54 protein-coding genes and 2 tRNA genes (2 of these 56 cut by a window edge) are annotated in these 55,309 nt (G+C 63.7%); 20 read left to right on the top strand and 36 right to left on the bottom strand.

All coding sequences use genetic code 11. The annotated features are described in order from the left end of the window. The 4 genes from OHD58_RS13290 to OHD58_RS13275 form a co-directional block, all read left to right on the top strand. Positions 1-627, top strand: the 3' portion of a protein-coding gene (locus OHD58_RS13290; protein WP_263803841.1) for an aspartate aminotransferase family protein. The gene continues 756 nt to the left of window position 1, outside the view; the window shows 627 of its 1,383 coding nt (coding positions 757-1,383); the start codon falls outside the window, past its left edge; it ends in the stop codon at positions 625-627. Positions 628-683: 56 nt separating this feature from the next. Beyond that, a complete protein-coding gene (locus tag OHD58_RS13285) occupies positions 684-1,094 on the top strand; it encodes a carboxymuconolactone decarboxylase family protein (RefSeq protein ID WP_263803840.1) in 411 nt (136 codons plus the stop codon). Positions 1,095-1,183: 89 nt separating this feature from the next. After that, complete coding sequence (locus OHD58_RS13280; RefSeq protein WP_263803839.1) at positions 1,184-1,555, top strand: hypothetical protein; 372 nt, start codon at positions 1,184-1,186, stop codon at positions 1,553-1,555. A gap of 77 nt (positions 1,556-1,632) precedes the next feature. Next, positions 1,633-2,277 carry a cytochrome c oxidase assembly factor 1 family protein gene (locus OHD58_RS13275; RefSeq protein ID WP_263803838.1) on the top strand — a complete coding sequence of 215 codons (645 nt, stop codon included), beginning with the start codon at positions 1,633-1,635 and terminating at the stop codon, positions 2,275-2,277. Between the two features lie 270 nt (positions 2,278-2,547). Here the strand turns inward: OHD58_RS13275 and mmsB are convergent, their stop codons facing one another. Genes mmsB through OHD58_RS13260 form a run of 3 tightly spaced genes read right to left on the bottom strand, consistent with a single transcriptional unit; the run spans position 2,548 to position 4,958 of the window. Further along, positions 2,548-3,432 (bottom strand): 3-hydroxyisobutyrate dehydrogenase, encoded by an 885-nt coding sequence (gene mmsB / locus OHD58_RS13270; RefSeq protein WP_263803837.1) that lies wholly within the window; start codon positions 3,430-3,432, stop codon positions 2,548-2,550. Between the two features lie 19 nt (positions 3,433-3,451). Beyond that, positions 3,452-3,781 (bottom strand): hypothetical protein, encoded by a 330-nt coding sequence (locus OHD58_RS13265; protein WP_263803836.1) that lies wholly within the window; start codon positions 3,779-3,781, stop codon positions 3,452-3,454. Position 3,782: 1 nt separating this feature from the next. Further along, positions 3,783-4,958, bottom strand: coding sequence for an isobutyryl-CoA dehydrogenase (locus OHD58_RS13260; protein WP_263803835.1), 1,176 nt, complete (start codon positions 4,956-4,958; stop codon positions 3,783-3,785). A 117-nt stretch (positions 4,959-5,075) separates the two neighbouring features. Here OHD58_RS13260 and OHD58_RS13255 point away from each other — a divergent pair, with 117 nt between their 5' ends. Both OHD58_RS13255 and OHD58_RS13250 read left to right on the top strand, forming a co-directional pair. After that, positions 5,076-5,690: a dimethylsulfonioproprionate lyase family protein gene (locus OHD58_RS13255; protein ID WP_263803834.1), complete on the top strand. Its 615-nt coding sequence runs from the start codon at positions 5,076-5,078 to the stop codon at positions 5,688-5,690. Positions 5,691-5,692: 2 nt separating this feature from the next. Further along, positions 5,693-7,162 carry a cobyric acid synthase gene (locus OHD58_RS13250; protein ID WP_263803833.1) on the top strand — a complete coding sequence of 490 codons (1,470 nt, stop codon included), beginning with the start codon at positions 5,693-5,695 and terminating at the stop codon, positions 7,160-7,162. Here OHD58_RS13250 and OHD58_RS13245 read toward each other — a convergent pair. The 5 genes from OHD58_RS13245 to OHD58_RS13225 form a co-directional block, all read right to left on the bottom strand. Further along, on the bottom strand, positions 7,159-7,584 hold the full coding sequence (locus tag OHD58_RS13245; protein WP_263803832.1) for a cupin domain-containing protein: 426 nt from the start codon (positions 7,582-7,584) through the stop codon (positions 7,159-7,161). The genes OHD58_RS13250 and OHD58_RS13245 overlap by 4 nt on opposite strands. Then, complete coding sequence (locus tag OHD58_RS13240) at positions 7,568-7,996, bottom strand: VOC family protein (RefSeq protein ID WP_263803831.1); 429 nt, start codon at positions 7,994-7,996, stop codon at positions 7,568-7,570. The genes OHD58_RS13245 and OHD58_RS13240 overlap by 17 nt, the downstream gene beginning before the upstream one ends. Before the next feature lie 91 nt (positions 7,997-8,087). Then, positions 8,088-8,867, bottom strand: a complete 780-nt coding sequence (locus OHD58_RS13235; protein ID WP_263803829.1) for a helix-turn-helix domain-containing protein — start codon at positions 8,865-8,867, stop codon at positions 8,088-8,090. Positions 8,868-8,992: 125 nt separating this feature from the next. After that, entirely contained in the window at positions 8,993-9,163 is a 171-nt protein-coding gene (locus OHD58_RS13230; RefSeq protein WP_263803828.1) for a hypothetical protein, read from the bottom strand. A gap of 52 nt (positions 9,164-9,215) precedes the next feature. Next, positions 9,216-10,001, bottom strand: a complete 786-nt coding sequence (locus OHD58_RS13225; RefSeq protein ID WP_263803826.1) for a TSUP family transporter — start codon at positions 9,999-10,001, stop codon at positions 9,216-9,218. Positions 10,002-10,112: 111 nt separating this feature from the next. On the opposite strand from OHD58_RS13225, the gene OHD58_RS13220 reads away from it, so the two are divergent. Continuing rightward, on the top strand, positions 10,113-10,544 hold the full coding sequence (locus OHD58_RS13220; protein ID WP_263803825.1) for a TerB family tellurite resistance protein: 432 nt from the start codon (positions 10,113-10,115) through the stop codon (positions 10,542-10,544). A 1-nt stretch (position 10,545) separates the two neighbouring features. Here OHD58_RS13220 and OHD58_RS13215 read toward each other — a convergent pair whose 3' ends face one another. The 5 genes from OHD58_RS13215 to OHD58_RS13195 form a co-directional block, all read right to left on the bottom strand. Next, complete coding sequence (locus OHD58_RS13215) at positions 10,546-12,171, bottom strand: ABC transporter ATP-binding protein (protein WP_263803824.1); 1,626 nt, start codon at positions 12,169-12,171, stop codon at positions 10,546-10,548. Then, positions 12,168-13,037, bottom strand: coding sequence for an ABC transporter permease (locus OHD58_RS13210; RefSeq protein ID WP_263803822.1), 870 nt, complete (start codon positions 13,035-13,037; stop codon positions 12,168-12,170). Before OHD58_RS13210 ends, OHD58_RS13215 begins: the two co-directional genes overlap by 4 nt. After that, on the bottom strand, positions 13,034-13,981 hold the full coding sequence (locus OHD58_RS13205; protein WP_263803821.1) for an ABC transporter permease: 948 nt from the start codon (positions 13,979-13,981) through the stop codon (positions 13,034-13,036). The genes OHD58_RS13210 and OHD58_RS13205 overlap by 4 nt, the downstream gene beginning before the upstream one ends. Before the next feature lie 25 nt (positions 13,982-14,006). Continuing rightward, a complete protein-coding gene (locus OHD58_RS13200; protein ID WP_263803820.1) occupies positions 14,007-15,485 on the bottom strand; it encodes an ABC transporter substrate-binding protein in 1,479 nt (492 codons plus the stop codon). 114 nt (positions 15,486-15,599) lie between these two features. Continuing rightward, the gene (locus tag OHD58_RS13195; protein ID WP_263803819.1) at positions 15,600-16,880 is read right to left on the bottom strand and encodes an acetylornithine deacetylase/succinyl-diaminopimelate desuccinylase family protein; all 1,281 of its coding nucleotides are present in this window, start codon (positions 16,878-16,880) and stop codon (positions 15,600-15,602) included. 208 nt (positions 16,881-17,088) lie between these two features. On the opposite strand from OHD58_RS13195, the gene OHD58_RS13190 reads away from it, so the two are divergent. The 4 genes from OHD58_RS13190 (at position 17,089) to OHD58_RS13175 (ending at position 22,205) form a co-directional block, all read left to right on the top strand. Beyond that, a complete protein-coding gene (locus tag OHD58_RS13190; RefSeq protein ID WP_263803817.1) occupies positions 17,089-17,520 on the top strand; it encodes a L,D-transpeptidase in 432 nt (143 codons plus the stop codon). Between the two features lie 136 nt (positions 17,521-17,656). After that, positions 17,657-20,506 carry a molybdopterin oxidoreductase family protein gene (locus OHD58_RS13185; protein WP_263803816.1) on the top strand — a complete coding sequence of 950 codons (2,850 nt, stop codon included), beginning with the start codon at positions 17,657-17,659 and terminating at the stop codon, positions 20,504-20,506. Continuing rightward, complete coding sequence (locus OHD58_RS13180; RefSeq protein ID WP_263803814.1) at positions 20,503-21,270, top strand: 4Fe-4S dicluster domain-containing protein; 768 nt, start codon at positions 20,503-20,505, stop codon at positions 21,268-21,270. Before OHD58_RS13185 ends, OHD58_RS13180 begins: the two co-directional genes overlap by 4 nt. Beyond that, on the top strand, positions 21,270-22,205 hold the full coding sequence (locus tag OHD58_RS13175) for a dimethyl sulfoxide reductase anchor subunit family protein (protein WP_263803813.1): 936 nt from the start codon (positions 21,270-21,272) through the stop codon (positions 22,203-22,205). Before OHD58_RS13180 ends, OHD58_RS13175 begins: the two co-directional genes overlap by 1 nt. A 3-nt stretch (positions 22,206-22,208) precedes the next feature. On the opposite strand, the gene OHD58_RS13170 is transcribed toward OHD58_RS13175, so the two are convergent. The 9 genes from OHD58_RS13170 to OHD58_RS13130 all read right to left on the bottom strand — a co-directional run bounded on the left by OHD58_RS13170 (position 22,209) and on the right by OHD58_RS13130 (position 29,697). Further along, entirely contained in the window at positions 22,209-23,165 is a 957-nt protein-coding gene (locus OHD58_RS13170) for a lipid A biosynthesis lauroyl acyltransferase (protein WP_263803812.1), read from the bottom strand. 60 nt (positions 23,166-23,225) lie between these two features. Beyond that, the gene (locus OHD58_RS13165; protein WP_263803811.1) at positions 23,226-24,254 is read right to left on the bottom strand and encodes a zinc-binding dehydrogenase; all 1,029 of its coding nucleotides are present in this window, start codon (positions 24,252-24,254) and stop codon (positions 23,226-23,228) included. A 34-nt stretch (positions 24,255-24,288) separates the two neighbouring features. After that, positions 24,289-25,560: a beta-ketoacyl-ACP synthase gene (locus OHD58_RS13160; protein WP_263803810.1), complete on the bottom strand. Its 1,272-nt coding sequence runs from the start codon at positions 25,558-25,560 to the stop codon at positions 24,289-24,291. Between the two features lie 19 nt (positions 25,561-25,579). Next, positions 25,580-26,767 (bottom strand): beta-ketoacyl-ACP synthase, encoded by a 1,188-nt coding sequence (locus tag OHD58_RS13155; RefSeq protein ID WP_263803809.1) that lies wholly within the window; start codon positions 26,765-26,767, stop codon positions 25,580-25,582. 33 nt (positions 26,768-26,800) lie between these two features. After that, positions 26,801-27,085 (bottom strand): acyl carrier protein, encoded by a 285-nt coding sequence (locus tag OHD58_RS13150; RefSeq protein WP_263803808.1) that lies wholly within the window; start codon positions 27,083-27,085, stop codon positions 26,801-26,803. Positions 27,086-27,259: 174 nt separating this feature from the next. After that, a complete protein-coding gene (locus OHD58_RS13145) occupies positions 27,260-28,402 on the bottom strand; it encodes a slipin family protein (protein ID WP_263803806.1) in 1,143 nt (380 codons plus the stop codon). Positions 28,403-28,743: 341 nt separating this feature from the next. Continuing rightward, positions 28,744-28,812, bottom strand: a tRNA-Ile gene (locus tag OHD58_RS13140). 2 nt (positions 28,813-28,814) lie between these two features. Beyond that, a tRNA-Arg gene (locus OHD58_RS13135) sits at positions 28,815-28,899 on the bottom strand. 243 nt (positions 28,900-29,142) lie between these two features. Then, positions 29,143-29,697: a histidine phosphatase family protein gene (locus OHD58_RS13130; protein WP_263803804.1), complete on the bottom strand. Its 555-nt coding sequence runs from the start codon at positions 29,695-29,697 to the stop codon at positions 29,143-29,145. Between the two features lie 233 nt (positions 29,698-29,930). Between OHD58_RS13130 and OHD58_RS13125 the strand changes: the two genes are divergently transcribed. After that, positions 29,931-30,881, top strand: coding sequence for an AEC family transporter (locus tag OHD58_RS13125; protein WP_263803803.1), 951 nt, complete (start codon positions 29,931-29,933; stop codon positions 30,879-30,881). Here OHD58_RS13125 and OHD58_RS13120 read toward each other — a convergent pair. Together OHD58_RS13120 and OHD58_RS13115 are read right to left on the bottom strand one after the other, a co-directional pair. Beyond that, the gene (locus OHD58_RS13120; protein WP_263803802.1) at positions 30,878-31,474 is read right to left on the bottom strand and encodes a class GN sortase; all 597 of its coding nucleotides are present in this window, start codon (positions 31,472-31,474) and stop codon (positions 30,878-30,880) included. The two genes, OHD58_RS13125 and OHD58_RS13120, sit on opposite strands and share 4 nt — an antisense overlap. Further along, positions 31,471-33,618 carry a marine proteobacterial sortase target protein gene (locus OHD58_RS13115; protein ID WP_263803801.1) on the bottom strand — a complete coding sequence of 716 codons (2,148 nt, stop codon included), beginning with the start codon at positions 33,616-33,618 and terminating at the stop codon, positions 31,471-31,473. Before OHD58_RS13115 ends, OHD58_RS13120 begins: the two co-directional genes overlap by 4 nt. Before the next feature lie 202 nt (positions 33,619-33,820). On the opposite strand from OHD58_RS13115, the gene OHD58_RS13110 reads away from it, so the two are divergent. The 3 genes from OHD58_RS13110 to OHD58_RS13100 all read left to right on the top strand — a co-directional run bounded on the left by OHD58_RS13110 (position 33,821) and on the right by OHD58_RS13100 (position 37,299). Continuing rightward, a complete protein-coding gene (locus tag OHD58_RS13110; protein WP_263803800.1) occupies positions 33,821-34,576 on the top strand; it encodes a helix-turn-helix domain-containing protein in 756 nt (251 codons plus the stop codon). A gap of 240 nt (positions 34,577-34,816) precedes the next feature. After that, a complete protein-coding gene (locus OHD58_RS13105; RefSeq protein ID WP_263803799.1) occupies positions 34,817-36,274 on the top strand; it encodes an NAD-dependent succinate-semialdehyde dehydrogenase in 1,458 nt (485 codons plus the stop codon). An 8-nt stretch (positions 36,275-36,282) separates the two neighbouring features. Beyond that, positions 36,283-37,299: an aldose epimerase family protein gene (locus tag OHD58_RS13100; RefSeq protein WP_263803798.1), complete on the top strand. Its 1,017-nt coding sequence runs from the start codon at positions 36,283-36,285 to the stop codon at positions 37,297-37,299. A gap of 3 nt (positions 37,300-37,302) precedes the next feature. Here OHD58_RS13100 and OHD58_RS13095 read toward each other — a convergent pair whose 3' ends face one another. Beyond that, the gene (locus OHD58_RS13095) at positions 37,303-38,223 is read right to left on the bottom strand and encodes a sugar kinase (RefSeq protein WP_263803797.1); all 921 of its coding nucleotides are present in this window, start codon (positions 38,221-38,223) and stop codon (positions 37,303-37,305) included. A gap of 187 nt (positions 38,224-38,410) precedes the next feature. On the opposite strand from OHD58_RS13095, the gene OHD58_RS13090 reads away from it, so the two are divergent. Continuing rightward, a complete protein-coding gene (locus tag OHD58_RS13090; RefSeq protein ID WP_263803796.1) occupies positions 38,411-38,851 on the top strand; it encodes a FixH family protein in 441 nt (146 codons plus the stop codon). Positions 38,852-38,859: 8 nt separating this feature from the next. Beyond that, positions 38,860-40,068, top strand: a complete 1,209-nt coding sequence (locus tag OHD58_RS13085) for a cytochrome-c peroxidase (RefSeq protein ID WP_263803795.1) — start codon at positions 38,860-38,862, stop codon at positions 40,066-40,068. A gap of 5 nt (positions 40,069-40,073) precedes the next feature. Here OHD58_RS13085 and OHD58_RS13080 read toward each other — a convergent pair whose 3' ends face one another. Next, complete coding sequence (locus OHD58_RS13080; RefSeq protein ID WP_263803794.1) at positions 40,074-40,562, bottom strand: RidA family protein; 489 nt, start codon at positions 40,560-40,562, stop codon at positions 40,074-40,076. Between the two features lie 187 nt (positions 40,563-40,749). Here OHD58_RS13080 and OHD58_RS13075 point away from each other — a divergent pair, with 187 nt between their 5' ends. Further along, positions 40,750-41,454 (top strand): TetR/AcrR family transcriptional regulator, encoded by a 705-nt coding sequence (locus OHD58_RS13075; RefSeq protein ID WP_263803793.1) that lies wholly within the window; start codon positions 40,750-40,752, stop codon positions 41,452-41,454. A 61-nt stretch (positions 41,455-41,515) separates the two neighbouring features. Here the strand turns inward: OHD58_RS13075 and OHD58_RS13070 are convergent, their stop codons facing one another. The 5 genes from OHD58_RS13070 to OHD58_RS13050 all read right to left on the bottom strand — a co-directional run bounded on the left by OHD58_RS13070 (position 41,516) and on the right by OHD58_RS13050 (position 47,069). Continuing rightward, on the bottom strand, positions 41,516-42,364 hold the full coding sequence (locus tag OHD58_RS13070) for a hypothetical protein (RefSeq protein WP_412177210.1): 849 nt from the start codon (positions 42,362-42,364) through the stop codon (positions 41,516-41,518). Positions 42,365-42,374: 10 nt separating this feature from the next. Then, positions 42,375-43,832: a metal-dependent hydrolase family protein gene (locus tag OHD58_RS13065; RefSeq protein WP_263803792.1), complete on the bottom strand. Its 1,458-nt coding sequence runs from the start codon at positions 43,830-43,832 to the stop codon at positions 42,375-42,377. 97 nt (positions 43,833-43,929) lie between these two features. Further along, a complete protein-coding gene (locus OHD58_RS13060) occupies positions 43,930-44,586 on the bottom strand; it encodes a glutathione S-transferase family protein (RefSeq protein WP_263803791.1) in 657 nt (218 codons plus the stop codon). A gap of 204 nt (positions 44,587-44,790) precedes the next feature. Beyond that, positions 44,791-45,840: a class I SAM-dependent methyltransferase gene (locus tag OHD58_RS13055; RefSeq protein WP_263803790.1), complete on the bottom strand. Its 1,050-nt coding sequence runs from the start codon at positions 45,838-45,840 to the stop codon at positions 44,791-44,793. Between the two features lie 170 nt (positions 45,841-46,010). Beyond that, positions 46,011-47,069, bottom strand: a complete 1,059-nt coding sequence (locus OHD58_RS13050) for an alpha/beta fold hydrolase (RefSeq protein ID WP_263803788.1) — start codon at positions 47,067-47,069, stop codon at positions 46,011-46,013. A gap of 321 nt (positions 47,070-47,390) precedes the next feature. Between OHD58_RS13050 and OHD58_RS13045 the strand changes: the two genes are divergently transcribed. Then, positions 47,391-47,720 carry a hypothetical protein gene (locus OHD58_RS13045; RefSeq protein WP_263804216.1) on the top strand — a complete coding sequence of 110 codons (330 nt, stop codon included), beginning with the start codon at positions 47,391-47,393 and terminating at the stop codon, positions 47,718-47,720. A gap of 37 nt (positions 47,721-47,757) precedes the next feature. Here OHD58_RS13045 and OHD58_RS13040 read toward each other — a convergent pair whose 3' ends face one another. Further along, on the bottom strand, positions 47,758-48,210 hold the full coding sequence (locus OHD58_RS13040) for an Lrp/AsnC family transcriptional regulator (RefSeq protein WP_263803786.1): 453 nt from the start codon (positions 48,208-48,210) through the stop codon (positions 47,758-47,760). A 169-nt stretch (positions 48,211-48,379) separates the two neighbouring features. On the opposite strand from OHD58_RS13040, the gene putA reads away from it, so the two are divergent. Then, a complete protein-coding gene (gene putA / locus OHD58_RS13035) occupies positions 48,380-52,006 on the top strand; it encodes a bifunctional proline dehydrogenase/L-glutamate gamma-semialdehyde dehydrogenase PutA (RefSeq protein WP_263803785.1) in 3,627 nt (1,208 codons plus the stop codon). 291 nt (positions 52,007-52,297) lie between these two features. Here the strand turns inward: putA and OHD58_RS13030 are convergent, their stop codons facing one another. The 4 genes from OHD58_RS13030 to OHD58_RS13015 all read right to left on the bottom strand — a co-directional run. Continuing rightward, on the bottom strand, positions 52,298-52,612 hold the full coding sequence (locus tag OHD58_RS13030; protein WP_263803784.1) for an antibiotic biosynthesis monooxygenase family protein: 315 nt from the start codon (positions 52,610-52,612) through the stop codon (positions 52,298-52,300). A gap of 12 nt (positions 52,613-52,624) precedes the next feature. Continuing rightward, a complete protein-coding gene (locus OHD58_RS13025) occupies positions 52,625-52,879 on the bottom strand; it encodes a hypothetical protein (protein ID WP_263803783.1) in 255 nt (84 codons plus the stop codon). A gap of 76 nt (positions 52,880-52,955) precedes the next feature. After that, a complete protein-coding gene (locus tag OHD58_RS13020) occupies positions 52,956-53,399 on the bottom strand; it encodes a hypothetical protein (RefSeq protein WP_263804215.1) in 444 nt (147 codons plus the stop codon). A 5-nt stretch (positions 53,400-53,404) separates the two neighbouring features. After that, positions 53,405-55,309: the 3' portion of a TonB-dependent hemoglobin/transferrin/lactoferrin family receptor gene (locus tag OHD58_RS13015; protein WP_263803782.1), read on the bottom strand. It continues 237 nt past the right edge of the window; only the last 1,905 of its 2,142 coding nucleotides appear in the window; its start codon lies beyond the right edge, outside the window — the gene reads right to left on this strand; its stop codon occupies positions 53,405-53,407.

Below are 55,309 nucleotides of genomic sequence, written 5' to 3'. Positions count from 1 at the left end.
AAGCATGATGTGCTGCTGATGCTCGACGAGGTCATCACCGGCTATGGCCGCACCGGGGAATGGTTTGCCGCGCAGGCGATGGACATCGAGCCGGACACCATCACCACCGCCAAGGCGCTGACCTCGGGTTACCAGCCGCTGTCGGCATTGCTAGTCGGCGACCGGGTGGCTGCGACGGTGATCGAGAAGGGCGGCGAGTTCTTTCACGGCTATACCTATTCAGGCCATCCCGTGGCCTGCGCGGTCGCCTTGAAGAATCTCGAGATCATCGAACGCGAGGGCATGATCGAGCGGGTGAAGAACGATACCGGGCCTTATCTTGCCGAACAGCTTCAGGCGCGGATCGCCCCGCATGGCCTTGTCGGCGAGGTTCGTACCTTCGGTTTCCTCGCCGCCATCGAGATCGTCAAGGACAAGAAAACGCGTGAGCGTTTCCAGGAACCCGGCTCTGCCGCGGTGGTCATCCGCGACCACGCCATCGCCAACGGCATGATGATGCGGGCGACCGGCGATACGATGATCATGTCGCCACCGCTGATCTGGACGCGCGAGACCATCGACATGGCCTGCGACCGCATTGCCAGGGCGATTGACCTTGCCGAAGCCGATTTGCGCGGCAAATCCTGATAAGGAAAGCCGGGCAGGTCCAAAACTGGACCTGCCCGAAAAAGGAGTGGCCCTGGATGAGCGGAAAAGCGATCGTTCCCCTGATCGAATATGAAATGGCGGACGACGCGGTGCGCGCCGTCTATGACGACATCATGCAGACGCGCAAGGTCGACTGGATCAACAATTTCTGGAAGGTTCTGGCGCATGATCCGGCGTTGTTGAAACGCACCTGGGAAACGCTGCGCGACGTGATGGCGCCCGGCGCGCTCGATCCGCTCACCAAGGAAATGATCTACATCGCCGTATCGGCGACCAATGGATGCGAGTATTGCACCTATTCGCACACCGCTTCGGCGCGCTCGAAGGGCCTGACCGAGGCGCAATTGATGGAGTTGCTTGCTGTCGTCGGCATGGCCAATGAGACTAACCGGCTGGCAAACGGGTTGCGACCGCCGGTCGACGTCCAGTTCGAGCCGCGCGGCTGACAGGTCGTGTCATTCAAGATTAGATACAGGAACGATCGGATGATCCGGGCGTTGCGTTGAGCCCTGATCGGGGCGCGAGGGACATATTCATGACAAGCCGTAGCAACCGCAACGCGGCGCGCGAGACCGTGACGATCGCGGGAAACCTGATGCTGGCGCCGATGGTTGCCGCCATGCGGCTGCCGCTGATGGCGAGCGAGCACCGCGGCGTGACTATGCTCGGCCTCGAAACGCAGCGCGCCATCACGGAGAAGAACGCAGCCATCGCGGAAGGCATGTTTGCCGCCCAGATGTCGCTGATCCAGTCGGTCTGGCGCTTCTGGCCGGAGGTGCTGTCCGGCAAGACGCCGTCGGTCCTCAACGGCGTTGCAGCCGAGCGCTCGATGAATGCCGCGCTGAAGCCGGCGGGCCGAAAGGTGAAGGCCAATTTCAAGCGACTGGCCCGCACCCGGCAGGGTTGAGCGAAAATCCTACCTGAAGTTGTGAGGCCGGGCGGAACGTCCTAGGTTCCGACCGGTTGTTTGAACGTGAGGACAGCATGGCCGACCAGCCGCTCAACAATCCTGCTGAAATTCCTGCGGACCTCGACCGCTGGAACTGGGGCGCTTTCCTCCTCAATTGGATCTGGGGGATCGGCAACAGCGTCTTCATCGCGCTTTTGATGTTCGTGCCGCTGGTCAATATCGTCATGATCTTCGTGCTTGGCGCCCGCGGCAGCCGTTGGGCATGGCGCAACCGTGCGTGGCGTGACGCGGAGCATTTCCGCAGTGTTCAGCGCAAATGGGCAATCGCAGGCATCATCGTCTGGGCGGGAGCGCTTTTGCTGGCCGTCGGCCTGACGTTCGGCGTGATGTCGGCACTGAAAAACAGCCTGACTTACGCATTGACGATGCAGGAGGTGCGCAGCAGCGCGACAGCCAAGGCGGCTCTCGGGGACAACATCGAGGCGGGATTCTGGGTGAACGGCAACATCAGCATCGATATCGATGGTAGCGGCGACGCCCAACTCAGTATCCCTCTCAGCGGCAGCAAGGGCTCCGGACGGGTCGTTTCCCGAGGGGTTCGCACCAACGGCATCTGGGATTTGCGTCTGGTCTTGTTGCAAGTCGACGGGTCCGACACGCCGCTGGTCCTGAAGAACAAGGACAACCTGGCCATACCGAGTGGCTCGCTTGGAATTTGATCGCTATTTTGGCGCAAGCACCAACGCAAAAACCGCGCCCCAACCGGGAACGCGGCTTTGCCACTGTACGCTTGGCCCTTCGCGAACTGCACACGGCGAAGGTAACAGCTCCGGTACGCGAGACCTGATCCGGAGCGGTGGGCGGCTGCGATGACCGCCTCGTGATCTGTTTTAGACGGACATCGTTACTGCGTGGTTATCGAGAGCTTAAGCAAACCTAAATTTGCCTATTTTTTGGCAGGCGCGGCCGAAAGATGTGGACGAAGGCGGTTACGCAGCGTCACCACGCAGGAAATTGATGATGCCGGAAAAGTCGAAGCCGGCGCCGCCCTGCGCGTTGAACAGGGCATAAAGCTGGGTCGCCTCGGCGCCCAGAGGGGTCACAGCCCCCGCGCTTTGAGCGGCCTCCTGAGCAAGTTTGAGGTCTTTGAGCATCAGGGCAGCCGCAAAGCCGGGCTTGTAGTCGCGGTTGGCCGGCGAAGTCGGCACCGGGCCGGGTACCGGGCAGTAGGTGGTGAGCGACCAGCACTGGCCCGACGAGGTGGACGCCACGTCGAACAGCGCCTGGTGCGACAGGCCGAGTTTCTCCGCCAGAACGAAGGCTTCGCCGACACCGATCATCGAGATGCCGAGGATCATGTTGTTGCAGATCTTGGCTGCCTGTCCGGCGCCGGCATCGCCGCAATGGACGATGCGGCCCGCCATCGGCTTCAGGATCGGCTCAGCCCTGGCGAACGCATCCTTCTCACCGCCGGCCATGAAGGTGAGCGTGCCCGCGACGGCGCCACCGGTGCCGCCGGAAACCGGCGCGTCGATCGACAACAGTCCATGTTTCGCGGCAATTGCATGGGCTTTGCGCGCCGATTCGACGTCGATCGTCGACGAGTCGATAAAAAGCGTACCTTTTTCGGCTTTTGGCGCGATGTCCTCGTAGACCGAGAGCACGTGCTTGCCGGCGGGCAGCATGGTGATCACCACCTCGGCATCCTTGATCGCGGCCGGCGCATTGGCCATCACCACGACGCCGTTTTCCTTGGCGGTCGTCAGGTTTTCCGGGACCAGGTCGAAACCGTGGACCGTGTGCCCAGCCTTGACGAGATTGGCAGCCATCGGGTTGCCCATGTTGCCGAGGCCGATGAAGGCGATGGTGGTCATGGGCGGTGTCTCCCTTTCGTCATATCTTCTGCTCCAGATATCGGATGCATCCCAGGATGAGCCCGTAAGAATAGTGATCACCGAGCTTGGCGATGCTCCGGCATTGCGTTTTGATGTCCGAACTTGCTGCATCCCACCGTGCTAGCGCCTGGTGCTCGGCGTCTTTTTCGCCGCTCATGCATGTATCGAAAAGGCCGGGCGTCAGCGAGCTTGCCGGATTGCTGTCCATGATCATGCGGCAATATCCCGCTGAGTCCACCGCGGGGAAATCGCTGGTTTCGTTGCCGCCGGCCGCGCTCGCGATCATTGCAAGGGCTAGTGCAATTGACAGACGGAGGCGCGCCGTCATCTCACCTCCCGATCAGCGCGCGCGCGATGATGACGCGCATGATCTCGTTGGTGCCTTCGAGAATCTGGTGGACACGCAGGTCGCGAACCAGCTTTTCGATGCCGTAGTCGTGCAGATAGCCGTAGCCGCCGAAAATCTGCAGCGCGTCGTTGGCGATGCCGAAGCCGGTGTCGGTGACGAAGCGCTTGGCCATTGCCGACCACTTGCCGGCATCAGGCGCCTTGCGATCAAGCTTCGATGCGGCCGTATAGAGCAGCATGCGCGAGGCCTGCAGTTCGGTCTCCATGTCGGCCAGCTTGAACTGCAGCGCCTGGAACTGGTTGATCTTCTGGCCGAATGCCTTGCGCTCGCCGGCATAACCCAGCGCCTTGTCGAGCGCCGATTGCGCGCCGCCCAGCGAGCAGGCTGCGATGTTCAAGCGGCCGCCGTCCAGGCCGGCCATGGCGATGCGAAAACCGGCGCCTTCGCCGGTCAAAAGGTTTTCGGCCGGAACCTTGCAATCCTCGAAGATCACCGAGCGGGTGGACTGCATGTGCCAGCCCATCTTGTTCTCGACCGCGCCGAACGAAAGGCCGGGTGCATCCTTAGGGATGACGAGGGTGGAAATGCCCTTCGGCCCGTCTTCACCGGTCCGCACCATGGTGACATAGACATCGCTGTCGCCGGCACCTGAGATGAACTGCTTGGCGCCGTTGAGGACATAGTCGCTGCCGTTGCCACCGGAGCGCACGGCGCGGGTCTTCAGCGCCGCTGCGTCCGAACCCGATCCGGGTTCGGTCAGGCAATAGCTGGCCAAAAGCTCCATCGACGTGAGGTTCGGCAGGAAGCGCTGGCGCTGCTCCTCGCTGCCGAATGTGTCGATCATCCATGATGCCATGTTGTGGATGGAAATGAAGGAGGCAAAGGCCGGGCAGGCCTGCGACAGCGCTTCGAAGATCAGCACGGCGTCGAGCCGGCCAAGTCCCGAGCCGCCGACATCGTCCCTGATGTAGATGCCGCCGAGGCCGAGCGGGCCGGTCTCGCGGATGACATCATCGGGGAAATGGCGCTTCTTGTCCCATTCGAGCGCGTTGGGCGCGACGCGGTCTTCGGCGAAGGCTCGGGCCATCTCCTGGATGGCGCGCTGGTCTTCGTTCAGTTCGAACTGGCCGGAAGTCCCGTTGGCGACGGCGTCCATGGCGTCCTCCCTGACGTTTTTCCGCTAGGCGCGGAGGTCAATCTAGACCAATGATGCCGCCGCGCAACCCGATGCTGGACAGAGCGGTTGTGCATGAATGCATGGCCGGGAAACGACGTGACGACAATTTTCGACGAACTGCTGCGAGCCTTCCGTGACTATCTTGTGGGCAGAGATGCGGCACCGGTGCGGGATTTCATCGGCGACATGGCCTGGACGATGCCGGAGCGAACGCTCGAAGCCAACACGCTTTCCTGCTTGCGGCATCTGCCGCGCGCCGCCGAACTCGCTCCGCCTGCCGAACAGGAATTGGCGGGACTTTTGGCGGGCGGTGCGGAAATGCTGCATTGGGGGCAGACCTACACCGCGGCGGATTTCGGCCAGCATTTCATCGACAATTACGGCTGGGTCGAACTGTTCGGCACGCGCGGCCATTTTCGCAATGAAACTGTCGCCGCCGGCTTCCTCATTCTCGGTCCCGGTGTCGTTTACCCCGACCACCATCACGTTGCCGAGGAAATCTATATTCCGCTGACCGGCGGTGCCGAATGGCGCATGGGGGATGGCGATTTCCGGGTGAGACGCGGCGGCGAAATCATCCATCACGCCTCCAACGTCAATCACGCGATGCGCACCGGCGATGAACCGCTGCTGGCGCTTTATCTCTGGCGCGGCGGCGATCTGGCGCAAAAATCGACGATCGGCGCAGCCGGTACGCAAGGGGCTCTCTAACGATGGCCAAGGCGATCATGCTGCAGGGCACCGGCTCGGATGTCGGCAAGACGGTGCTGGTCGCGGGGCTCTGCCGCGCCGCCAGAAACCGCGGCATGGCGGTGCGCCCGTTCAAGCCGCAGAACATGTCGAACAATGCCGCCGTGGCCGACATTCCCGGCGATGCTTCGGGCGGCGAGATCGGCCGTGCGCAATGGCTGCAGGCAATCGCCTGCGGCGTCGCGCCGTCGGTGCATATGAACCCTGTCCTGTTGAAGCCGCAGAGCGACATCGGCGCCCAGGTTGTCGTGCAGGGCAAGGTGTACGGGCAGGCGAGGGCGCGCGACTATCAGGCGCTGAAGCCGAAACTCGCTGAAGCGGTGATGGATTCCTGGAGCAAACTTGGCGAAGGCGCCGATCTCATTGTCGTGGAGGGCGCCGGTTCGCCGGCCGAGATCAATCTGCGCAGCCGCGACATTGCCAATATGGGCTTTGCCACCCGCGCCGACGTACCGGTGATCCTTGTCGGCGATATCGACCGCGGCGGCGTCATCGCATCGATCGCCGGCACGCATCTGATCCTGCCGGAAGAGGACCGGAAGATGATCGCGGGCTATCTCATCAACAAGTTTCGCGGCGATATCACGCTGTTCGACGATGGGATCACGGCGATCGAACGCTTCACCGGCTGGCGTTGTTTTGGCGTGGTGCCGTGGCTCAAGGAGGCGGCGCTGCTCCCATCGGAGGATTCCGTCATTCTCGAGCGCCTGGCCTCCGGCCGCAGGAAGGCGCTGAAGGTCGCGGTGCCGATGCTCGACCGCATCGCGAATTTCGACGATCTCGATCCGTTGCGTGCCGAACCGCAGGTCGAAGTGGTGTTCGTGCCGCCCGGCAAATCGCTGCCGGCTGATGCCGGCCTGGTCGTCATTCCCGGTTCGAAATCGACGATCGGCGATCTTCTGAGGTTCCGCGAGAACGGCTGGGACCGCGATCTTGCCGACCATCGGCGGCGGGGCGGCCATGTCGTCGGCATCTGCGGTGGCTACCAGATGCTTGGCGCCCTGGTGCGCGATCCCGACGGCATCGAAGGAACAGTCACGGAAACCAAGGGCCTCGGACTGCTCGATGTCGAGACGGTGATGGAACCGGAGAAGACCGTACGCAATGTCACCGCCCATTCGGCGACTTTCGGTAGCCCACTTTCCGGCTATGAAATCCATCTCGGCCGCACGTTCGGCCCCGATTGCCTGCGCCCCTCGGTCGTCATAAACGGGATCGACGATGGAGCCACCTCGGCGGATGGCAAGGTTTTCGGCACCTATCTGCACGGCCTGTTCGGCGCCGACGCCTTCCGGGCCCGCTTCCTTGAATCCCTCGGCATCGTCGGCGGCGGCATCGACTACCGCGCCGAGGTCGACCGCGCACTCGACGCGATCGCCGTTCATCTCGAAAAACATCTCGACTGCGACGCGATCTTCGGATTGGCGCGCTAGGTCTGCTGCCGGAACCATTCGACGATGGCGGGCATGTTCTTCTCGAAGCCGCCCGGTATGAAAAAATTCAGCAGGGCGGCCCGTTCCCCGGTACGATTCTCGAAGTCGTGCGTCGTGCCGGCGGGAATGCGGAAGAATGCGCCGCGCGAGGCGGTAACCCATTCTTCTCCGATGAGCAGGCTGGGCGTGCCCTCGATCACGTAGAAGATTTCGTCATTGGTTTCGTGGTGATGCGCCCCCGGCCCGGTGGTGTGCGGATCCAGCCACCATTCCGAAACCGAATAGCGGTCGCTCGTCTCAGCACCGTCGGCCTTGAACACGGCGCGCATGCCGCCGAGGTCGTAGGTTCGCCCCGCTTCAGGCGCGATAACGATTGCGCCAGCCTGAACCGGCTGGGCTGCGGTTTCACCCGGCTTTTTCATGCGCCTTCGGCCAGTAGGTTCCGAACGACCAGATGTTGCCTTCGGGGTCGCGGCAGATGAATTCGCGGCTGCCGTAATCGCGGTCGGTCGGCTCTTCCTCGATGATCGCGCCGGCGGCCTTGGCGCGGGTATGCATGGCGTCGGCATCGTCGACGGCGATATAGATCGCTTTGCCGCCGTTCTGCCCGGGCCAGCCGACGATCTTGCAGAACCCGTCGTCGCGCGCCGTCCCGATCATGATCATCGACGATCCGAAGGCGAGTTGGGCATGATCGACGATATCGCCTTCGCCGTAGCGGGCATGAACGGTGAAACCGAACGCCTCCTGCAGCCAGTCGATCATCTTGCCGGCATTGTTGTATCGCAAGGTCGCGTAGATGCGCGGCGCTTCGATCGGTCCGTTGGCGGCCATATTTTTGTCTCCCTGCGATTCTGAGCTGGTGACAGAATGGTGGCTAGCGGGATCGGCGTCTTGAAGAAATGTTACCTCGCCGTTGGCCTTGCTAGACCAGGCGTGCAGCCCATGTGCCTGGCGTTTCGCCGGCGAATTCCACGAATTCGCGTACCAGATGCGCCTGGTCGGCGTAGCCGCACTCGGCGGCGATGCCGGCCCAGCCGCCGTCGCTGCGGCGACGCGCGAGACGAATTGCCCGGTTGAAGCGGGCCATGCGGCCGACGGTCTTTGGCGCGAGGCCGATTTCGGCATGGAATTTTGCCGCCAGGTGCTTGCGGCTCCATTCGAGCTTGCCGGCAATGGTTTCGACGCGCTCCGTGCCGCTGCTCCGCAGCAATTCGGCATAAGCCCAGGCGGTCGCCGACAAAGGACCTTCAGAAGCGGCAAGGCGTGGCTGGATGAAAGCCTCGATCAGATCGAAACGCCGTTCCCATTCCCGTTGTTCGCCAAGCCGGTCGCGCAGGGTGATCGCATCGCTGCCATGGATGTCGTCCAGCGCGACCATGCGGTCGGCAAGCTCGTGCATCGGCAGGCCGAAGAACCGGTAGGCGCCGGGTGGCGTGAAGTTCACCTGTATACAACAGGCAGATCCGAAAGAATCGATGACCACCGGACCGCCGTAGAGGCCGGCTGCGAAACTGCCGTAAGAATCGTTTCGGCTGGGCAGTCGCCCGAGCCCTATGGAGAAAGGGTCGCCGAAACTGATGATCAACGGCACGACGAGCGAAGCCGGTTCGATCTGGCGGAAATGTCCGGCGAGATGCTCCTGATAGCCGATGATGTCGACAACATCACCCTGCAGCGCCGGGTTCGGCGCCCGGCGCTTCATCGTGAATCCGCCTTCGACAGGCGGGAGCGGACCAGCCGCGGTCTCAACCCAGGGCATCATCGCATCATCATAGGCGATGATGCAGCGGCCTCAAAGAGACTGGATCAGCGTCGTCCGCAATCCCGTCACGCGCCGCGCAGCAGGCAGGCGACCGCGAGGATCACATAGGCGATCGTCATGATCCAGAAAGCCGCAATTGGAATGAACGAAACGACACCGAGTCCGGCCAACAAGCCGATGACGGCGACAACCAGCGAGACAATGTAGACGAGTTGGGTTGGTGCACTGAGATTCATGACTTCCTCCTCGTACGGTGAGTCGTACAAGGAAAGTCTATTCCTATGCGGGTTAGCCGCCAATCATTACACGCAAGGGGTGTGCCGGATCGAGCAGCAGCCGCAGTGCCAACGCCACGCATACGATCACCAGCAAGGGCTTTATCAGTTTGGCGCCGTTCTTCATGGCAAGCCTCGCTCCCATGCGGGCGCCGAGAACCTGCACCACGCCCATCATCAGGCCGACTTTCCACGACACCGCGCCGACGGCGGCGAAAAAGGCCAGGCCGCCAACGTTGGAAGCAAAGTTCAGCAGCTTGGTGTGGGCCGTTGCCTTCAGGACCCCGTAGCCGGCGAGGGAAACGAACGCCAGCATGAAGAAGGAACCGGCGCCAGGACCGAACATGCCGTCGTAGAAGCCGATCAGCGGCACGATGCTCAACCCGAACAGAAATGGCGACATGCGCTCGGCGCGGTCGATATCATCCATGTTGGGCTTGAGGACGAAATAGATCGCTATGGCGATCAAAAGGAAGGGCAGGGCGATGCGCAGAAGGTCGCCGGGAATCACCGTGGCGACCAGAGCGCCGACCACCGAACCGGCGCAGGACAGGACGGCCGGGACCAATTGGCGGCGCAGATCGACCAGGCCTTTCGAGGCATAGGTGATGGTTGCAGCGCCCGTACCGAACACGCCTTGCAGCTTGTTGGTGGCAAGGGCCTGGACCGGGCTGAAGCCGGCCAGCAGCAGGGCCGGCACGGTGATCAGCCCGCCGCCCCCGGCGATCGAATCGATGAAACCGCCGCAGAAGGCGGCGATGCAAAGCAGCAGGATGATATCGGTGGCGGGATCGATCATCGAGAGGCAACGTTATACTTGTGGCGGGCCGCCGCTTCGACCATAGCGGAGGCGCTTGCGCAAGTTGCATTTCGCGCTACGTTCGCAGGCGACCAACTCAGGGGATTGCCGATGCTGGACAGTGTTCTCGCCAGGGTGCGCATGATGATCGAGGGCGATCCAGGCGTCCGCAAGGTCGCCGACGATCCGGTGCTTTCAGCCGAACTGCTGCTGCTCTTCCGCATGATCCTGGCCGACGGCAAGGTCGATGACAATGAGATGGCAACGTTCCGGCGTATCTGCCGCGATGCTTTCGGCATCGAAGGCGAGAGCATCGACGGTGTCGTCGACTATTTGAACGACTTTGGCTACGAGACAAGCGGGACCCAGGCGGTCGATCTTTTCCGCGGGCTCGATCTCGACCGCCGCAAGACTCTCGCCCGCCACATGGCGGCGATCGCCAAGGCGGATACCCAGCTTGCCGAGCAGGAGATACGGCTTCTGAAGCGCACCCTCGAGCTTCTGGGCGTCGATCCGAACGACCTGGTGCAGTCGAAAACCTGAATCAGCCCTGTTCTTGTAATCGTCGTGCGATGGCGCGGTGCAGGTCGGGCGCAGCCGCTACCAGCGCTTTGGCAGCTTCCGATTGCGGATGGTCGAGCACGTCATTCGTCCTGCCGCTCTCCACGATCTTGCCCTCATGCATCACCATCACGTCGTCGGTGATGGCGCGCGCCACCGTCAGGTCGTGGGTGATGAAGAGATAGGCGACGCCGAGCCGGCTGTTGAGGTCGGCGAACAGGTCGAGGATCTGGGCGCGGATCGAGACGTCGAGCGCCGACACGGGTTCGTCGGCGACGACGAGTTTCGGCCGCGTGATGATGGCACGCGCGATCGACAGACGCTGGCGCTGTCCGCCGGAAAACTCGTGCGGGTATTTATCCATGTCGCGCGGGCTAAGACCGACTTCATGCAGCGCCGCAGCCACTTTTTCGCGCCGCTCCGCCGAGTTCGGCTTCTTTTCGAGCAGGTGCAGCGGTTCGGCGACAAGGCGCTCGACCTTGTGACGCGGGTTGAATGAGCCGTACGGGTCCTGGAACACGACCTGCATGTTGCGGCGCGCGGGTTTCAACGCGGCTTCGTCCTTGCCGGTCAGTGTCTCGCCGGTGAAACGGATTTCGCCGGCGGTCGATTTGTCGAGCGCCAGGATCATGCGGGCGAGCGTGGATTTTCCACAACCGGAACGACCGACCAGCGCCGTCGACTGGCCGGGCCGCATCGAGAACGAGACATTGTCGACGGCGCGCAACGGCTCCGCCTTGCGCAAGAACGATGTGCGGCGGCCGGGATAGTCGCGGCTGACGTTTTTCACCTCGAGCAGCATCTCGCCACTACCCGACACGCCGTGCGGTTTGGCGCGCACCGGCACATGCATCGAGGCCTGTGCCAGTTGCCGCGTATAGGGATGCACCTGCTCCGACAGGGTGCGCGCGGTATCGCCGCTTTCCATCACCTCGCCGTGCCGCATCACGGTGATGCGGTCGGCCATGTCGGTCACCACCGCCAGATCGTGCGAAATCAAAAGCAGGCCCATGCGGTTTTCGTCGACAAGGTCGCGCAGCAGTTCGAGGATCTGCTTCTGCAACACGACATCGAGCGCCGTGGTCGGCTCGTCGGCGATCAGCAACTTCGGCTTCAATGCGCAAGCGATGGCGATGACGACGCGCTGGCGCTGGCCGCCGGAAAGTTCGTGCGGATAGCAGGAGAGCGGAAATTTGGATTCCGGCAGGCCGACGCGGTCGAGGATCCTGCGCGCATGCGCCTCTGCATCTGCCCGGTTGGCGCGGGTATGCCAGCGGATGCCCTCGGCCACCTGCTCGCCGATTGTCTTGACCGGATTGAGCGCCGTCATCGGCTCCTGGAACACCATGCCGATGTCGTCGCCGCGCAGAGCGCACATCTGGTCTTCGCTTGCCGCGAGAATGTCGATGCCGTTGAAGCTCACCCGGCCCGCGGCGCGGGCGGCATAAGGCAAAAGCCGCATCACGGTCAGCGCGGTAATGGATTTGCCGGAGCCGCTTTCGCCGACCAACCCCATCACTTCGCCTTGGTCGATGGTCAGGTCGATGTCGCGCAGGATCGGCGTGCCATCGATCTCGACCGACAGGTTTTCGATCTCGAGCAGGCTCACCGCTGGCGCCTCAGTTTGGGGTCGAGCACGTCGCTGAGGCCATCGCCGAGCAAGTTGAGGCCGAGCACCGTGAAGACGATGGCGAAGCCGGGGAAGATGGCGAGATAGGGCGCCACGATCATGCGGGTCTGCGCGTCGAACAGCATGCGGCCCCAGCTCGGCATTGGCGGCTGCGCGCCGAGCCCGAGATAGGAAAGCCCGGCTTCGGCGAGGATGCCGAGTGCGAACTGGATGGTGCCCTGCACGAGCAGCAGGTTGGCGATGTTGGGCAGGATATGCTCGATGGTGATCAGCGCCTTGCCTTTGCCGGCGGCACGCGCGGCAAGGATGAATTCGCGCGGCCATAGCGACAGCGCGCCGGCACGCGCCACGCGGGCGAACACCGGTATGTTGAAGATGCCGATGGCGATGATGGCGTTGACGGCGCCCGGCCCGAAGATCGCAGTGATCATGATCGCCGACAGCAGCGCCGGGAAGGCGAAGACAAGGTCGTTGAAGCGCATCAGGATTTCATCGGCAAGCCCGCCGCGCGCCGCCGCCCAGCAGCCGAGCGGCACGCCGATCCCCATGCCGATGCCGACGGCGACGAGCGCCACGGCGATCGAGTTGCGCGCGCCAACCATGATCATGGAAAGGACATCGCGGCCGAAATGGTCGGTGCCGAAAAGATGCACCGCCGATGGCGCCTGCATGCGGTCCGCGACGATCAGCCTGGTGACGTCGTAGGGCGTCCACAGGAACGACAGCAATGCCATTGCCGCGATCAGCACGGTTATGACGAAGCCGGCAAGGAACGACCTGTTGGCAAATGCCTTCGCGGCGAAGCTGCCGAATGTCTCGCTCCGGAAGTCAGTGCTGTCGGTCATCGATTGACCCTCAGGCGCGGATCGACAAGCGCGTAGGAGAGGTCGACGAGGAGATTGACGACGATGACGCTCGCCACCAGCAGCATGACGACGCTCTCGACGACGATAAGGTCGCGCTGGGTGATCGCCTGGAAGACCAGCCGGCCGAGCCCCGGCAGATAGAAGACGTTCTCGATGATGATGGTGCCGGCGAGCAGGAAGGCGAATTGCAGGCCGAGGATGGTCAGAACGGGGATCATGGCGTTGCGCAGCGCGTGCCGCCACAGCACCGTGCGCCGCGGCATGCCCTTGGCGCGCGCGGTGCGGATATAGTCTTCCCCGAGCACTTCCAGCAGCGCCGAGCGGGTGACGCGCGCAAGGATCGCAGCCTGCGGCAACGCCAGCGCGACAGCCGGTAGCATCAATGCCTTCAGCGCCGGCCAGGCGCCGGCGCTCCAGCCGGGAAAGCCGCCTGCCGGCACCAGCCGCAGCCATACGGCAAACACATAGATCAATAGCAGCGCAAACCAGAAATTGGGCACCGCGACGCCGACCTGCGCCGCTCCCATCGAGATCGTGTCGGCGGGACGGCCGCGCCGCGATGCGGAGAAAACGCCGACCGGGATGGCGATTGCCGTCGACAGCGTCAGCGCGATAAGGGCGAGTGGCAGCGACACCACGACACGTTCGGACACGAGGTCGATGACCGGCACCGAATAGGTGTACGACCGGCCGAAATCGAGGGTCAGCAATCCCCCCACCCAGTCGAGGTAGCGCCACAGCAGAGGCTGGTCGAGGCCCATCTCGACGCGCAGGGCCTGGATCGCATCCTCGGTGGCCTCGAAGCCGAGCATCAGTCGGGCGGGGTCTCCGGGCAGGATCTCAAGCACGCCGAAAACGACCAGCGACGCCACCACCAGCGTCGCCAGGCCGATCAGCAGGCGCTTCAGGAGATATGCGGTCATGGATGTCAGGTCGCGGACGGCCTGCTCACTCTAGCCATTTCACCTTGGTCAGGTCATTCGCCTGGATCGGTGCGTTGTCCCAGAGCCCTTCCAGCTTGGCGTCCCAGACACCGACCTTCGGCAATTCGTACAGGAAGACCGCCGGAACGTCTTGGGCGAGGATCTTCTGCGCCGAACCCAGCAGTTCGTTGCGCTTGGCCTCGTCGTTGGTGACGGCGAGTTCCTCGATCAACTTGTTGAACTCTGGATTCTCATACTGGAAATAGTAGCCCGGCCGCGAAAAGATATCGATATCGTTTGCCTCGGTGTGCGAGACGATGGTGAGGTCGAAATCCTTGTCGGTGAACACTTTGCTCAGCCAGTCGGCCCATTCGACCGGGATAATCTCGAGGTTGATGCCGACCTCACGCAGTTGCGAGGCGATCACCTCGCCGCCGAGCCGCGCATAGGAGGGTGGCGGTAATTTGATCGTCGCACTGAAGCCGCCTTCCAGTCCGGCCGCCTTCAGATATTCCTTGGCCTTGGCGACATCGTGGGGATAGGTGGCGGTCAGGTCGACATAGGCCGGATTGGCAGGCGACATGAACGAGCCGATCGGCTGGCCGAGTCCGTTTGATGCGGCGTCTATGACCGCCTTGCGGTCGATCGCCGAGGCGATCGCCTGGCGAACCTCGAGCTTGTCGAATGGCGGCTTCTTGTTGTTCATGGTCAAGATCGTCTCGCCTTCGGTCGAGCCAATCACCACCTTGAAGCGCGGATCGCCCTCGATCTGTGAGACGCCGTCAGGCTGGAAAAACGGGAAAGCCTGCACGTCGCCGGAAAGCAGCGCGGGGATCGCCGCCGCGGCATCCGGCACGATGCGGAACTCGACCTTGTCGAGAAAAACCGCATCGCCCCAGTAGCCGTCAGTCTTGGAAAGCTTGATCGAGGAGCCCTTGGCCCAGCTGTCGAACTTGAAGGGTCCGGTGCCGATCGGCTTTTCCTTGTTGGTCTCGGCCGATTCCGGCGCCACGATGATCGCGTCGCCGATGCCCATATTGTAGAGAAACTGCCCCTCCGGGTGCTTCAGCGACACCTTCACTGTCGTGGGATCCACGACCTCGACCGTATCGATGGCGGCAAACAGCTTTTTCTGTGCATTGGTCGAATTTTCGGCGCGAGCCCGGTCGAGTGAGAACTTGACGTCGTCGGCATTGAAATCGCTGCCGTCATGGAATTTCACGCCGGTGTGGAGCTTGAACGTATAGGTCTTGCCGTCGTCGGAAACGGTCCAGCTTTCGGCAAGCGCAGGCAGAACCTCGCCCTTGGAACCGATACGGGTGAGGCCTTCGAACACGTTGGTGTAGAGCACCTCGTCGATGGCTGCCGCGGCGCCGGCTGTCGGGTCGAGATGCGGCGGTTCGAGTGGAACCCCGAGCACCAGGTCGGTTCTCGCAGCCATCGCCATCGTGCTGGAGGCCAGCGCAACCGCCGTAGCTGCGAGGATGGATTGCCAAGCTCTCATTGGTTTTCTCTCCCGAAGAATGAAGCCGCGGCGATTGAAGCCTGAATTTTAGCGAGAGTAAATCAAAGTTTGTTGCAGTGCGGTGTTCGCGCGGGAAATCTTTTCCCAACAGCTTCAGTTGTGGCGCACGCCGCGCAACAGCACGTCCAGCCCGATCGCCATCACCTTTGCCGATTCGACCATGTCGGCGATGCCGACCCATTCGTCCGGACGGTGGGCTAGGTCGAGTATGCCGGGGCCATAGGCGATGCAGTCGTGCAGATGGCCGATGCGGGAGATGTGCTTCTGGTCGTAGGTGCCGGGCGAGATGACGTAGTCCGGTTCCTTGCCGAAAATCTCCCTTATGCCTTGCGCGACGGCGGTGACCACCGGCGCGTCGCGCTCGGTCATCAGCGGGAGAACCTCCATCAGGTCGCGGATTTCGTAGTCGAATTTCGGCCGCTCGCGTTTGAGCCGATCGAGGATCGCCGTCACCTCGCCCTTCACGTCGTCCAGGTTTTCCTCGAGCAGGAAACGACGGTCGATGGTCAGGCGGCACCAGTCGGGAACGTTGGGAGAGGGCAGACCCGGCCGGAAGTCGTCGGTCTGGCCGCCGTGAACCGAGTTGATATTCATGGTCGAGCGCTTGGCACCTTCCGGAACGACCGGCATTTTCGTCTGCTTGCGGTCGAGCGCGGGATACAACTCGTCTTCGAAGGCATGCAGGACGGCACCCATGTGCCGTACCGCGCAATCGCCGAGGAACGGCATCGAACCATGCGCGATCTCGCCCTTGGTCTCGATCTCCGCCCACCAGACCCCGCGATGGCCGAGGCAGATGCGGTCCTTGTTGAGCGGTTCCGGAATGATCACATGGTCGACGCGGGGCTTCGAGAAAAAGCCTTGCCGGGCCAGGTAGGCGACGCCGCCGAACCCGCCCGATTCCTCGTCGACGGTGCCGGAAATCTCGATCGCGCCGGGAAAATCCGGATAGGTGTCCATGAAGGCTTCTGCTGCGATGATCGAGGCCGCCAGTCCGCCTTTCATGTCGCAGGCGCCGCGGCCATAAACCTTGCCGTCCTTCACCACGCCGGCAAACGGATCGACGCTCCAGCCCACACCGGCCTCCACCACGTCGATATGCGAGTTGAAATGTACGGTCGCGCCGCTGCTCCTGCCGTCGAAACGGGCGACCACATTGACGCGCGGGTAGCGGTCGTTGTCGCCGGGCGTGCCTTCGCCGCGGATGAACTGGGTTTCGAAACGCCGCTTCTTCAGCCGCGCCGCGATGTACTCGGCGCAAGGCGTATAGGCTTCGCCCGGCGGATTGACGGTTGGAAAGCGGATCAGATCGGCCGTCAGCGCCACGAGGTCTTCGACGCGGTCGTCGATTGTCTTGCTCAGTCTTTCGTTCATCCGGCAAATTGAGCAGGGAAGGGCGCTGTTTGGCAAGGTGGCTCGGTTGGGCCAGTCTCAGCGGGTAAGCCCGCAGCATTCACAAGGAAGTGTTCAGCAGCCGAGGGTTGGAATCAAGAAATTTTTAAGAAACTCGTGTAATCTCGTTCACCTGCCATTCAGAAAAGTGAACTTAGATTTAAATCGGGCAGAATAGGGGTTGGGTCGCATGAAGAAGAAATTTCTCATGGCAATGGCGTTTGCAGCGATGCTGCTTGGCGTCACTTCACAAGGTTGGGCGGCAGGGCTTGTTGCCCGCATCGATGTCGGCAACCAGACGATGACCGTCAGCAAGCAGGGACGGGTCATCCACACCTGGCGGGTTTCGACGGCGCGAAAGGGGTATGTGACCCCGCGCGGCAACTACAGGCCGACCCGACTTCACAAGATGTGGTATTCGCGCAAATACGACATGTCGCCGATGCCGTATTCGGTGTTTTTCCGTGGCGGCTATGCCATCCACGGCACCGGCTACGTCAAGCAGCTCGGCCGTCCGGCTTCGCATGGCTGCGTGCGCCTGGCGACAGCCAATGCAGCCCGCTTCTACTCGCTGGTGAAGCAGGTCGGTCCCGGCAACACGCGGATCGTCGTCGTCAACTGACCGGTTGGCGCGCCAGTACGTTCGCTGGGGCGGATAAGTATATACAAATTTTAGACAGGGCGCCCTGAAAGGACGCCCGTCCCCATTTTCTTTCTTTCGACCGGCCTATAGGACAGGGGGCTCAGGGAGCCCGCCGATGAAGTCCACTTTGCGAGTCGCGCTGTCGAAGCCGGTAGCCGACGAAGTCCGCAAGACCACATGCTACATGTGCGCCTGCCGCTGCGGCATCAACGTCCACATCAAGGACGGCAAGATCCGCTACATCGAGGGCAATCGCGACCACCCGGTCAACAAGGGCGTGCTCTGCGCCAAGGGATCGGCAGGCATCATGCAGCATTACGCGCCGGCGCGGCTGCGTGCGCCGCTGCTCAGGACCGGGCCGCGCGGATCCGGCGAATTCAAGGAAATCTCCTGGGACGAGGCGCTGACGCTGGCCGCCGACTGGCTCGGGCGGGTCCGGGAGAGCGATCCGAAGAAACTTGCGTTCTTCACCGGCCGCGACCAGTCGCAGTCGCTCACCGGTTTCTGGGCGCAGCAATATGGCACGCCCAACTATGCCGCGCATGGCGGCTTCTGCTCGGTCAACATGGCGGCGGCGGGCATCATGACCATTGGTGGCGCCTTCTGGGAGTTCGGCGCGCCCGACTGGGACCGGACCAGGCTGTTCGTCATGTTCGGGGTTGCCGAAGACCATGATTCCAACCCACTCAAGATGGGCATCGCCAAGGTCAAGAAGAACGGCGCGCGCTTCATCTCGGTCAATCCGGTGCGCACCGGCTACTCCGCGGTCGCCGACAACTGGATAGGTATCCGGCCCGGCACGGACGGGTTGCTGATTCTCGCCGTCGTGCACGAATTGCTGAAGGCTCGGAAGATCGACGTCGACTATCTGGTGCGCTATTCGAACGCCCCGTGGCTGGTCATCGACGCGCCGGGTACGGCTGAGCATGGCTTGTTCGCCCGCGATGCCGACGGCAAGCCGTTGATCTTCGAGACGGTTACGGAGCGACCGGTTGCGGAAGGCACCAGGGGCGCCCGGCCGGCGCTGTCCGGCCGCTTCCAACTCGACGACGGGCGCTTTGCCGTGCCGTCGTTCCAGTTGCTCGCCGAAAAATATCTCGACCCGCAATACGCACCGGAGGCTGTTTCCGGGGAGACCGGCATCGCGCCGGAAATCATTCGCGGGCTTGCCGCGGAGATTGCCCGCGTCGCCTTCGAGGAAACGATCAGCATCGATCAACCCTGGACCGATATGCATGGTGAGCGGCATGAAAGTTATATCGGCCGCCCGGTGTCCTTCCACGCGATGCGCGGGCTCTCGGCGCATTCCAACGGTTTCCAGACGGCGCGCGCGCTGCACATGTTGCAGGTGCTGATCGGCGCGGTCGATTGTCCCGGCGCCTTCCGCTTCGAGCCGCCCTATCCGAAGCCGGTCGAGGCGCATCCGACGCCGCATGGCCGCGCCGAGCATTTCGGCTCGAACAAGCCGCTTTCCGGCCCGCATCTCGGCTTTCCGCGCGGCCCGGAAGATATGCTGATCGACGCCGAGGGCCGCCCGAACCGCATCGACAAGGCATTTTCCTGGGATGCGCCGTTTGCCGTGCACGGCGCCATGCACATGGTCATCGCCAATGCGCATGCCGGCGATCCTTACCCGGTCGACGTGCTGTTCCTCTACATGGCCAACATGGCGTGGAACTCGTCGATGAACACCGCCGGCGTCATCAGGATGCTGGAGGACAAGGATCCCGCCACAGGCGATTACAAGATCCCGAAAATCATCTATTCCGACGCCTATGCCTCGGAAACGGTCGCTTATGCCGACCTCGTGCTGCCCGATACCACCTACCTGGAGCGCCATGATTGCATTTCGCTGCTCGACCGGCCGATTTCCGAGCCGGACGCGGTACAGGATGCCATCCGCTGGCCGGTGATCGAACCGGACCGCGATGTGCGCGGTTTCCAGACCGTGCTGCTCGATCTCGCCGCGCGGCTGAAGCTCAACGGTTTCGTCGATCAGCGGGGCAAGGCGCTCTACAAGGACTACGCCGACTATATCGTTCGCCACGAGCGGCGGCCGGGCATCGGGCCGCTGGCTGGTTTTCGCGGCGTCAACGGCGACCGGACGGGCAGGGGTGCTGCCAATCCGGATCAGTTGAAGCGCTACATCGAGAACGGCTCTTTTTTCTCCGCCCACATTCCGATGGAGGCGCAGTTCTTCAAGCACGCCAACAAGGCGTACCAGGACTTCGCCGTAAAAATGGGCTTCTTCGACCAGCCGAAGCCGGTGACCTTCCAGCTTTACCAGGAATCGCTGCAGAAGTTCCGGCTTTCGGCCGAGGGCGTGCGCGAGCCGAAAGCTCCCGAGACCCATCGGCAGCGCATCCTCGACACGTTTTCGCCGCTGCCGGACTGGTATCGGCCATTCGAGGAAGCCGCGGTCGACCGCGAAAAATTTCCATATCACGCGATCACCCAGCGGCCGGCGGCGATGTACCATTCCTGGGGTTCGATGAATGCCTGGCTCAGGCAGATTCACACCCGCAACCCCCTCTATGTGCCGGGTCCGATCTGCGACGAGATGGGGCTCGCCGACGGCGACTGGATCTGGGTGATCTCCCACCACGGCCGTATCAAGGTCGAGATCGCACGCAGCGACGCAGTCAACCGCGACACCATCTGGACCTGGAATGCGATCGGCAAGCGCAAGGGTGCCTGGGCCCTTGACCAGGATGCGCCGGAAGCCAGAAAAGGCTTCCTGATGAACCACTTGATTCATGAACTTCTACCACCGAAAGGCGATGGCCTGCGGTGGTCGAACTCCGATCCGGTCACCGGGCAGGCGGCCTGGTATGATCTGCGCGTGCGCATCGAGAAGGCGGAACCGGCGGAAATCAGTGAGCCGCATTTTGCGACGGTTGCCGAACCCGGCAGAACGCATGTCGAGGTCGAGCAACTGCGGTACGGGCAGGAGTGGGCGAAATGACCTTGCTTCCCGCGTTGCCGACGCCGAAAAAGCTCGGCCTTGTCATCGATCTCGATGTCTGCGTCGGCTGCCACGCCTGCGTCGTCAATTGCAAGGAATGGAACACCGGTGGTTACGGTTCGGCGCTGTCCGACCAGGCCCCCTATGGCGCGGACGTTTCCGGCGCCTGGCTGAACCGTGTCCACACTTTCGAAGTGGTGCCCGAGGGCGGCGAGATCGTCGGCGAGGCGGGTGAGGCGCGGATCGTACACTTCCCGAAATCCTGCCTGCACTGCGAGGACGCGCCCTGCGTCACCGTCTGCCCGACCGGCGCCTCCTACAAGCGGGCCGAAGACGGCATCGTACTCGTCGACGAGGACATGTGCATCGGCTGCGGACTGTGTGCCTGGGCCTGTCCTTATGGCGCGCGCGAGATGGACCTGGCGGCCGGCGTCATGAAGAAATGCACGCTGTGCATCGACCGCATCTACAACGAGACGATGGAGGAGGCGGACCGCCAGCCCGCCTGCGTGCGTACCTGCCCCGCCAACGCCCGCCATTTCGGTGATTTTTCCGATCCCCAATCGGCCGTCTCGATCATGACAATGGAGCGCGGCGGCATGGACCTGATGCCGGAGCAGGGGACGCGGCCGGTCAACAAATATCTGCCGCCGCGGCCGCGCAAGAGCCTCGCAGCCGGTGCGCCCTTGATGCCGCTGGCGGAAAACACCGACGGCGCGAAAGGCTTCTTTGCCTGGCTCGATGGCGTTCTGGAGCGGATTTGATGCATCCGGCGCCTTCGATCATCGTCTTCACCACGCTTTCCGGCCTCGGCTACGGCCTTGCCGCGATATTGGGGCTTGGGCTGCTCGACCCGTCGCTCACCTTGACCAAGGTCGCGCATGTTCTGGCGCTGCTGATGATCGCGATCGGTCTGCTCTCGTCGACGCTGCATCTCGGCAATCCGCAGCGCGCCTGGCGGGCGCTGAGCCAATGGCGGTCGAGTTGGCTGTCACGCGAAGGCGTGATGGCGATCCTCACCTTCCTGCCGCTTCTGTGGTCGGCCTGGGCATCGGTGATCGAAAGCCGGTACCTGGTGCTGCCGGGGCTGCTCGGAACCGTGCTGGCCGGGGTCACCGTCTACTGCACGGCGATGATCTACGCCTCGCTCAAATCCGTGCAGGCCTGGCACACGCCGCTCACGCCGCTTTGCTACTTGCTCTTCGCCGCGGCAGGCGGTTCGCTGCTGGGCGCCTTCTTTGCCATGGCTGGAAGAAACTCGGGGCTTTTCCTGCTGCTGCTGGCGCTGCTTTTCACCATTGCCGCCTGGGTGGTGAAGATTGCCTGGCGCCGCAACATGGATGGGCTTGTCCCGCTATCGACGCCTGAAACCGCCACCGGTCTCGGAAATATCGGTCGTGTCCGGCTCTTTGAACGTCCGCATATGACCGAAAACTACCTGACGCGCGAAATGGGTTTCCGCATCGCGCGCAAGCACGCCGTGAAGCTGCGGCGGCTTGCGCTGCTGCTTGGCGGCCTGCTGCCCGCCGCGCTGGTTTTCATGCTGCTGGTCACGACGGTGGCAGGTGCAGGTGGGGGACTGGCGGCTATACTGGCAATGACGCTTGCGGTCATTTCGCACATCATCGGCATGCTGGCCGAACGCTGGCTGTTCTTTGCGGAAGCCCGCCACGCCGTGATGAACTACTACGGCGGCTAACGGCTAAGCGGCGCGTTTGGCGCGATTCGGCTTCGGCGGAGTGATGTTCCAGCGCTTGTGGAACCACATCCACTGCCCCGGATCTTCGCGCACCCATCCTTCAACAATATCGGTCAGAACCTGCGCGGTCGCGGCCACGTCGACCTGGCCGTCACCGGTGCGGGGCAATTCGAGTCTTTCCTGAAGAATCAACCGGAACCTGTTGCCAGGCAATCTAATGCAGCGGGCCGGGTAAACGTCGCAGTCATATTGCTTGGCGAGTTTCGGCACCAAGGGGCTCGTTTCGCATTCGCGACCGAAAAATTGCGTCCGGATGCCGTACTGGAACTTCTGGTCGACCAGCACGCCGATATTGCCGCCGGCCTCGAGGATGCGGGCCAGCGCGAAGGCTGCGCCGGCGCGCGAGGCCAGCAGCCCGCCCATCTTCGACTGCCGCGTCGAGAACACATATTCGGCGATGTAGGGATTGTTCGGCGGGCGAAACATCGCGGTGACGGCGAGCCCGAAGGCCGCGCCCGCCACCGGGAGCAGCTCGAAATTGCCGAGATGGCCAGTGAAGATAATGTGCGGCCGGTCTTTTTCGGCTGCCAGCTTGAGGAATGTTTCCTTGCCGGAAACCTCGATTCGGCCATCGGTGCGTACATCCGGCACGTAATCGAACAGTTGGTCGAGAAAGATGTATTCAGCACCGAGCCGGGCCATGTTGCCCCACATGTCGAGCGCGATCGCTTCGATCTCGGCCTCGGTCTTCTCGGGATAGGCTTTCCTGAGATTGTCGAGAGCGACCCGATGGCGACCGATCCACGGGCCGACTTTCCGGGCCGCGCGGTCGGCGAAGTTCAGAGCCTTGTCCGGCGGCAGCAGGCGCAGCACGGTCAGCACGGCCAGCGCCAGCTGGGCGACCAGCCAGTAATTCAGCTGTTTCAGGCCTTGCAGCAATTTCGCGATGATTGGCCGCATCAGTTCTTGCCAACCGTGATCGAGTCCGAAGACCGAGTCCCGCGCTTCGGGATCATGGCGTCAGTTCACCCGCAGGATGATCTTGCCGAAGACGTCGCGGCCTTCCATGCGTTTCAGCGCCGTGTCGATGTCGTCGAAACCCGTTTCGGTGTCGATCACCGGGCTGACGATGCCTGCCGCCATCTTCTGCATGGCGTCGGCCATGTTCTCCATGCGGCAGCCGAACGAGCCGAGGATCTTCAACTGCTGCTGGAAGAGCTGCATCAGGTTCATCTGAGTCGAGACGCCGGATGTCGAACCGCAGGTGACCAGGCGCCCGCCACGCTTCATGCAAAGCATGGAGCCGGCCCAGGTATCCGCGCCGACATGCTCGAATACGACGTCGACGCCCTTTTTTCTCGTCAGCTTGCGCACCACGCCCTCGAAGCGGTCCTCGCGGTAGTTGATGACATGGTCGGCGCCAAGCGCCTTGGCCTTCTCGATCTTGGCATCCGAACCGACCGTTGTGATGACGGTGCAGCCCATGCGCTTGGCAAGCTGGATCGCCGCCGAGCCGATGCCGGAACCGCCGGCATGCACGAGGATCGTCTCGCCGGGCTGCAATTTCGCATTGTCGAACAGCATGTGCTCGACAGTGCCGAAGGTGACCGGGGCGACAGCCGCCGCGATATCGCTGACACCGGGTGGGGCAGGGACCAGCAATCTTGCCGGGAGATTGATCTTCTCCTGGGCAAAACCGTCCAGATGGAAGCCGTGCACGCCCGAAACATGTTCGCAGAGATTGTCGCGACCTTCGCGGCAGGGACGGCACAGCCCGCAGGTGCGGGCGCCGTAGATGGAAACCAGTTGGCCGGGCAGCAGGTTAGAGACGCCCGGGCCGACGGCATCGACCTCGCCGGAGGCCTCGGCGCCGATGACCAGCGGCATCTTGCGCTTGGCGAAGGCCATGCCGCGCCAGCCCCAGACATCGATGTGGTTCAGCGCCACCGCCTTGATGCGCAGCGTGACTTCGCCGCGTTCGGGTGCCGACGGCGGCGCGAGATCGACGATCTCGAGCTTGCGGTCCTCGACGAGTTGCAATGCACGCATTGTTTTTCCTGAAATGGCGATCGGAACCGGTCGCTTAGACCGGTTCCCGCGCCATGACAAGGCAGGTGTTCTGGCCGCCGAAACCGAACGAATTGGAAAGCACGGTGCGCACCTTGGCCTCGCGCTTGACGTTGGGCACCACGTCGAGCTCGATCGCCGGATCGGGGTTGTCGTAGTTGATGGTCGGGGGGATGACGCCTTCGCGCATGGTCAGCAGCGAGAAGGCCGCCTCGATGGCACCCGCCGCCGAGAGCGTGTGGCCGATCATAGATTTGTTCGACGATACCGGGATCGAACGGATGCGCTCGCCGAACACCGTCGACAGCGACAGATGCTCCATCTTGTCGTTTTCCGGCGTCGAAGTGCCGTGCGCGTTGACATAGTCGATCTCGTCGTCGCGGAGGCCGGCGTCGGCCAGCGCCGCCTTCACGGCGGCGATGGCCGGCGAACCGTCCGGCTTCGAGCGGGTGCGGTGGAAATCGTCCGCGCGCTCGCCGCAGCCGCGCATGATGCCGAGTATCGTGGCGCCGCGCGCCTCGGCGCTTTCGAGCGATTCCAGCACCAGTGCCGCCGAACCTTCGGCAAGCACGAAACCGTCGCGGTCCTTCGAGAACGGCTTGGAGGCCCGTTCCGGGTTGTCGTTGCTGGTCGATAGCGCCGACAGCAGCGAGAAACGGATCAGCGCCTCGGCGGTCGCCGAGCCGTCTGCGCCGATGGCGATGGCGCGATCGGTCTCACCGCGCTGGATCGCCTCGACGCCAAGCTGGATCGCGGTGGCGCCCGAGGCGCAGGCCGTCGACAGCGTCACCGGCAGGCCCTGCGTGCCGAAGCGATCGGCGAGCCGGTCGGCGATCGAGCCGAATTGCGTGGATTCGAAGATCTCATGCGTCTGCAAATTGCGGCCGACGGTGAGCAGGCGCTGGTAACCCTCGGGTTCGCTGACCGAATTGTAGAGCGCAAAACGGTCGTGCCAGTCCATCTCGACCGGCGGCGAGGCGAGAAACAGCGGACCGGCGAAATGGCCGTTGGTGAAACCGGCTTCGTCGAGCGCCTCGCGGGCCGACGTTTCCGCCAGTTCGTAGGTGAGGGCGGTCGCGCCCTTGTCGCTCGAGCCGAGAAAATCGACGGTACCAGCGATGCGGGTGTTCATGTGATCGACAGGAAAGCGCGTGATCGGATGAATGCCGGAGCGCCCCGAGGTTAGGGCCGCCCAATTGTCTTTCTTGCCGATGCCGAGCGAAGTGACGACGCCGATGCCGGTGACGGCCACGACCGGCCTGCCGAGATGGTCTTTGGTTCTTGCCATGACCTTTTCCTTTGCGCGCTTACGCTCGGCTGATGAGCGCCGCGCCTTCGAAGCGATGGTAGCCGATCGCGGTGGCGAGTGCAGCCTCGGGCGCGCCGTCGAAGGCCGGCTCGTTGGCGCCGTCGAAGGCCGGATAGCCGGCGCGGTTCTTCACGGCGAGCGCCGCCAGCGCGATGGCGAACGGGAACTGTGCCTCTTTCAAATGGCCGGTAACCGTCGAGACGCCGCGCACGGCAATTTCCCCGGCCGCGGCGAGCGCCGCCTTTTCGGCAGCGGTCGCCGCATGGGCACCCGAAGCGCCGGAGAGCGCCAGCAGTCGGCCGGCCGGAATGCCCGTCGCCCTGACGAGGTCGGTCACCGCGGTCGACAACCCGTCGCCGGAACGCTGGTGGCGCCCCGAAGCGACTGGACCCAGCGCCGCGTATACATCGCGCCCGCGCTTTTGCGCATGTTCGCGCGATTCCAGCACGAGGAATGCCGCACCCGAGCCGGTGACGACACCGCCACCTTCGGAGCGCTTGCGCTCCCACACGGATTTCCAGGCGCCGCGATGCAGATAGCCGGCGAGTTCATAGGCCAGCAGCATGTCGGAGTGCTCTGTCTGGAAGGCACCCCCCACCAGCGCATGGGTCGAGCGGCCCGAGCGGATGCGTGCGGCGGCCGTCTCGACCGCCGAGATGCCGGCGCCTTCTTCGCCCATGAAGGTGCGCGAGGATCCCGTTACCTTGTGGACGATGGAGATGTTGCCGGCCAGCAGGTTGGAAAGCTGCGCCAGGAAAAGCGTCGGGCGAAGCTCGGTGGTGAGCTTTTCGTTGAGCAGGACGTCACGGTCGTTGCGGGTGGCCGAGGCATCGAGAATGCCCTGATCCACCGCCTCGTCGCGTTCGCCGCCGCCGGCGGCGACGATCATGTCCATGGTGGAGCAGAGCGCTTCGTCGCCCTTCACCCCGGCATCGTCGAGCGCGAGGCCCGCCGTATAGGTGCCGAGCCGCTGCCAGTTTTCCATCTGGCGCTGGTCGCCGCGCTTGGCGATCTGCAGGCTCCAGTCGATTTCGGGCAGCGGATGCACGGTGTAGGGCGCGTAGCGCGCTTCGTCGACAACCGGCTTGACGCCCGGCACCGACAGTTTTTGCCAGTGCGCGTCGGCGCCTTCGCCAAGCGATGAGACGAGGCCGATGCCGGTGATGACGACGTCGCGGGCGCTCATGGTTGTCCGTGGTTGTTCGGCTGGAAACGCCGGTCAGACGGCGTTCTTGGCGGCGACGAGGGCGTCGATCTTGGCGCAGAGGTTCTTCATGACGAAGTACTCTTCCGTCGAGACCTTGCCATCATTGACTTCCTGGGTCCACTTTTCGAGCGGCACCTTGATGCCGAATTCCTTGTCGATGGCGAACACGATGTCGAGGAAATCGAGGCTGTCGATACCGAGGTCATCGATCGTATGGCTCTCCGGCGTGATCGAATCGATATCGATCTCGCTGGTATCGGCAATGATTTTCGCAACTTTTTCAAATGTGGTGGACACAGGCAATTCCCTCGATAGGGTCGGATTCAAGGATGAAGTTTGTCGGGCTCTCTAATCGGTTTTGCCTTGCAGGAAAAGGGCGAAATGCTCCCGCCTGCCGGCCAGCGGCGCTAAACAGATAGAAACGAAGGGCCGTCCGTGCAAACGGACGGCCCTTCTTGTTGCTTTGGATGCTCACTGGTCGCGGAGCTTCACCAGGTCGTTCAAGAGCCCGCCGGTGCCGTTGTGGACCGTCAGACGCTCGACCTTGCCGGCGATGGTTTCCAGCGCCTCGAGCTCCTTCAGGCGCAGCATCACCGGGTTCTCGGCCATCACCTTCGCCGTGTTGAGCAGGGAACGCGTTGCGTTCGTCTCCTCGCGGCGGCGGATGACGTTGGCCTCGGCCTGCTTTTCGGCCGCGACCACCTGGTTGAGGATCTCGCGCATCTCGCCCGGCAGGATAACATCCTTGAGGGCGATATCGGAAACCTCGACGCCGATCTCGGCCATGTCGGCGCGCACCTTGCCTGCCGCCTCTTCGTCGACCGTCACCTTCTTTTCAAGGATCTGATCAAGCGTCAGGGCGCCAAGCGTCTTGCGGAAGGCGAACTGCAGCGCACGGTAGAGGGCTTCGGAGAAGTCCTTCACCGTCGCCACCGCCTTCAGCGGGTCGACGACGCGGTAGTCGGCGGCGATGTTGACGCGGATCGTCACGCGATCCTTGGTCAGCATCTCCTGTCCGGCCACGTCGAGCGACTGGCGCTTCAGGTCGACGAGCTTCACGAGCACTGAACGGCCGGTGTTCCAGAAGCCGTGCGCGCCCGGCGCCAGCGTTTCGACATACACGCCATCCACGAACAGCAGGCCGGCATAGCCTTCCGCAACGTAGGACGTCGTCACGACGTTCGCCTTGCTGGCCAGCACGAGCCGGCGCAGCAGGGCTGCATCAACGGTCAGTCCTTCCGAGATGTCGACCACGGTCGACGTCCACGGACCAGCATCCGTCCACACCGAAAGCTTGCGGTCCGGACCCAGAACCGTGTGGATCTGTGCGTCCCGCTCGACCACGGCTACTTCAGTGCGGCTGGTGCGGAACACCGTCAAATGACGCGCCGCCACGTCCGGGAGCTTGTCGAACAACGCCTTCTCGAACGCCGAAACGAATTCCGGGCTCTTCAGATCGTGCCGGAAGATGTCGAGGCGGTTGCGGCGGTTGGGCAAAGCATGTTCGCCCGGGCCGAGAATGCCCAGCATCTCGCCCTTGTAGAGGGCGATCGCACGTTCGTTTTCCTTTACGAGGACGCGCTGGCGTCCAAGAACCTTGTCGAGAATGGTCATCATGTTCTTCACTCCTGTCGGGCATGGCTAAGTCATGCGTCGATCGTCCTTTCGTTCTGTTTCGCGTCCCGGGCATGAAAGATCCGGGGACCGGTGGCATCCTTCCGAGGCGGGCCAGCGGGAGCGGGCCGCGAGGCATGCGGGCGGGCGCTGGAGCGACGCTCCGTTGCCGGCGGGCATGCGTCTTGGCCATCACCGCGGGCCTGGCCGCAGAGGGACGGCATCAGGCCATCGGTCGAATTCCTTGCCCGCAGGCTTGGAGCCCGTCGTCAGGCCTTCCGCATTCCAGTCCCCGGACCGTCGTTCAGATGGACACCTTAAAAGGGTGCTGGCTTTTCAGGCCAATGGAGAAGGATTCGAACCTTCGACAGTCAGATTATAAGTCTGATGCTCTACCCAACTGAGCTATCCGTGGTGGGCTCGAACAGCAGGATTCGAACCTGCGACCTCCGGATACGCAATCCGGCGCTCTTCCAGACTGAGCTACATCCGCGCCCTATCCGACCTCCGAAGCGGCGCCGTACACAGGGCCGGCAATGCCGCCTGCGCGGGCGGAGACGAAAGCTCCAACCGTTGTGCTCGCTCCGGCTTTCGTGACCGGGAGCGCGCCTATAGCCCCTGCGGCGGGTTGTCGCAAGCGGCATTGTCGTGGCGGAAGTGCGGCTTCTTGTGGTGGTTGCATTTAGGCAACATTCGCGCAGCCCGCAAAACAACGCCCATCGGCTGGCACCGAAGGGCTTTCAGTTGAAGATGATGCGGCCGAGTACACGCAGTTTCTCGCCGTCGAGGCCGACGATCACCGCCTCGCCTTCACGGGCACCGGCGCCGGTCAGCGCCATGATGTTTTCGAGATGGGTGACGAGCACCAGATTGCCGTCGCCGGTGTAGTCGCCGACTTCCTTGATGACGGCGGCGTTCTGCGCCGCGGCTTTCTCCGGGTCCTTCGAGAGCAGGTCGAGCGGCTCGAACTTTTCGGCGTCGTTGTCCCGGAAGGCGATGTCGGCGGTGTCGACAGCCCGACAATAACGACTCGACAGGACGCGCTCGATGGGGGCGGCGCGCGTCGCAAACAGTGCGCCGATCTTGCGCGCCTGCTGCTTGCCGCGCTCCGACAGCTTCTGCTGGCTGGCACATTTCTCGATGTCGAAGCCCGCCGAATCGGCGCTGCCGGTGACCGTGGCGTGCCGCAACAGCACGACGTGGCCGCCGTCGCGCAGCAACGCCCAGCCGGCTTCCGTGGCGTGGGCCGGTGTCAGCAGAAGAAGCGCGAACAGGGTCGCGGCCAGTCGAAGCATCCAAATTCCTCCCGGTCCCGATATAGGGAAGGGAAAGCGGGATGAAAAACAACCCGCCTGCGCTCAGGACATCAAAGCGCGCCACCGGGCCGACAATTTCATACAGGTCGTATGTTCCCGGGGAGTTTTGAAGGCCCTCAAACATGCAGTTTGCATGTTTTGACATTTTGTCCGATCGACAATGCTTCGAAAACCGGTTTCCGGTTTCGGAAGGCATGCGCTAAGAGCGGCGCATGTCTCCGCTCTTCGAAACAGTGCTTTTCGTCTTCGGCCTCGTTGCGCTCGGCTACCTGGCTGGCCTGACCGGTTATCTGCGTACCGAAACGGGCGACGCGCTCTCGGCCTTCGCGGTCGGCGTGGCGCTGCCGCTGCTGCTCTTCCGCACCATGGTCAGCGCCGATTTTCACGGCGCCGCGCCCTGGGCGCTGTGGACGACCTATTTCACCGCGGTGATCGTTGCCTGGACCGCCGGGCATCTGGCCATCACCCGCATCTTCGGGCGCGACGGGCAGGCCGGTGTCGTCGGCGGCGTCGCCACGGCGTTTTCCAACCTGGTGCTGCTCGGCACCCCATTCATGCTCGGCGTTTTCGGGCAGCAGGGTTTCGAGATACTCTCCCTTATCATCGCCGTGCATCTGCCGACGATGATGATGGCCTCCATCATCCTGTTCGAGATTTTCGGGCGCGAGAAGAATGGCGGGCTGCATCCGGCCGCGATGATTCGCGATTTCCTGCGCAAGATCGGCACCAACCCGCTGATCCTCGGCATTGTTGCCGGGCTGCTGTGGAGCATGACCGGCATTCCGCTGCCTGTGCTGGCTGCCCGCTTCGTCGACGCGCTGGCCGATATCGCAGCACCGCTCGCGCTGTTCGCGATGGGGCTTGGATTGAGGAAATTCGGGATTTCCGGAAATGTCCGCCCGGCAGTCGTGCTGTCGTTCCTGAAACTGTTCCTGATGCCAGCGGTGGCGCTCGGCATGGCCTGGCTGCTTGGCCTGCCGCCGCTTCCGGCAAAGGTGGCGGTGGCGGCGGCTGCGCTACCGTCGGGCGTCAACTCCTATCTGATCGCCATGCAGTTCGGCACCGGCCAGGCATTGGCATCGAACCAGATGACGATCGCCACAGCGTGCGCGGTGGTGTCCACCGCGTTCTGGCTGGCGGTGGCGCAGGCAGTGTTCGGTTAGCGTGCTTCCGCAATTTTTGCTCCTTCTTTCAAGGTGGCGTGGACGACGTAGCGCAGGGGGCCGCGCGTCTTGCCGTCGAGCGGCCAGCAGGTGACGAGTGCGAGCTGCGCGCCGCGCGCGTCGGTGCTGATGCCTGAATTGTCCCAGCGCACGATCTCGCTGCCGGTCGTCTGGTAGATGAACGTCCGGCCGTCGGCGCGGGTCACCTCGATCGCGTCGCCGACCTTCACCGCGCCGAGGAAGGCGAAGTGGGTATCGCGATGGGCGGCATAGACGGTGGTGCCGGGTTCGCCGGGCTCGGCGGAGCGGTCGAGATGTCCCGGGCCGAAGGCCAGAGCCTGGCCGCTCGACCCGGCGAGCGCAATCGCCGATCTGCCGAGGCTCGGTACTTCTATCTTTGCCACGGGCCAGGTGTCGGCCCAATCCCACGGCTTCACCGGCCTGCCGGTGGCGACGCTTTCTGCAAAGGCGTCCTCGAGCAGATATTGCGCCAGCACCGCCTTGGCCTGGATCCATGCGCCTTGCGCGAAGATGGTAAGCCCGAGCGCGGCGATTGCCGCCGCGCCCAGGTTCAACAATCGACGTCTGGTCATGCCACCCTCGTGCGGCGTGACCAGAATTGCAGGAGAAGCGCCAGCGCCATGATCAGCGCGCCGGCGATCATCAGCAGTTGCGAAGGCGTCGCCGTCTGCGGCAGGTCGATCTGCTGCTGCGCATCCGGCGACTGCGCTGCGGGCGCATTCCTGGTCGAGGCGATCAGCGTTGGGTCGAGCATCGCCTCGCGCTCCAGCACGGGTTTCTGCTCGCCGAACACCTTGTCGTAGTCCCAGCCGGCGGGCAGGTTGAGCGGCACGTCGGTGCGGGTCAGCTTCTCGCCGGGCTTGCGCGACGGCGTCTTGTCGACCGCGACCAGGCTGGTCACCCGGCTGACCAGATGATGCTCTAGCGCCAGCGCCAGGATGCGGCGGTCGGCGTCGCTCGGGCTGATCTGGCCAAGACTTTGCGCCACTTCCGCATCGTCGATGTTGCGGCGCGCCCACAGTTTCGAGATGCCGGAGCCGGGGACGGCGGTGTCGAGCGCGATATTCTGCCTCCACGGTCTGCCGGAGACCATTCCAGAGACGGCGATATCGCCTTTCAGCTCCTTCGCCCGGACCAGCAGCGTCAGCGGCTCACCCTTGTACAGATCGGGCAAGGTGGAAGGCGTCACTTCGATCGCGGCATCGCTCGCCGCTGCCTTCAGCTCGGTGACCACCGGGTTTTCGAGCTTGGCGAACAGCTCGCGCATGCGCTGCTCGACCTGGCCGCCTTCGCCGATCTGGGTGAAGCTGCCGCGACCGAGTTCGGCCATGCGGTTCATCAGGAAGGAATTCGGCGCCGAGCCGATGCCGACCATGAACACGCGGGAGCGGCCGCGCATGGTGCCGAGGAGGTCGAACATCTGCTGTTCGTTGCCGATGGCGCCGTCGGTGAGGAACACCACCTGGCGAAGCAGCGAGCCATCCCCGGCATTGCTGTCGCGGAGCGCAGCCCGCAGCGGCTCCACCATCTCGGTGCCGCCCGACGCTTCAAGCGCGTTGACGAAGCTCCTGGCGTAATTGATGTTTTCCGGACTCGCCTCGACCGCTTGGGCGAACACCGTCTCCATGGTGTCGTCGAAACGGATGACGTTGAACTTGTCGCCCGGCTCCAGCCGGTCCAGCGCATAGACGAGGCTCGCCTTGGCCTGGCCCATTGAAGGGCCGCCCATCGAGCCGGAATTGTCGATGACGAAGATCGCCTCGCGCGGCAGGCGCTTCTGTTCAGCCTGCGGTTCCGGCGGGGTGATCTGCAGCAGTGCATAATCGTTGCCAGCCACCTTTTCGTTGAACAGGCTGACCGCCGGTTCCTTGCCTGACTTGGCGACCCAGGTCAGTTCGAAATCGCGGTCGGCAAATTCCGGGTTCTTCAGAGAGATCTTCCTGGCGGATGCGTCGCCCGTCGCGTTCACATCGTGATACGAGCTTTTCACCTCGCCGAGGTCGAAGCCGGGCTTGAGGTCGATCGCCAGGGTGATCGGGTTGACCGGCGCGTTGGAGCGCGGGTCGAGCACCGGCGGCTCAATGCGCTGGCGATCCGGCACCGGGTCGGAAACGGTGTACATCTCGACCGAGTCGGCCGACACGGCAGCGACGAGTTCGGGCGCTGGATTGTAGCGCGGGGCGACCACCATCGGCACGCGCAGGCTGAAGACGCCGCCCGACTGGCGCACCGGCTGCTGGTATTCGATCTGGATGACGATCGTTTCGCCGGGGCCGATGTTGGCGACCTGGTTGGTGAAGAGGTTCGGCCGCTCCTGTTCCAGCAGGGCGGTCTTTTCGCCGTTGGCCTTGGCCTGTTCGTAGATGCGCTTGGCTTCCTGCCTTTCCTTGACGTCGCCGACGATGACGCGGTCGCCGATCACCATCTTCAGCGTGTCGACGGCGGCGTTTTCGGGCAGCGGGAAGACATAGACGCCTTCGACCCAACCCTTCGCCGGGTTGCGGAATTGCTGCGTCACCCGCGTCCGGGCGATCTGTCCGGTGACGGAAATGTCGAAGTCGGACGCCACGCGCGGCGCCTCGACGAATTGTCCGGGCTCGTTGCTTTTGAACAGCAGCGCCCCGGTGCCCATGTCGTTGGGTTTTACAAAGGTCGCGGCCATCGCCGCGATGGCCGTCGCAAGCACGGCAAAGAAGGTTATCAGCAATCGTTTCATGTCAGGCTCCCACTCCGCACCCGTGCAAATCTGCGCAAATCATTGTGTGCGGCTGAGGACCGATCTGTGGTCCGATTGCGTTCGAATTCGAGCGGGAAGTCCGGTCTTCTTCGGCCTTGTCTTGCCGGTTTCCGCCGTGCCGCATTGCTGCCGGAAACAAGATGTGGAAATGTGTGGAAATGTACGCACACAACATCTCCCGATGACCGAGCAGACGCTTTCCGCCGCCGAGAACGATACGGTTGCCGGCATCGTGCGCGAGGCGCTGGCGAGGCAGCGCATCACCAGGCAGTTCCTCGCCGACCAGGCGAAGATCAGCCTGTCGACGCTGGAGAAGGCGCTGTCCGGCCAGCGGCCGTTCACGCTGGCCAGCATCGTGCGGCTGGAAACGGCGCTCGGCGTCGCGTTGCGGCCGCAAAGCCAGGCGAGGGCCGCCGACCGCCTTAACGGCGTGGCGCCGGAAGAACTCGGTTCCTATGCGCGTCCGGCGGTGTCGTGGATCGAAGGCGGCTACCTGACGCTCAGGCCATCATTCTCCAGCCCCGGCGCCATCTATGCCTATGTGACCGAGATCGGCTGGAACGACGACCATTCGCATCTCGTCTTCACCGAATCGGAACGCATCGACGCCGCCTTCACCCAGCAGGGCCATGTCTCGATCCCGCACCAGTCTGGTTTCATCTACCTGGTCACCAACAAATTCGGCCAGTACCGGCTGATCGTGGTGTCCAAGCCGACCATTTCGGGCGAGATGTTCGGCCTTTTGACCACGCTGCAGTCGGGCAGGGGCACCAACCTCTTTCCTGTGTCGACGCCGATCGTGCTGGCGCCGCTGAAGCGGCTTGCCGGCAAGGCAAGCTTCGGCCGCATCGAGAAGGGCCACGAATGCCACGCGCATTACAGCGGCCTCGTGCACCGCGCCATCGACGAGAATTTCGCGACGCTGATACCGCGATAGTTCTAGATTTAATGGATATTCTGGATATGCGGCGGAGCGCTTCGTCCATCGTTGCTGACTTGGGCTGCGCTGGAGGGGCAGACTGCTCCATCACAATCCCATGATCGCGGTTGCTTGGACCTCGTTTCGTAAGGTAAGAGCTTGCGCGTGGCGCGCGGGAGGCTCTCCGGCCTGTGAGCGCGTTAACCGAGGATCCGAACCATCCGCGCCCGTCACGGGCGCCGCCCAGGGAGGCAGAAAATGCTCCAGAAAACCAGCCACTTCATGAAACAGGCCAACCTCATCAATGGTGAGTGGATGCAGGCCGATAGCGGCGCCACCATCGACGTCACCAACCCGGCCACCGGGCTCAAGATCGGCACCGTGCCGAAATCCGGCGCTGCCGAGACCCGCCGCGCCATCGAGGCGGCGGACAAGGCATTTTTGACCTGGCGGAAAACCTCCGCGCTCGATCGCTCGAAATTGCTGCGCAAGCTGCACGACGCGATCATGGACAACCAGGATGTGCTGGCCGAACTCCTGACCACCGAGCAGGGCAAGTCGCTGTTCGAGGCGCGCGGCGAGGTGGGCATGTCGGCCGCGTACATCCTGTGGTTCGCCGAGGAAGGCCGCCGCACCTATGGCGACGTGGTGCCGTCGCCGTGGGCCGATCGCCGCATCATGGTGACCAAGGAGCCGGTCGGCGTCATCGCGGCGATCACGCCGTGGAATTTCCCCTCGTCGATGCTGGCACGCAAGCTCGGCCCCGCACTCGCCGCGGGCTGCACGTCTGTGGTCAAGCCGGCGACGCAGACGCCGTATTCGGCGCTCGCCTGGGGCGTGCTGGCAGAGGAGGTCGGTATCCCCAAGGGCGTCATCAACATCGTGACGGGTGCGGCCGGCGAGATCGGCGACGAGATCTGCGCCAACCCGCTGGTCAAGAAGATCACCTTCACCGGCTCGACGCCGGTCGGCAAGATGCTGATCGAGAAGTCGGCTTCCACCGTCAAGAAGGTATCGATGGAACTCGGCGGCAACGCCCCCTTCATCGTTTTCGACGACGCCGATCTCGATAGGGCGGTCGAGGGCGCCATGATGGCGAAGTTCCGCAACTCGGGCCAGACCTGCGTGTGCACCAACCGGTTCTTCGTGCAGGCCGGCATCCACGACAAGTTTGTCGAGCGGCTTGCCGAGGCCACCAGGAAGCTGAAGGTAGGCTCCGGCCTCGAGGACGGCACCCAGCAGGGACCGCTGATCGACGAGAAGGCGGCGCAGAAGACGGAAGAATTCGTGGCCGACGCCAAGGCCAAGGGCGCCACCGTCGTCACCGGCGGCAAGCGCCATGCACTCGGCGGTTCCTTCTTCGAGCCGACCGTCATTTCCGGCGCCAAACCCGACATGATGTTCATGAAGGAAGAGATTTTCGGCCCCGTCGCTCCGGTGTTCAAGTTCGAGAGCGAGGAAGAGGTGGTGCGGCTTGCCAACGACACCGAGTTCGGCCTTGCTTGCTATTTCTACACCGGCGACCTCGGCCGCGCCTTCCGGGTCATGGAAGGTCTGAAATACGGCATGGTCGGCGTCAACGAAGGCCTGATCACCACGCCGGAAGCGCCGTTCGGCGGCGTCAAGGAATCCGGCCTCGGCAAGGAAGGCGGCCACCAAGGCATCGAGGACTATCTCGACACCAAATATGTCTGCATCGGCGGCCTCGGTCTCTAGACGCCGGCATGCGCACGGACGGCGAGCTCTTCGGCACAACTGAGGAAGGCGAAGCCGTCCAGCGCTTCGCCATCAGCGGCGGCGGCCTCGGGGCGAACATCATGACCTGGGGCGCCGTGCTGCAGGATCTCAGGCTCGCCGGCCACGAGGCGCCGCTGGTGCTGGGCTTCGAGCGGTTTGACGACTATCCGGCGCATTCACCCTATTTCGGCGCCGCCGCCGGCCGCTACGCCAACCGCATCCATGACGGCAAATTCACCATCGCCGGCCAGCGCTTCCAGGCGAACACCAACTTTCTCGGCAGGCACACGCTGCACGGCGGCGCACACGGCTTCGGCACCCGGGTCTGGGACGTGGCGCTGCATGGACGCGATTATGTGACGTTTTCGCTGCATTCGGCCGACGGCGACATGGGCTTTCCCGGCGCCATCGACGTCACCTGCACCTACCGGCTGAAAATCCCCGGCACGCTGTCGGTCGAATTCACCGCCACGACCGATGAGCCGACGCTTTGCAACCTGGCGCATCACTCCTATTTCAATCTCGACGACGGCGGCAGCGGCGACATCCTCGATCACCGGATGATGCTCAACGCGGGCGCCTACCTGCCGGTCGACGATGAGCTGATCCCGACCGGGGTCGTGCAGCCGGTCGACGGCACGGCGTTCGATTTCCGGCAGGCGCGGCCCATCCGCACCGAGGGCGAACAACTGCCCTACGACCACAATTTCTGCCTGGCGGCGGCGCGGGGGCCGCTGCACCAGGCGGCATGGGTGCAAGGCGCTGCCTCGGGCGTCGAAATGGAAGTCTGGACGACTGAGTCCGGCGTGCAGTTCTATGCCGGGCAGAATGTGGCGCGCGATGCTGCAGGGCACGGCGGGCGCCGCTACAAGGCGCATGCCGGCTTCTGTCTCGAGCCGCAGGTGTGGCCGGATTCGCCCAACCGCCCGTATTTCCCGCAGGCGGTACTCTGGCCCGGCGAGATCTATCGGCAGACGACCGAATACCGGTTCAAGCTGCCCTGACGTTCAGCGATCGAATGCCAGCCTGAGCAAGTCGAACGGGGCGAGGGCACCGCGCACCCGGACAACGGCGCCGGCAACCCTGTGGGCGCGCTTTACCGCTTCGACCGGTGGAATGCCGAGCAATCGCGCCGACAGGTAAGCGCCGTTGAACGAATCGCCGGCGCCGGTGGTGTCGAGCGGGTCCGAGACATGCGTCGCCGGCACGGTTTCCAGTTTCTCGTAATGCGAGATGAGCGCCGGCTGGTCGCCGTTCTTGACGACGATTTCGGCGACGCCTGCGTGTTCCAGCCGCTTGGCGGTCGCTTCCGGCGAGGCGTCGCCATAAAGCATCTCCTCGTCGGGGAAGGTCGGAAGCGCGATGTCGGTGACTTCGAGTGCCTCGGCGACCGCGTCGCGCGCCGCGCCGGCGTCCGGCCACAGGCGCGGCCGGTAGTTCGGATCGAAGGCGACGTGGCAGCCTTTTGCCCGCTCGGCGGCAATGGCGGCGAGCAAGGTCCGGCGCGCCTCTTTCGAGAGGATTGCCAAAGTGATTCCGGAAAAGTAGACAAGTGCCCGGTTTTCAAGGCTTTTTGCCAGTTTAGTTGGGTCGCTTGCGAGTTGCCGGGCGGCGGCTTCCGAACGCCAGTAGGTGAAGGAGCGCTCGGCTCCGGTCAGCGTGATCGCATAAAGGCCGGGTTTCGCGCCGTCGATGATGGGGCTCTGCGCAATGCCGATATGGTGTTCGCGAAAGAAAGCGATCTGCGCTTGCGAGAACGGATCGTCGCCGAACGCCGAAACGTAATCGACGTGATGGCCGGGCGACAGCGCGCGCATGGCCCACAGCGTGTTGAAGGTGTCGCCGGCATAGCCCATGCGCCAGTTCGCGCCGCTCTGGCCGGAAAGCTCCAGCATGCATTCGCCGATTGCCGCGATTCCTTCAGCCATCTGCCGCTCCTCCTCTTTCCGTCTTGCTCCTATACTGCGCTGCGTGCGTATGGCAATGCGCCCGGGAAGCCGAAGGCTCCCGCAAGCGTTGTGCTGAAAAGGACGCTGACCTTTCACTAATGGAATGGATCAGGCAGAGAGAAGCGAGATCGTTCGGCAGAACGAACGAAACCGGGCAGGCGAAAAGATGAAACTGAGACGTATCCACTGGATCCTGATCGCAATTGCAATCGCAGCGGTCGCGATCGGCGCCGCCGTCTTCCACTTGATGATGACACCGCCGGACGATCTCGACCTGGCGCGCTCGAAGCCGACCGAGCAGCGAGCCTATGTCGCCTCCATCGCACCCGAAACGGAACCGCTGCAGCAAGGCGAATTGCATGCTTGGGTGCTGACGGTGACGACACCGGACAACAAGCCCGTCGAAGGCGCGACCATCGCTGTCGACGGAGGCATGCCGCAGCACGGACATGGATTGCCGACCAGCCCGCAGATGACGTCCTACCTGGGCGAGGGGCGCTATCGCATCGAAGGCGTGAAGTTCAACATGGGGGGCTGGTGGGAGCTGAAATTTGCGATCTCGGCGCCACCCGGCGACGACCGCGTCACCTTCAACCTGAAACTCTAGAAACGCCGATGCGCCGGGCTTCGCGATTTGTGCTCGGTGCGTTGGCGGTCTCGACGCTTGCGACCGCCGGTTGCCAGCCGGTATCGTTCAGCGATGCCGAGAAGGAGGTCATCGCCTCGCTGGCGCTGACGGCGCTGCCGCCTTTGCCGGACGACCCGACCAACAGGGTTGCCGACGATCCCGCCGCCGCAGCGCTCGGCGCCACGCTCTTCTTCGATGCGCGCATGAGCAGCAATGGCACGGTGTCGTGCTCGTCCTGCCATCTGATCGACCGGCAGTTCCAGGACGACCTGCCGCTGGCCAAAGGCATTGGCACCACCAACCGGCGCACCATGCCGCTCGCGGGCGTCGCCTGGAGCCCGTGGTTGTTCTGGGACGGCCGCCGCGACAGTCTGTGGGCGCAGGCGCTGGTGCCGATGGAGAACCCGGTCGAGCACGGCGGCAACCGCGCGGCCTTCGCACACTTCATCGCGGCCAATTTCCACGACCGTTACGAGCGCATCTTCGGGCCGCTGCCCGATCTGTCCGGCGTTCCGGAAAATGCCGGCCCGCTCGGCAGCGAGGCTGAAAAGGCTGCATGGAATGCGATGACTGACGCCCAGCGCGAGGCCGTCGACCGGGTGTTTTCCAACATCGGCAAGATGATCGCGGCGTTCGAACGCTCGATCGTGCCCGAGGAAACACGCTTCGACCGCTTCGCCGCGGCATTGGCCGCAGGCAAGCAGCCGGAAGGCGACGCCGCGTTCTCCAGCGAGGAAATGCTCGGGCTGAAACTGTTCATCGGCAAGGCCAACTGCATCAATTGCCACAATGGCGCGCGCTTCACCGACAATCATTTCCACAACACCGGGGTGCCGGTCGTCGCGGGACTGCCGGAGGATCTGGGCCGAGAGACGGCGGTGAAGGACGTTGCCGCCGATCCGTTCAACTGCCTTGGGAAATTCAGCGATGCTGGTCCCGGCGACTGCGGCGAACTGCGGTTCATGGTGACGGCGGGCGAGGCGCTGACCCGCGCCTACAAGGCGCCGTCGCTGCGCGGTGCCGCTGGTCGCCCGCCCTACATGCATGCCGGGCAGATCGAGACGCTCGAAGCCGTGCTCGACCATTATGCGACCGCGCCGATTGCTCCCAGCGGCGCATCCGAAGTGCATCCGATGACGCTGTCGGAACGCGAACGCGAGGCGCTGATCGCGTTCCTGAAGACGCTGGGGGAGTAGTCCCGCTAGTCAAGCACGACCACGGCCTCCACCTCGAAGAGCATGGGGTCGATTGCAAGCTTGGGAACGGGAACCAACGTCTGCGCCGGCAGCGCCTCGCCGAACATTTCCTTGACGTTCTGGGTCAACACCCCAAGCTTGGACATATCGTGGTCGACCACGAAGACCGTGAGCTTGGCGACCTGGTCCGGTTTCGCGCCGATCCCCTCGAGCGCGGTGCGCAGGTTCGCATAGGCCTGTTTCACCTGGACAGCGAAGTCGGGCGACAGACCGCCCGTGCTGTCCTGACCGCCTTGTCCGGAAACATAGGCCACCCGGGCTCCACGAGGCGTGATCACCGCCGTGCTGTAGCCATTCGGTGACGGGTCGTAGAGTTTTTGCGGGTTGACGATGGTCAGCTTGAGATCCTCCCCGTTCGCTGTCGTCGCAGTGGGAACTGCCATGGTCATGATGATTAGCCCTCCGATGAGCAGATGCTTGATTGCGCGTGACATGATTTTCTCTCGACTCCGCGGGCGAGCAACGTCCCACGGCCGGTGTGATTGAACCTTAACCTCTATCGCAGTACGACTCGTACTGCGTACTATCCATCGTATGGTACGCCGTACGAGTCAATCACTCGGGATCGACATTCCTGACGTTGCCGGACAAAGTCGTCGTTCTGAACAGTGAGGAAGACGGATGGCAGCCAAACGCACCGGCGCCCGGAGCAAGCAGCCTCGACGGCAAAGCGAAACGCTCCAGCCCGAGCAGGAGCCGCGCGGTGAACCGCCTCTCTCCCGGGAACGCATCATCGCGACCGCGGTGGAGTTGCTGGATGCTCAGGGCGTCGACGGATTGACGATGCGTCGGCTGGCCGACCGCCTCGGCTCGGGCGTGATGAGCCTGTACTGGCACGTCGATAACAAGGAGGACGTCTTCGATCTGGCGCTCGACTCGGTGCTCGAATATCGCGGGCCGCCGCAAACGGGTGAGTCTCGAGACTGGCGCGCAGAAGTCGTTCACATGCTCGACGACTGGCGCGGTGGCATGCTGCGCCATCCCTGGTCGGCATCGCTGTTGCCGCGCCGGGCGCTCGGTCCGAACATCCTCGGTCGCCTGGAACTGCTGAGCAAGACCCTGGCGAAAGCCGGAGTGGCGGACGCGGATCTGAATGTCGCGATATGGTCGCTCTGGAACTATGTGATGGGCGCCACCATCACCCGGGCGAGCTTCGACCTCTCCGACGACGACAGGGCCGCCGCGCAGCAGCGTCTTGAGCGTCTCGGCGAAAGCTACCCGACTATCGAACGCTCCCGCCTGCTGCTGGATGACGATTGGGAGGGCACCTTCCGGAAAGGCCTCGGCTTGCTGCTCGATGGCCTCTCTTCACGATATGATCCATGACGACGCAGCTACCTGCCGTCAGATCGCTTCGTCACGTTTGCCCGCAACTTTGTCCCGTCGATCAGAACCGGTAGGTCATGCCCAGGACCGGACCGCTCAGGCGGGCGTCGAAGACATAACCGTCACGATCATAATCGACATCGAGCACCTTGTAGCCCAGCGAGGCGGAGAGACGATCGGTGAAGATGTAATTGATGGTTGCCTGGGCCGACCATGTGAACTCCGAGCCGGCGCCGAAACCGCCAATGTCCGCCTGTGCCTGAAGCGAAAGCTTTTCCGTCAAGTTGAGGAACGCGCGCGCACCGATCACCGGGTCCACCCAGCCGAAGCTTTCGCCGTGGCTGGCAAAACGGGTGCCGATGGCGGGGTGGCTCGCGGTGACCGTCACATCGTTGGAGATATACCAGAAACGCGCGCCCGCCAGCGCATCGAGCGTGAACTGCGGCGTCTCGAGGATGCGATAGCCGCCCTGGAAGGTGGCGGTGAACTGTTCCGTGTCGACCCTTGCGTCGACATTGGAGCCAGGCGGTATCGGGACGCCCAGGCCCGGAATCTGCAACGCCGGCAGCGGCCCGGTGCCATGGCTGTCCGTCGTGTTGATATACATAACGTCGCCCGAGAAGACGAACCGGTCATAGCGTCCCCATATGTTGACGAAGCCGCCGAAATTGAGATCTTCCATGACGTCTGAAAACGATTTTTCGATATGTATTGTCGGCGCGCGCTGGAACGGCGATATGTTTCCATCGAGACCTGCCGCCCACATGTAGGGCGTGACTTGCAATGTCCAGTCCGGACGTTCGACCGCGACCGGCGTCGCTTCGTCCGGTTGGACAGTTGCGGGGTCGGCGGCAAATGCGGCGTGAGCGCCACACAGGCTCAGGACAACGGCAATGGCATATCTGTTCAAAGGAGCCCCCTCAAGCTGAAAGCGTGTTCTTGTGGATGCGCCCGTCCTTCATGATGAATTTCATCGTCCGGTCCGGATCGGCGATCAGGGAAATGTCATCGAGCGGGTTGCCGTCGATGACGAGAATGTCGGCATAGGCCCCGGCTTCGATGCGGCCGAGCTTGCCGGGATAGGGGTTGCGCGGCCCGGAAAGACCCGCAAGCTCGGCATTGCCGCTGGTGAGGAGGCGAAGCAGTTCGGCATTGTCGTACCAGCGGGCGAACTTGGCGAGTTGCCTGCCCTGCGTTGCTGTGCCTTTCGGACTGAACAGGATGTCGGTGCCGAGGGCCATCTTGACCTTGTGCTTGCGTCCCAGTTCGACCGCCCGGGCCGTGCCTTCGGCGATCTGCTCCTGGGCGGCACGCTGCTCGGCGGCGGCATAAGTGTTCGCGTCCTCGTCGGCCAGGAAGGGCTGGATGCTCCACCAGGCACCGGCATCGGCCATGCGCTTCACGGTCTCCTCGTCGGCAAGCTGTCCATGCTCGATTGATTTCACGCCGCTGGTGAGCGCCCGCTGAACGGCGGCGGAGGTATAGGCGTGGATACACACATATGTACCCCAGTCAGTGGCCGCGGACACCGCCGCCTTCATCTCGGCTTCAGAATATTGCAGCGCGTCGATCGGATCGTAGGCCGAAGCGACGCCGCCGCCGCCCATGATCTTGATCTGGCTGGCACCCAGCATAAGCTGTTCGCGTACCCGGCGCAGAACCTCGGCCTCGCCGTCGGCAATGGCGGCGATACCCGCCTCCTCGGTGATGCTGAGGTCGCTTTGCGGACCGCGCGGCAGGTCCGTGCGCATGCGGAAATCGCCGTGGCCGGAGGTCTGCGAGACCATGGCACCGGACGGATAGATGCGCGGGCCGGGGACGAGGCCCTCGTCGATGGCGCGCTTGAGCGCGAAGGCCGGCCCGCCGACGTCGCGCACCGTGGTGAAGCCGCGCAGCACCGTGCGCTCGGCCTCTTCGGCGGCGACGAGATGGACATAGGGCACGTCGGCCGTCATCGCCGCCGCCATCGATATCCCGGCGAGGATCGAATGCCAGTGCGCGTCGATCATCCCGGGCATCAGCGTCCGCCCGCCGCAATCGATGATGTCCGCATCGGCGACGGTGTCCCCGGACGCGACCAGCGCCTTGATGAGCTTGCCCTCGACCAGTACGCTCCGGCCTTCGACAAGCGTGCCGTCGATCCCGTCGAAGATGTTCACATTCCTGAGCAGAACCGGCTTCGCCGGAATTTGCGCGAAGGCGGGGCTGACCATGCCGAGAGCAGGAGCGGCAAGGCTTGCCGCCACCCCCTTCAGAACGGCGCGGCGGGACAGCCCCTTGTCGATGCGTGCGAAGAGCTGCCTGGTTTGCGCGCCATGGCAGGCGCAGGTCCAGCCGTGCACAAGGTGACCATATTTCCGGCCAAGTCGAAACGGCAAGACACGTCCCTCCACGTACTTGGCAATTTTCTAAGTTGGCCGGATGAAAGGGTCAACCAACTCATTGACCCGATTTGGATTTTTTCCGACAGCTCTTTTAACGGCGCATCGGTGACTTGCCGGTGAAAACCGCCCGTTGAGCGTCGAAAGCGCGCCTGTAGGCGGGCCGCGCTTCGCCGCGGGCGATGTAGGCCAGCAGGTTCGGGTGCTCTTCCAGCAGGCCTGTCCCTTCCGCTCGGCGCAGCACCATCACCATCATGAGGTCGCCGGCGCTGAACGCACCATCGAGCCAGTCGGCATCGCCGAGCCGGCTGGAAAGTTCGGTCAGCCGGACGCGGACGCGATCCTCGATCATGGGCAGGCGCTCGTCGTACCAGGGCTTGTCGTGCTCCGCGTAGGGCACCTGTTCGAGCTCCACGATCGGCGGCTCCACCGTGTTGAGCGCGGCGAACATCCAGGTGATCGCGCGCGCCCGCGCATTTGCATCGTCCGGCAGCAGGCCTCCATGGTGCTGTGCGATATGGAATATGATCGCCCCCGACTCGAACAGGACCAGATCGCCCTCCTCATATGTGGGGATCTGCCCGAAGGGATGAAGCGCACGATGCGCAGGCTCCTTCATCTCCTTGAACGAAACAAGACGAACGTCGTAAGGCTGGCCGACTTCCTCGAACGCCCAGCGCACGCGCATGTCGCGCGCCAGTCCCTGGCCGCCATCGGGGGAGCTTTCAAAGGCGGTGATGGTGGGGGTCAATGGCGGGCTCCTGGCGTTTGCAGGAGGCCATCGCCCGTCGCGGCGTCGATTGAGATCGGTTTCCTCATCTCGTCGTCCCTTCTTCGATTGTCGCAAGCAAAGGACGAATGCCGGGCCGGAGTTCCGACATCAAGTGAGAAAGTTTGCCAAGGGCAGCGCGCGCCCACGCCCTTCATGATCGAGCGCGGGCGCAGCCGCCTGCCGTCAGGTCGCTTCGAGCACCATGTTGAGCGGGGTCTGGGCCGCCCGTCGGACACGGGTGAAGCCGCCCGAGCGGATCACCTCGCTCAGCCGCTTCTCTCCCGCCTGGGCGCCGAGCGCGAGACCCGTCTCCTGCGCCAGCGAGGTGGGAACGCAGATCATCGTCGAGGCCGAGTAGTAGAGCCGTCCGACCGGGTTGATATTGTCTTCCAGCGTGTCGCCCGCCATGGGCTCGACCACCATCCAGGTGCCGCCCTTTTTCAGCGCCTTGCGGATATGCGCCGCGGCGGTTTCGGGATCGCCCATGTCATGCAGGCAGTCGAAGCAGGTGATCAGATCGAAATCGCGCCCTGCGAAGTCCTGCGCCCGCCCGACTTCAAAGTGCAGGTTCGCAATGCCGTGCGCACGGGCGTGCGCGGTCGCGGCGGCGATCGAAGCCGGATGGAAATCGTAGCCGGTAAATCGGGAGTTGGGGAACGCCTGTGCCATCAGGACCGTCGACAGCCCGTGTCCACACCCCACGTCGGCCACTTTCGCGCCGGACTTCAACTTGTCGATGACGCCGTCGAGCGCCGGCAGCCACTCCTGCACGAGGGCGTTCACGTAACCCGGCCGGAACAGCCGCGCCACGGCGCAGAACATGCAGCCGGCCTGATCGCCCCAGGCGACGCCGCGTCCGGTCTTGAAGGCCGACTGCACTTTTGGCTGGTTCTCAACCATGGCGGCGGCGGTGTCGAACGCGCCGATCAGATTGACCGGGCTGTCGGGCTCCGCGAACACGAACGCCTGCTCGGGTGTCAGCGAGAACCGCCCGTTCTCGTAGTGCACGTAGCCAGAGGCCGCCTGCGCTGACAGCCACTCGCGCACGTAGCGGGCCGCGCATCCCGCGGCCCTCGCCAGTTCATCGGCGTTCGACGGCCCGATCTCCTTGAGGGTCTTGTACAGGCCGAGGCTATCCCCGATCCGCACCAGCGGCACGCTGACCGCGCCGCCAAGATCGCCAAGGATACGGCCAACGAGATCGTTGAGCGTTGCTTCGTTTGGTTGTGTCATGTCGAGTTCCTCCTTGCCTCAGGCGGCGTCCTGCCACTCCCGGTGGTCCAGGGTGAGACCTGTCGTGGCCGCGTGCATGAGGCGGCCGTCCCGGGCGGCCAGGAAAATCCACGCAAGGCGGGGACAGATGTCCCGGATCCCTGGCCTGCGGTGAGGGCAAACGCGCCCGCTTATCCGGAAAGCGACATGACGATCGCCTGCGAGCGGTTGTGGACGCCGAGTTTGCCGAAGATCACCGACAGCTGGTTGCGGACGGTCTTCTCGCGCTTGCCGAGGCGCTCGGCGATCGAGCGGTTGTCGAGCCCTTCCGCGACGAGGTTCAGAAGCGCTGCCTCGGCGGGCGTAAGACCGGCCTCGCGGATCGCGCGCGGCTGCCTCGGCCGATCCTGCCCGAGGAAGGCGGCGAGTTCGGTCTGGAACACGCCCCAGGCCGGTTCGTCCGGCAAGAGCACATGGTTCTTGCTGTCGAGCGGCACGAAACGCGCGCCCGGGATCGCGGCTGCGAGCTTGCAGCCTTCGTCAAACGGGACGCGCATGTCGCCGCGGCAATGCGCGATCAGCGTCGGGACGCGGATCTGCGCGGCAAGGTCAAGCACGTCGATCCCCTGCATCTGCCAGAGCAGTTGCGCGGCAACGTCGGCGGTTGCGGTCACGCGCTCGAGATCGCCCCACCAGCGATGCTGTTCTGGCGTTCCGTCAGGTATGAAGAGATTGGTGAAGAACTGGCAGAACGCGGGACTGTCGCGCCCCCAGCCGATGCGAATGAAATTGACCAGAGTCTCGGCCTCCAGCCGCTCGGCATCCGTCTGCGCCCGAACTCGCCCACCTCGACCGTAGGCATTCAGGAGCACCAGATGCGATACGCGCTCGGGATGCCTCAGCGCATATGCGACGGCGAGCGCGCCGCCTTGCGAAAGACCGAGGAGGACGAAGCGCGGCTCCTCGATCGACGCGGCCACGGCCTCCAGGTCGGTGTGCCACGCCTCAAGCGACAGGTCAGCGACATGCCGGTCCGACAGGCCGCAGCCGCGCGGATCGTAACGCACGAACCGGTTGCGGGCCGAAAGCGCCTGAAGCCACGGCCGCCACACCGGGCTTTCGAGATCGTAGTCGACATGGCTCAGCCAGTGCGCCGCCCGCAGGATCACCGGTCCTTCCCCGCACGACGCGACGGCGATGCGGGTGCCGTCGGCTGAGGCGCAGAACCGGATGCTCTGGCTGAGTTTCATCGCCCAAGGATATCGCAGCGGACAATCGCGCAACAGGCCCGATCTGATGGCAGATCGGTGTGGTGTTATCCTGCAAGGACAGTCTGCTTCGGAACGATGGCCGAACAAGTTGATCGATGTATCTCGTTCGCTTCGGAATCTTGAAGGCCGACGGGTGGCCAGGCAGGGCTGGATGTTTATTATGCCAACGTCGCCAAGCACCACGAGGAAGGCGACGTGACCTGCGTGATTCCGGTTGCGCGCAACCGGCCTGCGGGTCAAATCTCTCGGAGGATCGTTGTGACTAGAACGGGGATATTGGCTGCGGTCATTGGCGGCACGATGATAATAGCAACCGTGCAATCCCGGGCAGACCCGCTCAAGACCATGGATGACGTCGGAGCGGCGCTGATGGAATGCTGGTCGCCGCCGTCCGGCACGGACGGAGCATTCGTCACCTTGAGTTTCAGCTTCAAGCGCGACGGGAGCTTGATCGGCACGCCGCGACCGACTGCGATCAACGTCGAGGGAGACCAGAAGGCAAGGGAGGCGTTCGTTGCCGCGGCCATCGCGGCGATGGACAAATGCCTGCCATTGGAGTTTGCGCCATCGTTGGCGGCTGGGATCGCGGGCAGGGTTTACACGCTGGAGTTCAAATCCCCCGAAAACTGATTGATCGATGGATCTCTTCGGGTGGACTTTGCAGCGCCTACCTGTCCTTCACCGTCTCCATCGCCACGAAGGTCGAGGTCTGGGCGACGTGGGGCAGCGCCGAGATGCGCTCGCCGAGCACGCGGCGGTAGGCGGCGATGTCGCGGGTGCGCACCTTCAGGAGATAGTCGAAGCTCGCCGCCATCATGTGGCACTGCTCGATCTCCGGCACGGCCCGGACGGCGCGGTTGAATTCGTTGAGTGCCAGCGAGCGGGTGTCCGACAGTTTCACCTGCACGAAGGCGACGTGGCCTTCGCCCATCTTCTCGCGGTCGATGACGGCGGAATAGCCGCGGATATAACCGTCCTTCTCCAGCCGCCGTACGCGCGCCTGCACCGGCGTCTTCGACAGCCCGACCTTGGCCGCCAGTTCGGCCATCGAAAGACGGCCGTCGCGCGCCAGGGCGGCGAGCATGTTGCGGTCGATACGGTCCAGTTGATCTGAATTCATCAAATTTATGGTCCAAATGGGATTCTTCAGAACCCTTGATAGGCTGTTTGATCGCGATTTTCCAGTTCTTCAGTCGGCCGGCTGATTCCGGCCGTGCTATAGAGCCGCCACCGTGTGCTTGCCGAAGCGCGGATTCCGGATCACTCTCAATCGACCGACGGGGGAAAGCATGCCAGCGCAGAAACTCGACGCCATCCGCCAGAAGATCCGCGACAACTACCTGCCCGACGAGGCGGAAGCGGTGAAGCGGCTGGCGGGCACCGCCGGGCTTTCCGCCGACGACCGCAAGGCGATCTCGAAGCGCGCCGCCGACCTGGTGCGGGCGGTGCGCTCGTCGTCCGATCCGCGGCTGATGGAGGTGTTTCTTTCCGCCTATGGCCTGTCGACCAAGGAAGGCGTGGCGCTGATGTGCCTGGCCGAGGCGCTGCTGCGCGTGCCCGACGCCGAGACCATGGACGATTTGATCCGCGACAAGATCGCGCCGCATGACTGGTCGGCCCACTCGGGTGGTTCCTCGTCGATCTTCGTCAATGCCTCGACCTGGGCGCTGATGCTCACTGGCAAGGTGCTGGAGGAAGACGAGGACGATGGCGGCATCGAGCGGACGCTGCGCGGCATGATGCGGCGGCTCGGCGAGCCGGTGATCCGCACCGCGGTCGCGGCGGCGATGCGCGAGATGGGCGAGCAGTTCGTGCTTGGCCGCACCATCAAGGAAGCGGTGAAGCGCGGCCGGCCGTTCAGCCAGAAGGGTTATCTCTATTCCTACGACATGCTGGGCGAGGCAGCGCGCACCGAAGCCGACGCGCTGCGCTACCTGCGCGCCTATGCCGACGCGATATCCTCGCTGAACAGCGGCTCGACCGGCACCGACATCCGCCAGAACCCGGGCATCTCGGTGAAGCTCTCGGCGCTGCACCCGCGCTATGAGGTGGCGCAGAAGGAAGCGATGCTGCCCATAATGGCCGAGCGGCTGCTCGGCCTCTGCATCGCCGCCCGCCACGCCCGCATGGGCCTGAACATCGACGCCGAGGAGGCCGACCGGCTCGACCTGTCGCTCGATGTGATCGAACGCGTGCTTGCCGATCCGGAGCTTGCTGGCTGGAACGGTTTCGGTGTCGTCGTGCAGGCCTACGGCCCGCGCGCGGCCTTTGTCATCGACTGGCTCTATGCGCTGGCGCAGAAACTCGACCGCAAGATCATGGTGCGGCTGGTCAAGGGCGCCTATTGGGATACCGAAGTGAAGCGTGCCCAGGCGATGGGGCTTTCCGGCTATCCGGTGTTCACGCGCAAGGCAAATACCGACGTTTCCTACATCGCCAACGCGAAAAAGCTGCTCGGCATGACCGACCGCATCTACCCGCAGTTCGCCACCCACAATGCGCATACGGTGGCAGCGGTGCTGGCGATGGCGGGCGGCGACCGCGACAGCTTCGAGTTCCAGCGACTGCATGGCATGGGCGAAGCGCTGCACGAGACGGTGCGCAAGGCGGAAGGCACGCGCTGCCGCATCTATGCGCCGGTGGGCGCGCATTCCGACCTGCTCGCCTATCTGGTGCGCCGACTGCTGGAAAACGGCGCCAACTCTTCCTTCGTCCACCAGATCACAGACGAGGATGTGAAGGCAGAGGATATCGCCCGCGATCCGCTGGAGACGGTGGAAGCCCAGGGCCCGGCTGCCAACCCGAACATCGCAAAACCGTCGACGATCTTCGGCGCGGGGCGGGTGAATTCGCAAGGCTGGGACATCACCGACCAGAACACGCTGGACAGGATCGAAAAGGAGCGGGCGGCGTTTGCCGGGCAGAATTTCTGGTCGGCCAGGCCGATGACGCGTGCTGCCGGTTACGGCACGGCGCGCAAGATCGCCAATCCGGCGAAACCCGGCGATATCGTCGGCACCGTGCACGAGGCTAAGGCGAGCCAGGTGCCGGTCGCGGTCAAGGCGGCCGCCGAGGCGCACAAAGCCTGGGCGGCCAAACCCGTCGCGCAGCGCGCCGCGACGCTGCGGCGTGCCGCCGACCTCTACGAGGCGAATGCCGTCGAGTTTTTCGCGCTGGCAACGCGCGAGGCGGGAAAAACACTGGCCGACGGCGTTGCCGAGGTGCGCGAGGCGGTCGACTTTTTGCGCTATTATGCGGCCGAGGCCGAGAAGGCTGAAGCGGGCACCGAGGCGCGCGGCGTCATCGTCTGCATCTCGCCGTGGAATTTTCCGCTGGCGATTTTTACGGGTCAGGTCGCGGCCGCACTTGTCACCGGCAATGCGGTGATCGCCAAGCCGGCCGAGCAGACGCCGCTGATTGCCGCCCGCGCCGTTGCTCTGCTGCGCGAGGCTGGCATCCCCGACGACGTGCTGCAGCTTCTGCCGGGCGACGGCCCGTCGGTCGGCGGCCCGCTGACCGCCGACCCGCGCATTGCCGGCGTCTGCTTCACCGGCTCGACCGAAGTGGCGAAGCTGATCGAGAAACAACTGGCGGAGACCGCAGCACCCGATGCCATGCTGATTGCCGAGACCGGCGGGCTGAACGCGATGATCGTCGATTCCACCGCGCTGCCGGAACAGGCCGTGCGCGACATCCTTGCCTCGTCGTTCCAGAGTGCCGGCCAGCGCTGTTCGGCGCTGCGGCTGCTCTATGTGCAGAAGGACGTCGAGAAAAAGATGCTGGAGATGCTGGAGGGCGCCATGGCTGCGCTCACCGTTGGCGACCCGTGGGCATTGTCGACCGATGTCGGTCCCGTGATCGACGACGAGGCGAAAAAATCGATCGAGGCGTACAGCGCGGCCCTCACCGAGAAGGGCAAGCTGGTCGCCAGGCGCGAGGCGCCGGATGGCGGCCGTTTCGTGGCGCCGCAGGTGTTTCGCGTCAAGGGCATCGAAGACATGGAAAAGGAGGTCTTCGGGCCGGTCCTGCATGTCGCGACGTTCGAGGCCGAAGACATCGGTAAGGTGATTTCGTCAATCAACCGAAAGGGTTACGGTTTGACCTTCGGGCTGCATACTCGCATCGAGGCGCGTGTGCAGGAGATTGTCGACGGCGTGCATGCCGGCAATATCTATGTCAATCGCAACCAGATCGGGGCCGTCGTCGGCTCGCAGCCGTTCGGCGGCGAAGGGCTTTCCGGCACCGGACCGAAGGCTGGCGGGCCGCATTATCTGCGCCGTTTTCGCCGCTCGGCAAGCGCCGGCAGTGAGCAGCCCGATGCCCAGGCGATCGCCGTAAAATCGCTGATCGAACATCTGCCCGATCCGGCGATGGGCGGCTGGGCGACGCGTCCCGACCGCATCGCCATCCTGCGCAAACATCTGCGCGGCAAAGGCGCCGAGCCGATCGCCGCTTCGGCGGGGGTCGATTTCGGTCCGGTCGACCTGCCCGGACCGACCGGCGAAGCAAACACGCTCAGCCTTTTTCCGCGCGGCCGCGTGCTCTGCTTGGGGCCGGATGCCGATACGCTGCTTGCCCAGGCGATTCAGGCGCTGGCAGCCGGCAATGGCGTGCTGGCCGTGGCGCCGGGCGCCGCCGCAGCACTCTCGTCGCTGACCGGGAAGGGGCTGCCGATCGCAGCGCTCGACGGCAATGTAGATCCGGAAAACCTCGGGAATCTTGTAGTCGACGTGGTGGCGAGTTCGGCAGAGGAGGGGACGCTGCGCGGCCTTCGGCGGGCGCTGGCGGGACGGAAAGGTCCGATCGTGCCGCTGGTGACGGAGATCATCAACCCGGCGGCCTACGCGCACGAACGCGCCGTCTGCGTCGACACCACGGCGGCCGGCGGCAATGCGAGCCTGCTGACGGCGGCTTAGAGACGGGGTGAGTGGTGCGTCCTTCGAGGCTCGCCCCACAAACATTGCGCCAAACTTGCAAATGGCATCGAGGGCTCGCACCTCAGGATGAGGGCGGTTGGCGCACCCTCGCTAATCCTGAGATGTCGACGCCTTGCTGAATGGAGTGTGCCCTTCGGAGTTGGCGACGACGGATCCATCCGGCGGTTAGCGCCAACGATCCTCATCCTGAGGTGGGAGCCTGCTGGCCGCAGCCGATTGCGCGCCAATCTTGACGGGCGAGCCTCGAAGGACGCACCGCCGTCAAAAACTTCAAGCCCCTTCGACGACCGAAAAACCCTCGAACTGCGGGTGGCCGAGATAGACCGTCTTGTTGTTGCCGGCGTTCTTGTGCGCGTCGCGGAAGTTCTGCGACTTCGTCCAGGCGACGAAATCCTCGTGCGAAGCCCAGACCGTGTGGGAGGCGAACAGCGTATAGCCTTCGGCCTCGTTGACCGGCCCGCGCAGGAGATGGAACTGCTGGAATCCCTTCATCTCGGACAGGCTGGAATCGCGGTTCTTCCAGACGTTCTCGAACGCCTCTTCCGAGCCGTTCTGCACCTTGAAGCGGTTCATCGCGATGTACATGGTTGGTTCCTTTCAAAGCTTGCGTTTGCTGGCGTGTTGAAAACTGGTGCACGGACGGGCGGGGAAGGCAAGCACGCCGTCCGGCAAATCCGTCGTGCCGATGCCGACCGGACTCGGCCCCGCCTGAGTGCGGTCCTGCGGCTGCAGGACGACGACGTTTGGATGCCGCGCGGTTTCGTGCTGCCGCTGGAACAGCGCGAGCAGTTCAGGCCTCAGCCCGTCGCCGCGCGCCGCGGCGATTGTGTGCAGTCTGGTCAGTCCGTTCATTTCATTGTCCGTAAGCGGCATGTCCCGGATAGCCCGCTGCATCGCGAGGCGTTAGTCCGGTCGTCCGCGGTTGTCTTCAGAGACCGAATGTGACGCTGGTTTTCGTATCGGTCTTGAGTTGACGGGTGCAGGCTGCCGGCTCGATGCCGCCCCCCGTGCATTCCGTCGCGTGGTTGATCAGCACGCGGCTGATCTTGCCGCAGTCGGCTCCCGCAAGGTCGAAGCGGCTGACCTTGGTCTTGCCGACGGGAAGTTCCTTGAAATCGAGCACCATCAGCCTGTCGACGACGCCTTCGGCATTGAACAGGGCGATCTCGAAGGCGGCTTGGGCAAGCTCGCCGCCGAGACCGTTGTTCACCACGAAGGTCAGGCGGCAGCCCTTTTCCGAGGGCTGCAGCGCGTTGAGTTCGAGGGTGAGGACCGGTGCCGGCGCGGCATCCCCAGACTGCGCCAGCACCGGCATGGGCGACATCGCGACCGCCGCGGTCAGAAAACGGGCGAACGCCGCCGGTTTCAACATACTCATTACCCTCCAAAACGCATGGTTGCAGCAAGCTTCAGCGTCACGCCGGGCTCGTAGATGGTCGTCGTGGCCGACGAGTTAAGCGGGTTCGCATATTTGACGTCGAAGATGTTGTCGGCGCGGAAGTCGACCTTGAAGTCCTCGGTCGCCTGGTAGCTGGCGAAGGCGTTGACCAGCGTATAATCCTCCGCGGTGTCGTTGCCCTCCGGGGCGCCGTTGTACTGGACTTCGCCGCCGATGGTCAGCTTGTCCTCGAGGAAACGGAAGCCGACCTGCGCGGTGACCTGCGACGACGGGATGGTGAGAAGATCTTCCGTTACGCCTTCGTAGGAAACGGTGTGGCCGTCGATGATCGAAGCCGAAAGCCCGACAAATCCCCAGCCGGCTTCGTAAACGCCTTCAAGCTCGAAACCCTTGATCTCGGCATTGGCGTAGTTCTGGTACTGGAAGCAGATCGGAATGACGCCGGGGCCGGGAATGAACGGGCAGCCGCTGGTCGGGTCGAACGCCGACAGCGTGGTGCCGCCGATATAATCATCCACGTCGTTGTTGAAGTAGGCCGCCTTGAGGCGCAGCCCGTCATCGGCGGCGAAGATGCCGTCCTGGCTGTAGTTAAGGCCGAATTCCCAGGTCTTTGCCGTTTCCGGGCGCAGGTCGGGATTGGGCAGGAACGGGAAGACGACGCCGTTGGGATGCAGCCCGCTGATCAGCGTTTCCGACAGCGAGGGCGAGCGATAGCCTTCCGCGTAGGTGCCGTAGATCTGCAATCCCTCGAGTCCGATCTGCTCGAACGGCGAGACGCCGACAGTAATGCGCGGCGACAGCCGGTCGCCGGAAACGTCGCCTTCGTCATTGTCGAGTTCGTAGCTGTCGTAACGCAGCGCGCCGATCACTTCGAGCCAGTCCCAGGTCAGCTTTTCCTGGATGTAGGCGCCCGAAACGCGGCGGTCGCCGCTCGGCGTGAACAGGTCGCTGCCGCCTTCCGGGCTGGCGGTGTCGACATTGTCGGTGACCCAGTCGCCGCCGTAAGTGAGTTCGTGCGAGACCGTGCCGGTATCGAACCGCGACGTGTTCCAGATGTCGATGCCGGTGGTGTCGAGATCGTACGTGGTCTGCGAGCCTGCCGGGACGGTGATCGGCAAGCCGGTGATGGAGCTGAAACGCCTCACGTCGCGCAGATAGGTCTGGTCGAGGTCGGCCTGGTTGTAGGCAAGATTGACGTGCAGGTCGAGCCAGCTCTTGTCTTCGTCGGTGATGTTGTAGCGTGCCGTGAACGTGTTCTGCTTGACGCCGAGATCGTAGGCGTTGGAGCCTTCCGTCCAGCTGTCGTCGGCGCCGACCCAGCCGAGCTTCAACTCGCTGTTCTCGCTCGGGCGGATGGTCGACTTCAGCATGCCGCTGAGCACGTCGAAGGCGGAACCCTCGACTTCGTCGCCGTCGCCGTCTTTGTAGTTGCCGAAGTCGCGGTAGACGATATTGCCGAGGACGTCGGCCGCGTCGTTGAACTTGTAGGCGCCGGTGGCGCTGGTGGTCCAGCCCTGGCCGTTGGTGTCGTAGCGGCCTGTGACCGAGGCGCCCCAGGTTTCACCCGGACGCAGGAAGTCGATGGCGTCCTTGGTCTCGAAGAAGACGACGCCGCCGATGGCGCCGGAACCATAGGTGTTGGCGACCGGGCCGCGGATCACGTCGACCTGTTTGACCAGTTCAGGGTCGATCCACACCATCGACTGGGTGCCGTGGCCGGAGCGCTGGAAATTCTGCCGCGCCCCGTCGACGATGACGGCCACGCGGCCGAAATCCTGCAGGCCGCGAATGTTGACGCTGGAGGCGGTTCTGTTGGCATCGGTCTGCAGGGCGACGCCGGGGACGCCGAAGAGCAGATCCTGCGGGGTGGCGGCCATGCGGCG

Source organism: Mesorhizobium sp. ZC-5 (assembly GCF_025753855.1).
Taxonomy (GTDB): Bacteria; Pseudomonadota; Alphaproteobacteria; order Rhizobiales; family Rhizobiaceae; genus Neomesorhizobium.
Note: the sequence above shows the minus strand (reverse complement) of the source record. Positions and strands in the feature narration are given on the sequence as shown.

What these genes read in the sequence shown, in the direction of transcription:
- OHD58_RS13205 (WP_263803821.1), bottom strand. Translation starts at nt 13,981, where the DNA reads ATGACCGCATATCTCCTGAAGCGCCTGCTGATCGGCCTGGCGACGCTG.
- OHD58_RS13145 (WP_263803806.1), bottom strand. Translation starts at nt 28,402, where the DNA reads ATGACCATTCTCGACAAGGTTCTTGGACGCCAGCGCGTCCTCGTAAAG.
- OHD58_RS13265 (WP_263803836.1), bottom strand. Translation starts at nt 3,781, where the DNA reads ATGACGGCGCGCCTCCGTCTGTCAATTGCACTAGCCCTTGCAATGATC.
- OHD58_RS13040 (WP_263803786.1), bottom strand. Translation starts at nt 48,210, where the DNA reads ATGAATTCAGATCAACTGGACCGTATCGACCGCAACATGCTCGCCGCC.
- OHD58_RS13195 (WP_263803819.1), bottom strand. Translation starts at nt 16,880, where the DNA reads ATGAACGAAAGACTGAGCAAGACAATCGACGACCGCGTCGAAGACCTC.
- OHD58_RS13280 (WP_263803839.1), top strand. Translation starts at nt 1,184, where the DNA reads ATGACAAGCCGTAGCAACCGCAACGCGGCGCGCGAGACCGTGACGATC.
- OHD58_RS13210 (WP_263803822.1), bottom strand. Translation starts at nt 13,037, where the DNA reads ATGACCGACAGCACTGACTTCCGGAGCGAGACATTCGGCAGCTTCGCC.
- OHD58_RS13020 (WP_263804215.1), bottom strand. Translation starts at nt 53,399, where the DNA reads ATGTTGAAACCGGCGGCGTTCGCCCGTTTTCTGACCGCGGCGGTCGCG.
- OHD58_RS13075 (WP_263803793.1), top strand. Translation starts at nt 40,750, where the DNA reads ATGGCAGCCAAACGCACCGGCGCCCGGAGCAAGCAGCCTCGACGGCAA.
- OHD58_RS13160 (WP_263803810.1), bottom strand. Translation starts at nt 25,560, where the DNA reads ATGGCAAGAACCAAAGACCATCTCGGCAGGCCGGTCGTGGCCGTCACC.
- OHD58_RS13245 (WP_263803832.1), bottom strand. Translation starts at nt 7,584, where the DNA reads ATGAAAAAGCCGGGTGAAACCGCAGCCCAGCCGGTTCAGGCTGGCGCA.
- OHD58_RS13050 (WP_263803788.1), bottom strand. Translation starts at nt 47,069, where the DNA reads ATGAAACTCAGCCAGAGCATCCGGTTCTGCGCCTCAGCCGACGGCACC.
- OHD58_RS13190 (WP_263803817.1), top strand. Translation starts at nt 17,089, where the DNA reads ATGAAGAAGAAATTTCTCATGGCAATGGCGTTTGCAGCGATGCTGCTT.
- OHD58_RS13240 (WP_263803831.1), bottom strand. Translation starts at nt 7,996, where the DNA reads ATGGCCGCCAACGGACCGATCGAAGCGCCGCGCATCTACGCGACCTTG.
- OHD58_RS13110 (WP_263803800.1), top strand. Translation starts at nt 33,821, where the DNA reads ATGACCGAGCAGACGCTTTCCGCCGCCGAGAACGATACGGTTGCCGGC.
- OHD58_RS13030 (WP_263803784.1), bottom strand. Translation starts at nt 52,612, where the DNA reads ATGTACATCGCGATGAACCGCTTCAAGGTGCAGAACGGCTCGGAAGAG.
- OHD58_RS13100 (WP_263803798.1), top strand. Translation starts at nt 36,283, where the DNA reads ATGCGCACGGACGGCGAGCTCTTCGGCACAACTGAGGAAGGCGAAGCC.
- putA (WP_263803785.1), top strand. Translation starts at nt 48,380, where the DNA reads ATGCCAGCGCAGAAACTCGACGCCATCCGCCAGAAGATCCGCGACAAC.
- OHD58_RS13055 (WP_263803790.1), bottom strand. Translation starts at nt 45,840, where the DNA reads ATGACACAACCAAACGAAGCAACGCTCAACGATCTCGTTGGCCGTATC.
- OHD58_RS13090 (WP_263803796.1), top strand. Translation starts at nt 38,411, where the DNA reads ATGAAACTGAGACGTATCCACTGGATCCTGATCGCAATTGCAATCGCA.
- OHD58_RS13085 (WP_263803795.1), top strand. Translation starts at nt 38,860, where the DNA reads ATGCGCCGGGCTTCGCGATTTGTGCTCGGTGCGTTGGCGGTCTCGACG.
- OHD58_RS13045 (WP_263804216.1), top strand. Translation starts at nt 47,391, where the DNA reads ATGATAATAGCAACCGTGCAATCCCGGGCAGACCCGCTCAAGACCATG.
- OHD58_RS13235 (WP_263803829.1), bottom strand. Translation starts at nt 8,867, where the DNA reads ATGAAGCGCCGGGCGCCGAACCCGGCGCTGCAGGGTGATGTTGTCGAC.
- OHD58_RS13260 (WP_263803835.1), bottom strand. Translation starts at nt 4,958, where the DNA reads ATGGACGCCGTCGCCAACGGGACTTCCGGCCAGTTCGAACTGAACGAA.
- OHD58_RS13170 (WP_263803812.1), bottom strand. Translation starts at nt 23,165, where the DNA reads ATGCGGCCAATCATCGCGAAATTGCTGCAAGGCCTGAAACAGCTGAAT.
- OHD58_RS13200 (WP_263803820.1), bottom strand. Translation starts at nt 15,485, where the DNA reads ATGAGAGCTTGGCAATCCATCCTCGCAGCTACGGCGGTTGCGCTGGCC.
- OHD58_RS13120 (WP_263803802.1), bottom strand. Translation starts at nt 31,474, where the DNA reads ATGACCAGACGTCGATTGTTGAACCTGGGCGCGGCGGCAATCGCCGCG.
- OHD58_RS13230 (WP_263803828.1), bottom strand. Translation starts at nt 9,163, where the DNA reads ATGAATCTCAGTGCACCAACCCAACTCGTCTACATTGTCTCGCTGGTT.
- OHD58_RS13180 (WP_263803814.1), top strand. Translation starts at nt 20,503, where the DNA reads ATGACCTTGCTTCCCGCGTTGCCGACGCCGAAAAAGCTCGGCCTTGTC.
- OHD58_RS13175 (WP_263803813.1), top strand. Translation starts at nt 21,270, where the DNA reads ATGCATCCGGCGCCTTCGATCATCGTCTTCACCACGCTTTCCGGCCTC.
- OHD58_RS13165 (WP_263803811.1), bottom strand. Translation starts at nt 24,254, where the DNA reads ATGCGTGCATTGCAACTCGTCGAGGACCGCAAGCTCGAGATCGTCGAT.
- OHD58_RS13250 (WP_263803833.1), top strand. Translation starts at nt 5,693, where the DNA reads ATGGCCAAGGCGATCATGCTGCAGGGCACCGGCTCGGATGTCGGCAAG.
- OHD58_RS13025 (WP_263803783.1), bottom strand. Translation starts at nt 52,879, where the DNA reads ATGAACGGACTGACCAGACTGCACACAATCGCCGCGGCGCGCGGCGAC.
- OHD58_RS13125 (WP_263803803.1), top strand. Translation starts at nt 29,931, where the DNA reads ATGTCTCCGCTCTTCGAAACAGTGCTTTTCGTCTTCGGCCTCGTTGCG.
- OHD58_RS13185 (WP_263803816.1), top strand. Translation starts at nt 17,657, where the DNA reads ATGAAGTCCACTTTGCGAGTCGCGCTGTCGAAGCCGGTAGCCGACGAA.
- OHD58_RS13155 (WP_263803809.1), bottom strand. Translation starts at nt 26,767, where the DNA reads ATGAGCGCCCGCGACGTCGTCATCACCGGCATCGGCCTCGTCTCATCG.
- OHD58_RS13095 (WP_263803797.1), bottom strand. Translation starts at nt 38,223, where the DNA reads ATGGCTGAAGGAATCGCGGCAATCGGCGAATGCATGCTGGAGCTTTCC.
- OHD58_RS13220 (WP_263803825.1), top strand. Translation starts at nt 10,113, where the DNA reads ATGCTGGACAGTGTTCTCGCCAGGGTGCGCATGATGATCGAGGGCGAT.
- mmsB (WP_263803837.1), bottom strand. Translation starts at nt 3,432, where the DNA reads ATGACCACCATCGCCTTCATCGGCCTCGGCAACATGGGCAACCCGATG.
- OHD58_RS13225 (WP_263803826.1), bottom strand. Translation starts at nt 10,001, where the DNA reads ATGATCGATCCCGCCACCGATATCATCCTGCTGCTTTGCATCGCCGCC.
- OHD58_RS13115 (WP_263803801.1), bottom strand. Translation starts at nt 33,618, where the DNA reads ATGAAACGATTGCTGATAACCTTCTTTGCCGTGCTTGCGACGGCCATC.
- OHD58_RS13275 (WP_263803838.1), top strand. Translation starts at nt 1,633, where the DNA reads ATGGCCGACCAGCCGCTCAACAATCCTGCTGAAATTCCTGCGGACCTC.
- OHD58_RS13080 (WP_263803794.1), bottom strand. Translation starts at nt 40,562, where the DNA reads ATGTCACGCGCAATCAAGCATCTGCTCATCGGAGGGCTAATCATCATG.
- OHD58_RS13130 (WP_263803804.1), bottom strand. Translation starts at nt 29,697, where the DNA reads ATGCTTCGACTGGCCGCGACCCTGTTCGCGCTTCTTCTGCTGACACCG.
- OHD58_RS13105 (WP_263803799.1), top strand. Translation starts at nt 34,817, where the DNA reads ATGCTCCAGAAAACCAGCCACTTCATGAAACAGGCCAACCTCATCAAT.
- OHD58_RS13285 (WP_263803840.1), top strand. Translation starts at nt 684, where the DNA reads ATGAGCGGAAAAGCGATCGTTCCCCTGATCGAATATGAAATGGCGGAC.